Origin of the sequence: Amycolatopsis ultiminotia, assembly GCF_039536925.1 — a bacterium.
Lineage (GTDB): Bacteria > Actinomycetota > Actinomycetes > Mycobacteriales > Pseudonocardiaceae > Amycolatopsis > Amycolatopsis ultiminotia.
Map to the genome: position 1 here is coordinate 55629 of NZ_BAAAZN010000009.1, position 57671 is coordinate 113299.

The 57671-nt window shown below is 70.3% G+C and carries 50 protein-coding genes and 1 pseudogene (2 of these 51 cut by a window edge); 24 read left to right on the forward strand and 27 right to left on the reverse strand.

All coding sequences use genetic code 11. The features are described from left to right. The 3 genes from moaC to ABD793_RS21335 form a co-directional block, all read right to left on the reverse strand. Positions 1-268: the 5' portion of a cyclic pyranopterin monophosphate synthase MoaC gene (gene moaC, locus ABD793_RS21325; protein ID WP_344862604.1), read on the reverse strand. The gene continues 206 nt to the left of window position 1, outside the view; 268 of the gene's 474 nt are visible here — the first part of the coding sequence; it begins with the start codon at positions 266-268; its stop codon lies off the left edge, out of view. An 18-nt stretch (positions 269-286) separates the two neighbouring features. Then, a complete protein-coding gene (locus ABD793_RS21330; protein ID WP_344862606.1) occupies positions 287-1681 on the reverse strand; it encodes an NAD-dependent malic enzyme in 1395 nt (464 codons plus the stop codon). 115 nt (positions 1682-1796) lie between these two features. Further along, complete coding sequence (locus ABD793_RS21335) at positions 1797-1979, reverse strand: hypothetical protein (RefSeq protein ID WP_344862608.1); 183 nt, start codon at positions 1977-1979, stop codon at positions 1797-1799. Positions 1980-2070: 91 nt separating this feature from the next. On the opposite strand from ABD793_RS21335, the gene ABD793_RS21340 reads away from it, so the two are divergent. Beyond that, a complete protein-coding gene (locus ABD793_RS21340; RefSeq protein WP_344862610.1) occupies positions 2071-4311 on the forward strand; it encodes a helicase-associated domain-containing protein in 2241 nt (746 codons plus the stop codon). Here ABD793_RS21340 and ABD793_RS21345 read toward each other — a convergent pair. The 6 genes from ABD793_RS21345 to ABD793_RS21370 all read right to left on the reverse strand — a co-directional run bounded on the left by ABD793_RS21345 (position 4308) and on the right by ABD793_RS21370 (position 11053). Further along, positions 4308-5309, reverse strand: a complete 1002-nt coding sequence (locus ABD793_RS21345; protein ID WP_344862613.1) for a DUF742 domain-containing protein — start codon at positions 5307-5309, stop codon at positions 4308-4310. The genes ABD793_RS21340 and ABD793_RS21345 overlap by 4 nt on opposite strands. Then, on the reverse strand, positions 5306-5746 hold the full coding sequence (locus ABD793_RS21350; protein ID WP_344862614.1) for a roadblock/LC7 domain-containing protein: 441 nt from the start codon (positions 5744-5746) through the stop codon (positions 5306-5308). Before ABD793_RS21350 ends, ABD793_RS21345 begins: the two co-directional genes overlap by 4 nt. A 388-nt stretch (positions 5747-6134) precedes the next feature. Beyond that, entirely contained in the window at positions 6135-6740 is a 606-nt protein-coding gene (locus tag ABD793_RS21355; protein ID WP_344862616.1) for a GTP-binding protein, read from the reverse strand. Next, positions 6721-7506 carry a DUF742 domain-containing protein gene (locus ABD793_RS21360; RefSeq protein WP_344862618.1) on the reverse strand — a complete coding sequence of 262 codons (786 nt, stop codon included), beginning with the start codon at positions 7504-7506 and terminating at the stop codon, positions 6721-6723. The genes ABD793_RS21355 and ABD793_RS21360 overlap by 20 nt, the downstream gene beginning before the upstream one ends. 26 nt (positions 7507-7532) lie before the next feature. Next, entirely contained in the window at positions 7533-8006 is a 474-nt protein-coding gene (locus tag ABD793_RS21365) for a roadblock/LC7 domain-containing protein (protein ID WP_425548731.1), read from the reverse strand. Beyond that, positions 8003-11053, reverse strand: coding sequence for a sensor histidine kinase (locus ABD793_RS21370; protein ID WP_344862620.1), 3051 nt, complete (start codon positions 11051-11053; stop codon positions 8003-8005). Before ABD793_RS21370 ends, ABD793_RS21365 begins: the two co-directional genes overlap by 4 nt. 712 nt (positions 11054-11765) lie before the next feature. Here ABD793_RS21370 and ABD793_RS21375 point away from each other — a divergent pair. From ABD793_RS21375 to ABD793_RS21390, 4 genes are read left to right on the forward strand one after another with little or no spacing between them, the layout of a single operon-like run. Then, a complete protein-coding gene (locus ABD793_RS21375; RefSeq protein ID WP_344863098.1) occupies positions 11766-12728 on the forward strand; it encodes an ABC transporter substrate-binding protein in 963 nt (320 codons plus the stop codon). Between the two features lies 1 nt (position 12729). Then, entirely contained in the window at positions 12730-13494 is a 765-nt protein-coding gene (locus ABD793_RS21380; RefSeq protein ID WP_344862622.1) for an ABC transporter permease, read from the forward strand. A 2-nt stretch (positions 13495-13496) separates the two neighbouring features. After that, positions 13497-14321 (forward strand): ABC transporter permease, encoded by an 825-nt coding sequence (locus tag ABD793_RS21385; RefSeq protein ID WP_425548737.1) that lies wholly within the window; start codon positions 13497-13499, stop codon positions 14319-14321. Positions 14322-14341: 20 nt separating this feature from the next. Then, complete coding sequence (locus ABD793_RS21390) at positions 14342-15196, forward strand: ABC transporter ATP-binding protein (RefSeq protein WP_344862625.1); 855 nt, start codon at positions 14342-14344, stop codon at positions 15194-15196. On the opposite strand, the gene ABD793_RS21395 is transcribed toward ABD793_RS21390, so the two are convergent. The 4 genes from ABD793_RS21395 to ABD793_RS21410 form a co-directional block, all read right to left on the reverse strand. Next, positions 15197-15916 carry a hypothetical protein gene (locus ABD793_RS21395; protein ID WP_344862627.1) on the reverse strand — a complete coding sequence of 240 codons (720 nt, stop codon included), beginning with the start codon at positions 15914-15916 and terminating at the stop codon, positions 15197-15199. Positions 15917-16020: 104 nt separating this feature from the next. Then, complete coding sequence (locus ABD793_RS21400; RefSeq protein ID WP_344862629.1) at positions 16021-17238, reverse strand: acyl-CoA dehydrogenase family protein; 1218 nt, start codon at positions 17236-17238, stop codon at positions 16021-16023. Between the two features lie 45 nt (positions 17239-17283). After that, positions 17284-18870 carry a benzoylformate decarboxylase gene (mdlC, locus tag ABD793_RS21405; protein WP_344862631.1) on the reverse strand — a complete coding sequence of 529 codons (1587 nt, stop codon included), beginning with the start codon at positions 18868-18870 and terminating at the stop codon, positions 17284-17286. 89 nt (positions 18871-18959) lie between these two features. Continuing rightward, positions 18960-20600 (reverse strand): S53 family peptidase, encoded by a 1641-nt coding sequence (locus ABD793_RS21410; RefSeq protein ID WP_344862633.1) that lies wholly within the window; start codon positions 20598-20600, stop codon positions 18960-18962. 268 nt (positions 20601-20868) lie between these two features. Here ABD793_RS21410 and ABD793_RS21415 point away from each other — a divergent pair, with 268 nt between their 5' ends. Further along, positions 20869-21351: a sigma factor-like helix-turn-helix DNA-binding protein gene (locus ABD793_RS21415; protein ID WP_344862635.1), complete on the forward strand. Its 483-nt coding sequence runs from the start codon at positions 20869-20871 to the stop codon at positions 21349-21351. A 27-nt stretch (positions 21352-21378) separates the two neighbouring features. Here the strand turns inward: ABD793_RS21415 and ABD793_RS21420 are convergent, their stop codons facing one another. After that, entirely contained in the window at positions 21379-22056 is a 678-nt protein-coding gene (locus ABD793_RS21420; protein ID WP_344862637.1) for a copper homeostasis protein CutC, read from the reverse strand. Next, entirely contained in the window at positions 22056-24860 is a 2805-nt protein-coding gene (locus ABD793_RS21425; protein ID WP_344862639.1) for a sensor histidine kinase, read from the reverse strand. Before ABD793_RS21425 ends, ABD793_RS21420 begins: the two co-directional genes overlap by 1 nt. Positions 24861-25058: 198 nt before the next feature. On the opposite strand from ABD793_RS21425, the gene ABD793_RS21430 reads away from it, so the two are divergent. Continuing rightward, complete coding sequence (locus tag ABD793_RS21430) at positions 25059-26024, forward strand: ABC transporter substrate-binding protein (RefSeq protein WP_344862641.1); 966 nt, start codon at positions 25059-25061, stop codon at positions 26022-26024. Here ABD793_RS21430 and ABD793_RS21435 read toward each other — a convergent pair whose 3' ends face one another. Continuing rightward, a complete protein-coding gene (locus ABD793_RS21435) occupies positions 26025-26642 on the reverse strand; it encodes an LppU/SCO3897 family protein (protein ID WP_344862643.1) in 618 nt (205 codons plus the stop codon). It abuts the gene before it with no gap. Between the two features lie 79 nt (positions 26643-26721). Between ABD793_RS21435 and ABD793_RS21440 the strand changes: the two genes are divergently transcribed. From ABD793_RS21440 to ABD793_RS21450, 3 genes are all read left to right on the forward strand, one after another. Continuing rightward, positions 26722-28368 carry a DNA repair helicase XPB gene (locus tag ABD793_RS21440; protein WP_344862644.1) on the forward strand — a complete coding sequence of 549 codons (1647 nt, stop codon included), beginning with the start codon at positions 26722-26724 and terminating at the stop codon, positions 28366-28368. Between the two features lie 686 nt (positions 28369-29054). Continuing rightward, complete coding sequence (locus ABD793_RS21445) at positions 29055-29816, forward strand: DUF4253 domain-containing protein (RefSeq protein WP_344862646.1); 762 nt, start codon at positions 29055-29057, stop codon at positions 29814-29816. 154 nt (positions 29817-29970) lie between these two features. After that, positions 29971-30831 (forward strand): DUF72 domain-containing protein, encoded by an 861-nt coding sequence (locus ABD793_RS21450; protein ID WP_344863102.1) that lies wholly within the window; start codon positions 29971-29973, stop codon positions 30829-30831. Between the two features lie 1143 nt (positions 30832-31974). Here the strand turns inward: ABD793_RS21450 and ABD793_RS21455 are convergent. Further along, the gene (locus tag ABD793_RS21455) at positions 31975-34743 is read right to left on the reverse strand and encodes an AfsR/SARP family transcriptional regulator (protein ID WP_344862648.1); all 2769 of its coding nucleotides are present in this window, start codon (positions 34741-34743) and stop codon (positions 31975-31977) included. A 75-nt stretch (positions 34744-34818) separates the two neighbouring features. On the opposite strand from ABD793_RS21455, the gene ABD793_RS21460 reads away from it, so the two are divergent. Beyond that, positions 34819-35772, forward strand: coding sequence for an o-succinylbenzoate synthase (locus ABD793_RS21460; protein WP_344862650.1), 954 nt, complete (start codon positions 34819-34821; stop codon positions 35770-35772). On the opposite strand, the gene ABD793_RS21465 is transcribed toward ABD793_RS21460, so the two are convergent. Beyond that, a complete protein-coding gene (locus tag ABD793_RS21465) occupies positions 35750-36529 on the reverse strand; it encodes a transporter substrate-binding domain-containing protein (protein WP_344862652.1) in 780 nt (259 codons plus the stop codon). The genes ABD793_RS21460 and ABD793_RS21465 overlap by 23 nt on opposite strands. Before the next feature lie 132 nt (positions 36530-36661). Here ABD793_RS21465 and ABD793_RS21470 point away from each other — a divergent pair, with 132 nt between their 5' ends. Together ABD793_RS21470 and ABD793_RS21475 are read left to right on the forward strand one after the other, a co-directional pair. Beyond that, complete coding sequence (locus ABD793_RS21470; RefSeq protein ID WP_344862654.1) at positions 36662-36877, forward strand: PspC domain-containing protein; 216 nt, start codon at positions 36662-36664, stop codon at positions 36875-36877. A gap of 76 nt (positions 36878-36953) precedes the next feature. Continuing rightward, positions 36954-37280, forward strand: coding sequence for a hypothetical protein (locus ABD793_RS21475; protein WP_344862656.1), 327 nt, complete (start codon positions 36954-36956; stop codon positions 37278-37280). Between the two features lie 69 nt (positions 37281-37349). Here ABD793_RS21475 and groL read toward each other — a convergent pair whose 3' ends face one another. The 6 genes and pseudogenes from groL to ABD793_RS21505 form a co-directional block, all read right to left on the reverse strand. Further along, positions 37350-38978: a chaperonin GroEL gene (gene groL, locus ABD793_RS21480; protein ID WP_344862658.1), complete on the reverse strand. Its 1629-nt coding sequence runs from the start codon at positions 38976-38978 to the stop codon at positions 37350-37352. Beyond that, on the reverse strand, positions 38966-40375 hold the full coding sequence (locus ABD793_RS21485; protein ID WP_344862660.1) for a glycosyltransferase 87 family protein: 1410 nt from the start codon (positions 40373-40375) through the stop codon (positions 38966-38968). Before ABD793_RS21485 ends, groL begins: the two co-directional genes overlap by 13 nt. Positions 40376-41194: 819 nt before the next feature. Further along, positions 41195-42415: pseudogene (locus tag ABD793_RS42750) on the reverse strand (protein kinase domain-containing protein); the annotation flags it as partial. 68 nt (positions 42416-42483) lie between these two features. Next, the gene (locus ABD793_RS21495; RefSeq protein ID WP_204093028.1) at positions 42484-42690 is read right to left on the reverse strand and encodes a cold-shock protein; all 207 of its coding nucleotides are present in this window, start codon (positions 42688-42690) and stop codon (positions 42484-42486) included. 105 nt (positions 42691-42795) lie between these two features. Then, positions 42796-43410 carry an AIM24 family protein gene (locus tag ABD793_RS21500; RefSeq protein ID WP_344862670.1) on the reverse strand — a complete coding sequence of 205 codons (615 nt, stop codon included), beginning with the start codon at positions 43408-43410 and terminating at the stop codon, positions 42796-42798. Position 43411: 1 nt separating this feature from the next. Beyond that, positions 43412-43564, reverse strand: a complete 153-nt coding sequence (locus ABD793_RS21505; protein WP_344862674.1) for a hypothetical protein — start codon at positions 43562-43564, stop codon at positions 43412-43414. A 75-nt stretch (positions 43565-43639) separates the two neighbouring features. Here ABD793_RS21505 and moeA point away from each other — a divergent pair, with 75 nt between their 5' ends. The 4 genes from moeA (at position 43640) to pssA (ending at position 47330) form a co-directional block, all read left to right on the forward strand. Further along, positions 43640-44833 (forward strand): molybdopterin molybdotransferase MoeA, encoded by a 1194-nt coding sequence (gene moeA / locus ABD793_RS21510; RefSeq protein WP_344862676.1) that lies wholly within the window; start codon positions 43640-43642, stop codon positions 44831-44833. A 36-nt stretch (positions 44834-44869) separates the two neighbouring features. Then, complete coding sequence (locus ABD793_RS21515; RefSeq protein ID WP_344862678.1) at positions 44870-45160, forward strand: GlsB/YeaQ/YmgE family stress response membrane protein; 291 nt, start codon at positions 44870-44872, stop codon at positions 45158-45160. Between the two features lie 470 nt (positions 45161-45630). Then, entirely contained in the window at positions 45631-46344 is a 714-nt protein-coding gene (locus ABD793_RS21520; RefSeq protein ID WP_344862680.1) for a phosphatidylserine decarboxylase, read from the forward strand. A gap of 2 nt (positions 46345-46346) precedes the next feature. Further along, positions 46347-47330: a CDP-diacylglycerol--serine O-phosphatidyltransferase gene (gene pssA / locus ABD793_RS21525; RefSeq protein ID WP_344862682.1), complete on the forward strand. Its 984-nt coding sequence runs from the start codon at positions 46347-46349 to the stop codon at positions 47328-47330. Between the two features lie 4 nt (positions 47331-47334). On the opposite strand, the gene ABD793_RS21530 is transcribed toward pssA, so the two are convergent. Continuing rightward, positions 47335-47979, reverse strand: a complete 645-nt coding sequence (locus ABD793_RS21530; protein ID WP_344862684.1) for a TetR/AcrR family transcriptional regulator C-terminal domain-containing protein — start codon at positions 47977-47979, stop codon at positions 47335-47337. A gap of 36 nt (positions 47980-48015) precedes the next feature. Here ABD793_RS21530 and ABD793_RS21535 point away from each other — a divergent pair, with 36 nt between their 5' ends. The 3 genes from ABD793_RS21535 (at position 48016) to ABD793_RS21545 (ending at position 52358) form a co-directional block, all read left to right on the forward strand. Beyond that, a complete protein-coding gene (locus ABD793_RS21535; RefSeq protein ID WP_344862686.1) occupies positions 48016-49383 on the forward strand; it encodes an amidase in 1368 nt (455 codons plus the stop codon). 66 nt (positions 49384-49449) lie between these two features. Continuing rightward, complete coding sequence (locus ABD793_RS21540; protein ID WP_344862688.1) at positions 49450-50064, forward strand: nitroreductase family protein; 615 nt, start codon at positions 49450-49452, stop codon at positions 50062-50064. A gap of 5 nt (positions 50065-50069) precedes the next feature. Next, positions 50070-52358, forward strand: a complete 2289-nt coding sequence (locus ABD793_RS21545) for an AAA family ATPase (RefSeq protein ID WP_344862690.1) — start codon at positions 50070-50072, stop codon at positions 52356-52358. 139 nt (positions 52359-52497) lie between these two features. On the opposite strand, the gene ABD793_RS21550 is transcribed toward ABD793_RS21545, so the two are convergent. Beyond that, entirely contained in the window at positions 52498-53160 is a 663-nt protein-coding gene (locus tag ABD793_RS21550) for a LytR C-terminal domain-containing protein (protein ID WP_344862692.1), read from the reverse strand. Then, positions 53157-53465: a DUF3263 domain-containing protein gene (locus ABD793_RS21555; RefSeq protein ID WP_344863104.1), complete on the reverse strand. Its 309-nt coding sequence runs from the start codon at positions 53463-53465 to the stop codon at positions 53157-53159. The genes ABD793_RS21550 and ABD793_RS21555 overlap by 4 nt, the downstream gene beginning before the upstream one ends. 140 nt (positions 53466-53605) lie before the next feature. Here ABD793_RS21555 and ABD793_RS21560 point away from each other — a divergent pair, with 140 nt between their 5' ends. From ABD793_RS21560 to ABD793_RS21575, 4 genes are all read left to right on the forward strand, one after another. Further along, positions 53606-54172, forward strand: a complete 567-nt coding sequence (locus tag ABD793_RS21560) for a peptide deformylase (protein ID WP_344862694.1) — start codon at positions 53606-53608, stop codon at positions 54170-54172. A 580-nt stretch (positions 54173-54752) separates the two neighbouring features. Further along, positions 54753-56414: a phosphomethylpyrimidine synthase ThiC gene (thiC, locus tag ABD793_RS21565; RefSeq protein WP_344862696.1), complete on the forward strand. Its 1662-nt coding sequence runs from the start codon at positions 54753-54755 to the stop codon at positions 56412-56414. Further along, positions 56411-57250 carry a bifunctional hydroxymethylpyrimidine kinase/phosphomethylpyrimidine kinase gene (thiD, locus tag ABD793_RS21570; protein WP_344862698.1) on the forward strand — a complete coding sequence of 280 codons (840 nt, stop codon included), beginning with the start codon at positions 56411-56413 and terminating at the stop codon, positions 57248-57250. Before thiC ends, thiD begins: the two co-directional genes overlap by 4 nt. A gap of 148 nt (positions 57251-57398) precedes the next feature. Further along, on the forward strand, positions 57399-57671 hold the start of the coding sequence (locus ABD793_RS21575; protein WP_344862700.1) for an NADP-dependent oxidoreductase. 651 nt of this gene lie beyond the right edge of the window; the window shows 273 of its 924 coding nt (coding positions 1-273); its start codon is at positions 57399-57401; the stop codon falls past the right edge of the window.

Consider the following 57671-nt stretch of genomic DNA (forward strand, 5'->3'; position numbering starts at 1 on the left):
GTTCGAACTCGACCTTCACCCCGGACAACGCGATCTGGTGGCACAGCGGGATCAGCTCCGGCACCCGTTTGGCCGCCATGATCCCGGCGATCCGCGCCGTCGCCAGCGCGTCGCCCTTCGGCAGGCCGTTGGCCGACAACAGGTCCACCACTTCGGCAGTGGTGTGCACCGTGCCGCCGGCCAACGCCGTGCGCGCGGTCGCCGTCTTCGCTGAAACGTCGACCATCCGCGCGGCACCGGTTTCGTCGACGTGGCTGAGTTCGCTCACGTCGCCGAGGCTACTGCGTTACTGCGCTTTCTCCGCGCGCACCGCGTTGCGCACCGCTTCCGCGACCGCCGGGGCGACCGCGTTGTCGAACACGCTCGGCACGATGAACGACGCGTTGAGCTTCCCGTTGTCCACCACGTCCGCGATCGCGTCCGCGGCGGCCAGCAGCATGGTGTCGTCGATGTTGTGCGCGGCCGCGTCGAGCAGCCCGCGGAACACCCCGGGGAAGGCCAGCACGTTGTTGATCTGGTTCGGGAAGTCACTGCGCCCGGTGGCGACCACGGACGCGTGCTTCTGCGCCTCCAGCGGGTCGACCTCCGGGTCCGGGTTGGCCAGCGCGAAGACCACCGCGTCGGAGTTCATCGTGGCCACCTGCTCGGCCCCGAACAGGTTCGGCGCCGAAACGCCGATGAACACGTCCGCGCCGACGAGCGCATCGTGCAGCGAGCCGGACTGTTTGCCGGCATTGGTGTGCCCGGCGATCCAGGTGAGGTTGTCATCCAGGTTGCCGCGGTCGGGGTGCACAATGCCGTCGATGTCGGCGGCCACGATGTCCGCCGGGTTCTTGTGCAGCAGCAGCCGGATGATCGCGGAACCGGCCGCGCCGACCCCGCTGACCACGATCTTGCAGTCCTCGATGTTCTTGCCGACCACGCGCAGTGCGTTGCGCAGCGCGGCCACCACCACGATCGCGGTGCCGTGCTGGTCGTCGTGGAACACCGGGATGTCGAGCTGCTCACGCAGCCGCTTCTCGATCTCGAAGCAGCGCGGCGCGGCGATGTCCTCGAGGTTGATCCCGGCGTACACCGGTGCCAGCGCCTTGGCGATCTTGATGATCTCCTCGGTGTCCTGGGTGTCCAGGCACACCGGCCAGGCGTCCACGTCGGCGAACTTCTTGAACAGCGCCGCCTTGCCCTCCATCACCGGCAGCGCGGCGGCCGGGCCGATGTTGCCGAGGCCGAGCACCGCCGAACCGTCGGTGAGCACCGCGACGGTGTTGCGCTTGATGGTCAGCCGTCGTGCGTCCTCGGGATTCGCCGCGATCGCCTGGCACACCCGCGCGACACCGGGCGTGTAAGCGCGGGAGAGATCGTCCCGGTTGCGGAGCGCTACCTTCGGGCTGACCTCGATCTTGCCGCCGAGGTGGATGAGGAACGTCCGGTCGGAGATCTTCCGCACGCGCACGCCGGGCAGCGAATCGAGCGTCTGCGTGATGTCCTGCGCGTGGTTCTCGGAAAGCGCGTTCGCACTGATGTCGACCACGATCGTGTCGGCGTGCGACTCGACGACGTCGAACGCGGTCAGCACCCCGCCGACCCGGCCGACGGCGGTGGTGAGATCACCGGCGGCGCTGGAGGAAGCCGGGGCCTCGACCCGGACAGTGATCGAATACCCGGGACCGGGAACCGGCATGGCACATACTCCCCGCTGGAAGCCTGAAGTGGGACGTCCCGAACACTAGCCCCGTGACCGTGGCCACCTGACCCCAACCGGGTGACCCACCGGTAACTTCAGCCCGGCGGCCGGATCAGCGGTTGATCTCGGTCTCCGGATGCACGTAGGGCACCTGCTCGAGCGGGAAGGTCAGGTCGCCGAACGGCGACAGCGCACCCTGGCGGTCCGAGGAAAGTTCGGTGACCGGGTGCTCACCCGGCTCGCCCGGCCAGGTCGGGTCAATGCCCTTGCCCTTGTGTTTCTCGCCGCCTGCCATTGCGTCCTCCCGGGCCCTCGTCCGACTGCTCGGGAACAGTCTGCCCGAACACCGCCTGCGCCCGCGCACCCGCCCGGTATCCTGGTGCTCTATGCCCGCGACCTCTCTGGCGGACTGGCTGCGTGCGGAGTCCGACGACGCACTCGCCGAACTGCTGCGCACCCGTCGCGATCTGTCCACGCCACCACCGTCCGACACCGCTGTGCTCGCCACCCGCGCCGGCACCCCGGGGTCGGTCGCGCGGGCCTGCGAAGACCTCGACACGTTCACCCTCGCGGTACTCGACGCGCTGCTGGTCGCCGGCGCCGACGCGGCGACCGTGCCTGCTGCCGAAGTCGCCGGGCTGGTGGGCCGCGACGTCACGGCCGCGCTCGCGAAGCTGCGCGCGCGGGTGCTCGCCTGGGGCGAGGACGGCGCGCTCCGGGTGCCACCGGCCGCCCGTGACGTGCTGGGGCCGTTCCCCGCCGGGCTCGGCACGCCCTCGCCCGCGCTGGCCGCCACCGACGTCGAAGCGCGGCTGGCCGAGGTGGGCGAGGACGAGCGAGCGGTGCTCACCGCACTCGCGGCAGGCCCGCCGATCGGGCGCACCCGGGACGCAGGCGTCGACGTGGCGCTGTCCGAGGCGGCCACCCCGGTGCAGAAGCTGCTCGCCCGCGGGTTGTTGCTGCGCCGCGACGACCAGACCGTCGAGCTCCCCCGCGAGCTGGGCGTACTGCTGCGCGACGGGGCCGTGTTCGACCCGGACACGCTCGCCGAACCGGAGCTGCCCGTCCATCCACATCAGACGGACACGGTGGACGCCGCGGCGGCAGGTGAGGCGATGGAACTGCTGCGGCAGGTCGAATCCCTGCTGCGGTCCTGGTCGCAGACCCCGCCGCCGGTGCTGAAGGCGGGCGGGCTCGGCGTGCGCGAGCTGAAGAAGGTGGCCAAGGACCTGGAGGTGGACGAGCGGCGCGCGACGCTGCTGGCCGAGCTCGTGGTCGGCGCCGGACTGGTGGCCGACAGCGAGAACACCGTGCCGGAGTGGGTACCCACCACGCTCACCGACAGCTGGCTCGCGTCCCCGTCCGTGCAGCGCTGGATGACGCTCGCGCAGGCGTGGCTGGAGCTGCCCCGGCTGCCCGGCCTCGCCGGCGGACGGGACGCGAAGGACAAGCCGATCGCACCGTTGTCGGAGGAGCTGCGGCGGCCGCTGGCGCCGGTCGCGAGGCGGCGGGTACTCACCGCGCTCGCCGAGCTGCCCGCCGGTTCGGGCGTGAAGGGCGTCGACGAGCTGGTGAACGTGCTGGCCTGGCGGGCGCCGCGGCGTGGTGGACGGCTGCGCGACGAAACCGTGCGGTGGACCATGGCCGAGGCGACCGCGCTCGGGCTCGTCGGCCTCGGCGGCTTGACCACCGGCACCCGGCTGCTGCTGGAAGACGACCGTTCCGGCGCCGTGGAAGCCATGTACGACGCGCTGCCCGCGCCGGTCGACCACGTGCTCGTGCAGGCCGACCTCACCGTGGTGGCACCGGGTCCGCTCGAGACGGAGCTGGCGGCCGCCATGTCCGCGGTCGCCGACGTCGAATCGGCCGGACATGCCACGGTCTACCGCGTCACCGAGACGTCCGTGCGCCGCGCGCTCGACACCGGACGCACGGCGGACGAGCTGCACGCGCTGTTCCGCACCAAGTCGGCGACGCCGGTGCCGCAGGGACTCAGCTACCTGATCGACGACGTTGCCCGCCGGCACGGCAGGCTCCGCGGCGGCGCGGCCGGTTCCTTCCTGCGCTGCGACGACGAGGCACTGCTGGCCGAGGTGCTGGCGAATCCGGTAGCCGCCGAGTACGACCTGCGGATGATCGCGCCGACCGTGCTGATCAGCTCGGCAGCACTGGCCGAGGTGCTGGAAGCGTTGCGGGCAGCGGGTTTCGCACCGGCCGCCGAAGGTCCGGACGGTCGGGTGGTGGACCTGCGCCCGAGCGGACGCCGTCTGCCGGGCCGCACCAGGTCCGCCCGCGCGCGGGTCGGAGAGCCGGCGACGCTGACCGAGGAACAGGCCGTGCGCATCGTGTCCAACCTGCGGGCAGGGGACCAGGCTTCCGCGCGACGCCGGGGTTCGACGGTGCACGCGCCGAGGGGCGGCGGCGCGGACACCACCGCGACGCTGGACCTGCTGTCGCTGGCGACGCTGGAACAGCGCGAGGTGTGGATCGGTTTCGTCGACTCCCGGGGCACGGCCAGCCAGCGCGTGGTACGGCCGTTGCGGGTCGGCGGCGGGGTGCTGGAAGGTGCCGACCACGAGCGATACCCGTTGCACCGCATCACTTCCGCGGCACTGGTGGAGGACTAGAGGCTGCGCAGGCCCTGCAGCACGCGCTCCATGAACTCGCGCGACGACCGGTCGCCGAGCACGAGCTCGGTCTGGTGCAGCAACACCAGCCCGATGTCGGCCATGTCGCCGACCAGCACCTTGACCACGCCGAGCGGCAGGTGCAGATGCGCGGCGATCTCCGCGACCGAGCGGGTGTCCAGGCACAGATCGCAGATCCGCCGGTGCTCGATGGAACGCACCCCGCGGTAGCACCGGCCGTCGTCACTGGTCGAGACGAGCGCTTCGAGGGCGAGGTTGTGGTCGGAGCGGGTGCGCCCACGCGTGCGGGCGTACGGCCGGACCCGCGATTTGGCCGGCTTTGCGGTCCCGGACCCGGACTGCTCGTCCGCGGCAGAGCCGGGCTGCTCGTCCGTGCGCGGCGGCTCGGCACCGCTCTCCGCTGCCGCGGACCAGAACTGGTCGAGCTCGGCCGGGTGCGCTTCGGGTTCCTCCGCCAGCGCGTGCCTGCTGCGACCGGACGGGCGATCCACCTCGGCCGCCCGATGCCTGCGGTACGCGGATCCCTCCGGCACCACACGGTCGTCCCGGCCAGGGGATCCGGAGCTGCCTGCGTACTCGTCGAACGAGTACGGATCGGGCTGCTGCTCGACGGCGGAGGGCTCGGCGCGCTGCTCCCGGTACCGATGGTGCCCCTCGGCGGCCGCGTGCTGGCCACGGTGCGCCGGTGCCGGGGGTTCTTCGGCCCAGTAGCCGGATGCACCGTCCTCGGCCCATTCGTGACCGCCGCCGGAATCGTCCACGGCGGATGCCCAGCCGTCGTCGTGGCCTGCGGGCGGTTCCTCGGGTTCGGGTTCGGCGGGGGCGGGACGAGGCGCGTGCGGACGGCGACGCGGCAGCATCGTCTTCAGGGTGCTCAGCTCGAAGCGGCTCGGCGAGTCGAACTGCTCGCGTTCATCGCCGCGGTGCAGTGCGTCCCACGCACCGGTGTCCTGTTCGCCGAAACCCGAAATCCTCACCCACGCACCCCACCTTGCAGCTGGGCACGCAGCTCCGGCGTGAGCTGCTCACCGACCCGCTCCACCAGCAGGGTCATCTCGTAGGCCACGGTCCCGATGTCGCACGAGGGCGCGGCCAGCACGGCGAGCGACGAACCGTCGGACACCGACATCAGGAACAGGTATCCGCCCTCCATCTCCACCACGGTCTGGTTGACCCCGCCCGCCTCGAAACAGCGGGCCGCGCCCTGGGTGAGGCTCACCAGCCCGGACGCGACCGCGGAAAGCTGCTCGGCCCGTTCCTGCGGCAGCCCCTCGGACGGCGCGAGCAGCAGCCCGTCCGCGGACACCAGCACCGCGTGCGCGGCGCCCGGGACACGGCGGACGAAGTCCGTGATCAGCCAGCCGAACGTGTCCTGCTCCGTCGGCAGACCGGACTCGGTCCCGGGATAGGTCACTGGCCCTCCAAGCTGTCGAACGCTGCCGGACACCCACCCGTCGTCGGGCGGTCCTGCTCACCCGGCCGCCGTGAAGACGCCGTTCCAGCGTATTCATGCACTCGGCCGTGTCGAGCGTGCGCCCGGGCACGGTACGCGTACTTCCGGGCTTACGTCGTGCGAACGCATGCGCCACCACGCATTCGCGGGTCACTCGGTAGTGCCGCCGACTGCCCTGCGCGAGGGGGTGTCCGCGCAGGTCACCGGCGTTCCGGCGGCCCGATCGGGGCCGGCCGGCTCCGTACCGGACGGACGGGAGTGATCCCGCCTGCCCCGGACGGAGGCACCACTCCCCGAAGCGGGTGAAGGCCGTCGAGTTCACTCCAACGGCCGCATCCTGCCCCGGGGCTCACCCCGCCCGCAGTGCCGTGTCGTGCGCGATCGCGTGCTGGACGACGGAGATCAGCACCTGCTTGGCCGAATCCCGCTCCCGCGCGTCACACGCCATGATCGGCACCGACGGGGAGATCGTCAACGCATGCCGCACATCCTCGATCTGGTGGTGCAGCAAGCGGTCGAAACAGTTGATCGCCACCACGTAGGGCAGCTTCCGGTTCTCGAAGAAGTCGATCGAGGGGAACGCGTCGGCCAGCCGCCGGGTGTCCACCAGCACCACCGCGCCGATGGCGCCGACCGCGAGGTCGTCCCACATGAACCAGAACCGGTGCTGACCCGGCGTGCCGAACACGTACAGCACCAGATCGGAGTCGAGCGAGATCCGGCCGAAGTCCATGGCGACCGTGGTGGTCGTCTTGTTGGGCGTGGCCGTGACGTCGTCGTGCCCGACACTCGCCTCGGTCATCATGGCCTCGGTGGTCAGCGGGTCGATCTCGGAGATCGCCCCGACCAGTGTCGTCTTTCCCGAACCGAACCCACCCGCGACCACGATCTTGGCCGACGAGGTCGGACCTGTATGCGGTGTGTTCGCGTCGGAGTCAAATTCTCCGAAGCCCACTGAGCACCCTTTCCATGAACTCGATACTGGGGCGGTCGCCCGAGCTCGTGTTGCTGGTCGTGTGCACCAGCACCAGCCCGAGGCCCGCCACGTCACCAATCAGCACCCGCACCACGCCGAGCGGCAGCCGCAGCAGCGCCGCCACCTCGGCCACCGACCGGGTGTCGAGGCACAGATCGCAGATCGACCGGTGCTCGGGCACCCGGACCCGGTCGAGCACACGGCCCTGATCGCTGGTCGAGACCAGCGCTTCGATCGCGAGGTCGTAGGTCGGCTTCGTCCGGCCGCGGGTCCGGAAGTACGGCCGGACGAGCCCGGACGTCTCCACCTCGGTCACCGGCGGCTCACTCGCGGCCTGCGCGGGCAGCGCCGCCGCGAGCTCGTCCGAGGACGGACCCGGCGAACCGTCGCGGGCCGTGCTGAACGCGGCGAATTCGGCGGAGTCGTACAGCGGACCACTGGCACCGCCGAACAGCTCCGAACCCGGTCCGCCGAGCAGCCGGTCCCGGTACCCGGGCACCGCGGTGATCCCCGGCTGCTGACCCGCGTTCGAGTCGGTCAGCGAGTTCGGCGGCTCACGCACCGGTTCTTCGGCATCGCCGGAGACGGGTTCTTCGGTGTCGCCACGGGCATGCCGGGCCCGCCACTCGCGGTCGACCCGTTCGCGGAAGGACTTCCAGTCCTCCCGTCCCCGGTCCCGTTCACCCCACCCACCGGTGGAGTCGTCCCCGAGCCGGCCATCTCCCCGCAAGCGCCCGTCGTCCACGGCCTACTCCTGAAGTCCTGGCCCGCCTATCGGCGGACCGAAGCGCCCTGCAGTTGCGCGCGCATCTCCGGGGTCAGCTGCTGTCCGACCCGTTCGACGAGCAACGTCATCTCGTACACCACCAGGCCGATATCGCTTTCCGGGGAACCCAGCACGGCCAGGCAGGACCCGTCGGACACCGACATCAGGAAGAGGAAGCCGTTGGCCATCTCGACCACGGTCTGCGCGACCGGGCCGCCCTCGAACACCTTCGCCGCGCCCCGCGCGAGGCTGGTCAGCCCGGAGGCCACCGCCGCGAGCTGGTCCGCGCGGTCCTTCGGCAGCCCGCGGGAAGCCGCGAGCAGCAAACCGTCGGCAGAAACGACCACCGCGTGCGCCGCACCGGGAACCCGGTGCACGAAGTCCGTGATCAGCCACGCGAAGCTACCCGCCGCGCCGCCGGCCCTGCCGTTCGGCTGCGTCGGGCCGCCTCCCGGCTGCACTGCACCCGCCCGTGTCACTCTCGCTCCTCACTGCTGTCGCTCACGTACCCGGATCCGGTGACCCGCACCTGGTCATCGAGCCGGGCATCCGCCGGCCGCTCCTTCAGCGCGTGCCGTCCGGAGGTGTACCCACGCTGGAAGCTTGCCATCCTGCTGCGGGCCGCCGCCGCGGAGCGGGTGATAGCACCCGTTCCGGGCAGTCCGGCGGTCTCGTCGGTGAACGAGTTCTGCGGTTCGGCCGCACCCTGGGGACCGGAGATCGAACCGGGGACCAGGTAGGCATTCGGGATGCGCTTGGGCAGCCCCGCCGAGGTCACCTCCTCGTTCTTGGACTCGAGCAGCGACTGCGCCGCCTGCCAGCCCTCGTCGGAGGCACTGTGCCAGCCTTCGTCGCCGGGCTCGTCGGTGCCCGGATACAGCGGCGTCGCTTCGATCGGCTCCTCCTCGCGGGCGACGTCCGGCTCGGCAACGGGCTGCTCGGCAACCGGCTGCTCGGCCGAGCCGGCCGGTTCGGGCTGCCCGGCCGATCCGGACTGCTCGGCCTGCGCGCCGGCCGCACCGTCGGTCCCCGGCAGGAGCCCCGGTTCGGGATCCTCGCTGCCTTCGCTGAACCAACGGGAGAGCACCGACTGGTAGATCGGCAGCCGGCGGGTCGGCACGTCGTCCTCGAGTGCCGACGCGCCCTCGTCCTCGAGCGGCTCGGCGGCCTTCGGCTCCTCCGGCGCGACGTACTTCGGCTCCCGCTTCGGCAGCACCAGCGGCGCGAACTCGGTCTCGGCCAGGCTCGCCCCGTCACCATTGGGTTCACGGGTGAGCGGCGCGAGGTCGTCGGCGGTCGGCCACGCGGGCGCCTCCGCGGCCGGGGTCTCCGGGCTCAGGAACGGCCCGGCCGCCCGATTGCCCGAGACCAGGTCGTCGAGACTGATCGGCTGGTCGAGCGGCACCAGTCCGCCGTTGGACTGGGCAGGCACGGCGGGCGGCTGCGGTGCGGGCTCCGGCTCCCGGTTGACCGGCGGGAAGCTCGGGTGCGAAACCTCGTTGCGGTTCGGCGGCGGCGGGGTGTGCCGCGGCGGCGCCGGCGCGGCCACGCGCACCTGGGTGAGCAGTTCGGCAGGCACGACGACGCGGGCGATCACGCCACCCTCGATGTCCTCGTTCTCCCGCAGCCGCACCTCGATGCCGTGCCGCTGGGCCAGCCGGGCGACCACGTACAGGCCCATCCGCCTGGTCACCGACACGTCCAGGTCCGGCGGGTCGGCCAGCCGCGAGTTGATCTCGGCGAACCGGTCCTCGCTCATGCCCACGCCGTGGTCGGTGACCTGGATGGCGAGCGCCTTCTTGCGGGTCACCACGGCGCGCACGGTGACCTTCGTCTCCGGTTCGGAGAAGTAGGTCGCGTTGTCGAGCAGTTCGGCGAGCACGTGCACCAGGTCGTGGATCGCCAGTCCCTGCACCGCGACTTCGGGTACGGCGCCGACCTCGATCCGGGCGTACTGCTCGATCTCGGACACCGCGGCACCGATCACGTCGGCGGCGGGCACCGGCTTCGGCACCGACTTCGCGAGGCCGGCGCCGGACAGCACCAGCAGCGATTCGCCGTTGCGGCGCAGCCGGGTCGCGAGGTGGTCGAGCTCGAACAGGCTCGCGAGGTGGTCCGGGTCCTGCTCGTCGGCCTCGAGCCGGTCGATCACGCCGAGCTGGCGTTCCACCAGCCGCTGCGAACGACGGGAGAGGTTCACGAAGATGCCGTTGACGTTCTCGCGCAGCAGCGCCTGTTCGGCGGCCATCTTCACGGCCTGCTCGTGCACCACGTCGAACGAGCGCGCCACCTCGCCGATCTCGTCGCGAGAGGCGACCGGCACCGGGTCCACCGCCTTCTTCGAGGCGTTGACCGGGTCCGGATCGTCCAGGATGGACTGCACCGTCTCCGGCAGCCGGGTGTAGGCCACGTCGAGCGCGGTGGTCCGCAGCACGCGCAGCGGGCGCAGCATCAGCCGGGCGATCACCAGCATCAGGATCAGTGCCGCGATCAGTGCCGCGAGCACGATCACGCCGCCGATCCACGCCGAGCGCACGGCCGAGTCGGCCAGGCTGTCCGCCTGTGCGCGCAGCTGGGTCAGCAGGTTGCTCTCCACCGCGCGGAGCTTGTCCGAGGCGATCGTGGAGTCCTGGCCGAGCCGGGTGGCGTCGATGTTGAGCGGGTTGCCCTCCTGCGCGAAGGAGAACGACGACGTCTCGATCCGGCGCCGGTCGTCGACCTCCGGGCCGGAGTAGGTGTCGTTGTAGAGCTGGACCTGCTCATCGGTGGCGTTCGCGAGGAACACCGAGATCGACGCGTCCCCGCTCGCCTCCGCGGCACGGGTCTCGTCGAGCAGGTTGCCGGGGAAGCCGTTGCGGAACGCAGCGACCTGCAGCGCGCTGTCACCGCGGAGGATGAACTCCTTGGCCTCGCTGATCGACTGTGTGCTGTTGCCGAGCCGCAGCAGGTCACGATCGCTGGTCGCGGTGGTCACCTCGCGCCCGAGCTGGATCAGCGCGTCGACGATCGACGAGTAGCTGTCGAGCACCGCGAGGTCGGAGTAAGAAGAGGTAGTGATCGCGGCACGCAGCGGGCGCAGCGCGTCCAGCCGCTGCAGACCGCGGTTGTAGCGGTCGCTCGTCGCGGGGTCGCCGGTGTTGAGGTTCACCGCGGCGTTGCGCAGGTCTTCCACATCGTGGTCGACCTTGGCCACCTGCGCGTCCAGACCGGTCTGGCGCAGCGAGTCGCCGGAGGCGATCCGGGCAACCGCCAGCGACCGCTCCCCCTCGAGGCCGTGCACCACGGTCGTGACCTTCTGCGCGAACGCGACCTGGTCCGCGGTGCGGCCGAGCTCCACGGCCTGGCGCCCGTCGTCGACGACCCGCAGGACGCCGAGCACGAGCGCGGTGAGCGTGGGGATGATCAGGATCAGCGCGAGCTTCGACCGGAGCCGCCAGTTTCCCAGCGCGAAGAAGGAGCGTCGACCGCTCGATCCGGTCTCCCGCGCAGGGGTCCCTCCCACCCCCGCGGTGTCTTCGTTCGGCACCGCCGCACCACCATCGTCGTCCGGGCCCGAGGGACCCTGTGCTTTGAAACCTGCCGTGCCCGCGGTCACTACCCGCACGCCTCCGACAGCCGGCCGGGACCCGCATTGGTCCAGGCCACTGACCGGGCCATTACACCCTTCCGGGTGAAATGATCGACTTCCAGGTGCGGTTTCCCGCCAACCCGGGTGCGGAATCGGTTCAGCTCTGGCATGGCGTTCGGTCCCCGCACGTGGTCGATCACTGGTCCGTTCGGCCGAGACCACCGTTGACCGGCTGCGCGCCGGTATGCGCGGAGTGCCTCTTCGCGAGACTGTCTCTCACTACATCAGTGGTCCGCACCTCACTCTGCAGGAGCAGAGGGTAGCGAACGCTTGGCTGATTTGTAACCCTCCAGATGTCCGCCCAGGTGTACACGGGCAGCGGATCAAGGCATTGAGGCATCCACAGCATGTCGGCATGCCGGTCTCCACCAGCCGGATCGATCACCTGATCGAGTGACATAAGCCACCTCTGAACCGTTACTGACCACCCATTGTGAGTAACGAGGTCGGTTCTTTACAGTAGCCGCGTGACTCCGGACGATGAGCCACATCCCAACGCCTGCACGTCTGCACCACCAGACGTGACCTCATCCGTATAGGAGCGACCTTGTTTGAAGCAGCCGCGGGCAACCAGCGCAGGTACGGCAGGCGCGGATTCCTGTCGCTCGCCATGGCGAGCGGTGTCGCACTGACCGCGAGCGGCTGCGGGCTGCTCGGCGGATCGGATGATTCGGGCAGCACCAGCGGTGGTTCCGGCCTCGAGAAGCCGAAGATCAAGGTCTCGATCATGCCGACCATCGACGTGGCCCCGTTCCACCTCGCGGTGCAGAACGGCTACTTCAAGCAGGAAGGCCTCGAGGTCGAAACGGTCGACGCGGCCAGCGGTGACGCGTCGCTGCAGAAGCTGCTCTCCGGCGAGGTCGACGTCGCCTACTCCAGTTACACCCCCTTCTTCATCGCGAAGAGCAAGGGCAACGCGGACATCAAGTTCGTCGCCGACGCCTCCTCGGCAGGTCCGAAGAGCACCGAGATCGTGGCGATGCCGAACAGCGCGGTGAAGAGCGTGCACGATCTGGCGGGCAAGAAGATCGCGATCACCGCGACCAACACCATTTGCGACACCCTGACCAAGTCCGTGATGCGCGACAACGGCGTGGACTACAACGGGGTGCAGTGGGTTTCGATCCCCTTCCCGCAGATCGGCACCGCGGTCAAGCGCGGTGACGTGGACGCGGGCTTCCTCACCGAACCGTTCATCACGCAGTCGGCCAAGGTCAACGGCACGGTCGAGATCATCGACACCGCGTCCGGTGGCACGAAGGACTTCCCGACCGCGGGCTACGGCTCGCTCGGCAAGTTCACCTCGGCCAGCCCGAAGACGGTGGCCGCCTTCCAGCGCGCGATGGCGAAGGCCACCAAGGAATCCGCCGACCGTTCGAAGATCGAGCCGCTGATGGTGAAGTTCTCGAAGGTCGACGACGCCACCGCGGCGCTCACGAACCTGCTCACCTTCCAGTCCGCGTTGGACGCCCGGCGGCTGCAGCGGGTGCCGGACCTGCTGCAGCAGTTCGGGTCGATCCCGGCCAAGATCGACGTCGCCACGATGATCGTCCCGCAGGCGAGCGCGTCCTGAAGTGCGTTTCGTCCGCAACCTGATCGGCCTGCTCGGCTTCCTGCTCATCTGGGAGGCCGTCGTGCGGGTCGGTTGGGTCGATCAGAACGACCTGCCGCCGCCGACCGTGGTGTTCGCCCGGATCGGCCAATTGCTCGGTGACGTCGAGTTCGTCCGTGACGTGGTGGCCTCTGCGCTGGCCTGGGTGATCGCGATGGCGATCTCGGTCGTCATCGCGGTTCCGGCGGGGCTCGTGCTCGGCAGCGTGCGCTGGCTGCGGGAGGCGACCAAGGCGGTCGTGGAGTTCCTGCGGCCGATCCCTTCGGTGGCGCTGATCCCGCTCGTGCTGATCGTGATCGGCGGCGGACCGGAGGCGAAGATCTCGCTCGCCGTGTACGCCTCGGTGTGGCCGATCCTGTTCAACACCATCTACGCGCTGGCCGAGATCGATCCGCTGCTGGTCGAGACCGCCCGCTCCTACGGCACCCCGCGGTCGCGGATCCTCACCTCGGTGGCGCTGCCGCACGCCGCACCGTTTGTGTTCACCGGGATCCGGATGGCGGCAGCCATCTCGCTGATCGTGGTGATCAGCACCGAATTCCTGGCCGGCGCGAAACTCGGCATCGGGCAGTTCGTGCTGGAGGCCAGTTCCGGTGCCAACCGGATGGACCTGGTGCTCGCGGGCACCGTGGTCGCCGGGGTGCTGGGCTTCATCGTCAACGAGGGACTGGAACGGCTGGGCCGCAGGCTCTTCCGCTGGAGCACCGACGAAGGGACTGCCGCGTGAGTGTGCTGCAGAAGCCTGCCACGGTGCGCACCCGCGGACGGGTCGGCCGCGGGGTCGGCGGATTCGCCCGCAAGTGGCTGCTGTTCGTGGTGCTCGTGCTGCTGTGGGAACTCGTGACCCGGCTGACGGTGAGCGTGTTCTTCCCGCCGCCGTCGGAGATCGCGGTGGCCGCGGCCAAACTGTGGTTCTCCGGGCCGGCGTCGCAGCTGTTCCTCGGCGACGCGGTGTTCGATCACATCCTGCCCAGCCTCGGCCGGGTGCTCGGCGGCTGGCTGCTGTCGGTGGTGGTCGGCGTCGCACTCGGCACCGCGCTCGGCCGTTCGCGCACCGGGATGGATTACGTGGGCCCGCTGTTCGCGTTCTTCCGGGCCATCCCGCCGCCCGCGCTGGTGCCGGTGTTCATCGTGTTGTTCCACATCGGACCGGGCATGCAGGTGGCCACCATCATCTTCGGTTCGCTGTGGCCCGCCCTGCTCAACACCGTGGACGGCGTGCGCTCGGTGGACAAGGTGAAGGTGGAGACCGCCCGCGCGTTCCGTACACCGCGCAGGTACTGGATCGGACTGGTGGTGCTGCCTGCGGCACTGCCGAAGATCTTCGCCGGACTGCGGTTGTCGCTGTCCATTTCGCTGATCCTGATGGCGATCTCGGAGCTGGTCGGTGCGCTCAACGGCATCGGCTACGCACTGCTCGCCGCCCAACAGGCCTACGACTACGACCAGATGTGGGCGTGGGTCGTGCTGCTCGGCATCCTCGGATACGGGTTCAACGCCGCCCTCCTTGCCATCGAGCGCCGGGTGCTCGGGTGGCAGCCCGGCCGGAACTAGTTCTTCTCGGAAGGTGTGCAATGTCGACCATGCTCGAGGTCTCCGGCCTGAGCCACCGTTATGGCACCGGGGACGCCGCACACGTGGCGGTGCGCGATCTGTCGTTCGAGGTGGCAGCCGGGCAGCTCGCGTGCATCGTCGGACCGTCCGGCTGTGGCAAGTCGACCCTGCTGCGCGCAATCGCCGGACTGCTGCCGCCCACCGCGGGCACGGTCAGCCTGCACGGTGACCGGGTGACCGGCGTGCCGGACGACCTAGCGGTGGTGTTCCAGGACTACAGCCGTTCACTGTTCCCGTGGCTGTCGGTGGGCAAGAACGTCGAATTCCCGTTGCGCTGGAGCAAACTCGACAAGGCGACCCGGCGCACCCGGGCCCGCGAGGCGCTGAGCGCGGTCGGGCTGTCCGGGGTCGAGGGCAAGCTCCCCTGGCAGCTGTCCGGCGGTATGCAGCAACGGGTGTCCATCGCCCGTGCGCTGGCCAGCCGCCCGGCGCTGCTGCTGATGGACGAGCCGTTCGCCTCGGTGGACGCGCAGACGAGGTTCGATCTGGAGGACCTGCTCCGCCGCGTGCAGACCGAACAGGGCACCACGGTCCTGCTGGTCACCCACGACATCGACGAAAGCGTGTACCTCGGCGACCGGGTGCTGGTGCTGTCGAAGTCCCCGGCCCACATCGTGGCCGACCTCCCGGTGGGCCTGCCCGCCCAGCGCGACCAGATCACCACGAGGGAGTCCTCCCAGTTCGTCTCCCTGCGCAGCGAAGTGGCCCGCCTCCTGCACGGCCCGGCCGCAACCGCAGCCGCCGACGCAGCGGAATGGGCAGCGGCGGAGCAGGCGGATTCCACTGTGTCCAAAGTGGAGAACGCGCAGAACTGATCACACCCGGGGAAACCACACCGAGACGTCGGCAAGCGCATCGAGCGTGCCGTCGTCGAGGTGCCCGTCGACCGTCTCGGCTTCCGCAACCACGAGCGTCCGGCGGTCGACGCGGGAGCCGAAGTGGTGCCCGGAGAAGGACAGCCCGGCCAGGCCGAGCACAGCCCCGCCGAGCGGCTTGATGTCCCCGCTGCCCTGCACCTGCTCGACCTTCCTACCGCCGGTCGCGTCGCTACGCTTCGGAAACCCGACGCGCACGAGCGAAATCGCGGCGGCGTTGCCGTGGCCGTCCCCCACGGCGTAGAGACCGCGGTCCAACGACGTGCACCGGTGCTCGGCCAGGTAGTCCTGCACTCGATCGGTGGCCGCGGCCAGGCACTCGAGCTCGTGTTCCGCCTTCTGCTTGAGCTGTTTGAGCTTGAACCGGCCGAAGGTTTCGCTCTTGCGGCCGCGCTGTGCGGATTTGCGCCCTTCCGCTTTGCGGGTCTTCAGGCTGCGTCCGGGCAGCGAATCCGCGACATCGCCGGAAAGGTTGCCTGGCAACGCCTCCACCGCCGACCCGGCTTCGATCCCCGCCCCGCCCAACCCGGTCGCCGCGCCACCGCCGACCGCCGCGACCACGGCGACTGCACTCACGAAGACCTTGGCCCCGCCGCCCTTCTTGGGCGTGATCGGGTAGACAGTTCCGTCTGGACGCGTGCGGTACTGCTGTTTCGCCATCCGTCCCTCCCCTGGACACCGTGGCCGAGCCGGCCACGGTAATCCGCGAGGGCGGCGAAGATCACCGGTTTTCCGGAGGAATCACCCATTCGTCAGAACGGCGATCAGCCCTGTGCGCGCGAATCCGGTCCGGTCTCGTCCGGGCCGATCTCCGGGAGCGGGCGTTCGCCGAGCACGGTGGCGCCGACCAGCTTCCTGGTCACCATGTTGCCCATCGGCATGAACGTGCTCGCCTGGATGTCTCGCCACATGCGCTCGAACGGCAGCGCCTTCGTGTACGACATCCCGCCGAGGACCTCGACCAGGCGCTGCATCACCTGTACCGCGTTGTTGGCTGCCACGTACTTCACCGTCGCGCAGCGGGCCACGCCGTCCTGCACGTCGCCGGTGAACAGGCGGCGGCTCAGCACGTCGCCGGCGTGGTGGTGGATCAGCGCACGGGAGCTTTCCAGCAGGATCTGGCATTCACCGATCGCGTCCTGCAGCACCGGGTCGGCCGTCTTCCCGCGCTTGACCAATGAGCGCACGGTCCAGTCGAGCGCACCCGCGGCGACTCCGGTGTAGACCGCGGAGAACGCCGGCATCGCCCACGCCCACACGGTTTCCAGCACGCGTGCGTCGAGGTGCTTGACCGGCAGCGAGTGCACCACGGCCGCGTCCTCGACGAACACCTTGTCCAGTTCGACGTCGTTGCTCTGGGTACCGCGCATGCCCATGGTGTCCCAGGTGCGGTGGATCGTCACACCCGGCTGGTCGAGCGCGATCTGGCAGAGCAGCAGCCGCGGACCGCCCTCGGCGTCCTCGTACCGCGCGGTGGTGGAGCAGTGCGTGGCGACCGCCGAGTTGGTGGCGAAGCTCTTGCGGCCGGTCAGTTCGAACCCGCCCTCGACCCGCACCGCGCGTGTGCTCGCGTCGGTCATGTCGTTGCGCAGCCCGGTTTCGCTGGTGATCGACGCCCAGACCAGGTCGCCGTCCACCGCCTTGCGCAGCAGGCCCTCCAGCCGCGGGGACCGGGTGCGCCGCCACACGCTCGCCCACTGTCCCAGCGGGGACAGGTGCATGGTGAACGCCAGCGCGGTCGCGCCGTCGCCCATGGCCAGCCGCTCCAGCACCGGCAGGATTTCCGGCAGGCCCGCACCGAACCCGCCGAGTTCCTCCGGTACCGAGAGCCGCAGGAACCCGGCCTCGCGCAGATCGTCGTAGTTCTCGTGCGGGAAGGTGTTCTCCCGGTCGTGCTGCGCGGCACGTTCGGCGAACACGTCGGCGAGCTTGCCCGCACGGTCGACGAGTTCCTGCTGTCCGGGGGTCAGAAGTGGCTGCACTCTGCCATCTCAGCAGCCCCGTCCGATCGGGTCAATGCGGGATCATCAGTACAGCGTCTGCGGATTCGGATCCACCTTGACGTGCACCAGGCTCGGTCCTTCCGCGGCGAGCGCGGCAGCCAGCGCCGGACGCAGCTGCTCGGCCCGCACCACGGTGTGTGCCGGGCATCCCATGCTCTGCGCCAGCGAGGCGAAGTCGATCCCGCCGAGTGCGGTGCCCGGCACCTTCCGTCCGCCGGCCGTCTCGCCGAGAATCCGGACCGCGGCGTACTGCTCGTTGTCCAGCACCACGAAGGTGACCGGCACGTGCTGCTGCGCGGCGGTCCACAGCGCCTGCACGCAGTACATGCTGGACCCGTCGCCCAGCACGGCCACCACCTTGCGATCGGGCCTGCCCAGCGCGGCACCGACCGCGGCGGGCAGACCGTAGCCGAGAGTCCCGCTCGCCACGGTGAGGAATCCGGTGTCGGTCGAGGTGATCGGCAGCCGCTCGTGCAGCACGTTGCGGTGACTCGGCGTCTCCTCGACCACGATCGCATTGTCCGGCAACAGATCCGCAACGACCGCATAGGCGAAGTCGGGTGAGATCGGGGTGCTCGCGGCGGGTTCGGCCGGCACCGCGGGCCGGGCGGGCACGGTCCGCTCACCTGCCGCGACCTGTTCGGTCAACGCGCGGATCGCGAGCCCCGGCGTCGACCGGATGCCGACCCCGTTGGCGGCCCTGGCGAGCACCTGGTCGTCGTCGTTCACCAAGTACACCGGCGGCAACGAGGTCTCCGGTTCACCGCGGTAGACGTGGTAGGTGAACGCGGGCGCGCCGAGGACCAGCACGACGTCGTGCGCCTGCAACGCCTCGGCGACCGCCTTCCGCTCAGGCTGCAGGAAACCGAGGAACAGCTCGTGGTCCTCCGGGAACGAACACCGCGCCGACATCGGCGCCGCCCACACCCCGGCACCGAGTTTTTCCGCCAGCGCAATGACATCCGGCACCGCGCCGTCCTGGTCGACGCTCGCACCGACCACCAGCGCCGGATGCCGCGCCCGGTCGAGTGCGGTGGCGAGTTCGGCCAGCGCATCCGGATCCGGTGCGAACCCCGCCACCCTGCGGCCGGCAGGCAAGGGCATGGTCGCCTCGGCGTCCCAGTCGTCCACCGGAACCGAAACGAACACCGGACCCTGCGGTGCCTGCGTTGCCACGTGGTAGGCGTGCGCGATCGCGGCAGGCACGTCCGCGGCCCTGGCCGGTTCGACGCTCCATTTCACGTACGGCCGCGGGAAGTTCGCCGCTTCCACCGCACCGAGGAACGGCTCGTCCGGCAGCAGTGACCGGGTCTGCTGCCCGGCCAGCACGATCAGCGGCGTCCGGTTGCGGTACGCGGTGAACACGTGCCCGAGCGAATGCCCCACCCCGCCTGCGGAATGCAGGTTCACCAGCACCGGCTTCCGCGTCGCCTGTGCGTATCCGTCCGCCATCGCGACGACGGCCGACTCCTGCAGGCCGAGCACGTAGGCGAAGTCGTCCGGCCATTCGGTCAGGAACGCGATCTCGGTGGTGCCGGGATTGCCGAACACCGTGGTCAGGCCGAGGTTCCGCAGCAGTTCGCGGGTGGCCTCCCGGACAGTGCGAGTCATGCCCCCACGCTATCCCGGCCGGGTCGACCTGCCGCGCACGAGGGCCCCTTCCCCGGTGCCGGGAAAGGGGCCCTCGACCGGAGACTGGCTCAGCCGATCAGGCCGGACAGCCCGGAGCCCTTGAACGAGCCCCAGCCGGTGACCTGGTCGTAGCCGGTGCCGGCGCTGAAGCCGGTCGTACCGTTGAAATCGTTGTTGCCCTTGGTCACGTCGTTGAAGCCGGTGCCGTAGTCGGAACCGTTGCCGATGCTGTAGAACTTCTCGTTCAGGTTGCCCAGCGAACCGCCGTGGACCTGGTTCTGCAGCACGGTGAAGGCGGCCCACAGCGGGGCCGCGCCGGAGGTGCCCCACACATTGCCGGTCTGGCCGCCGGAAACGACGGTGTAGGCCGAGCCCTGTGCCGCATCCGCCGAGACGTCCGGGACCTTGCGCTTGGTCGTGCTCTGCTTCGACTGCCACGACGGCGCGTCGAAGATCGTCGAGATGCCACCGCCGCCGGCACCGCCGGAGGCGCCGTCGTTCCACGCAACCTCACCGCTGTAACCGTTCGACGAGTCCACCGAGAGCTCGGTGCCGCCGACGCCGGAGATGTTCGGGTCGGACGCGGGGAAGTCCACCGCCTTGTCCTTCGAGCCGCTCTGGCGGGCGCAGTCGGTGGTCCCGTCGTCACCCGCGGCAGCGAAGTAGCTGATGCCCTCCGCGGCGCCGGTGGAGATGGCCTTGTCCACGCTGTTGGCCGCCGAGGCGCCTTCGGCCGCCTCGCAGGCCCCCCACGAGATCGACACGACGGAGACCTTCTTGTCCGACGCGATCTGCTGGTACATCGCCAGCTCGCCGGCGCTGGAGTTCTCCGCCTCGTACACGTAGGAATCGGCCTCGGCGGCGAGCGCGTGCACGACCTCGAGGTCCAGGTCGACCTCGGTCTCGCCCTCACCGGGGTTGGAGTCGTAATCGGCGCCGTTGACCGACACCGTGTTCACCGAGCCGGCCTTGAGGTTGTACTTCGAATCGTAGGCGGCGATGTCCGCCTTGTCGTAGCCGTCGAACTCGACGAAGCCGACGTTCACCCCGGCCCCGGTGGCGGACAGGTCGCCGGTGCCGTAGGCGCTCTGGAGAATCGGCGGGGTCACCGCCTTGACCTCGCGCGGCGCCTTGGTGGCGGCGGAGTGCTGTTTCACCCCGTGGTTGTCAAGGCCGACCACGGAATCGACGACCGACGACACGGCCTTCGGCAGTGCCGGCGCAGCGTCGTTGGCGAAGAACTTCCGGCCGGTGACCGAGTCGAGGTAATTGCCGATCCCGGTGTGGAAGGTGGATTCCAGCTGGGCCGCGGTCCCGGAGAAAGTGACCGCCTGCCGGTTACCGGAAACCTTGATTCCGGTCGCCCCGTTTTGTTCCAGGAATTTCACTGCTTGGTCTGCTTCGGCCTGCGTTGGGCCAAATGCAGCATTGAACTGTTGCGGGGTCAGGAAGTGGTGGTACTTCGGTGACGCCGGGTTCTGCACGTCCGCGAGGAACTGCTGCAGCGCCTGCTGGTTGTGCAGCTTCAGCGACAATGCGGCGGTGATCCGCTGGCCGGCGTCGGTATCGCCGGTGCGCGCGCTCGCGGCGAGCGGTGCGGCGTTACCGGACAGCGTAACCAGCGGGTCGGCGTGGGCCACGCCGGTAAGAGAAAGGCACAGCAAGGCCGGCAGCGGGACAGCCGCGGCGACGAGCTTGCGCATTCGCATGGCGTTTCCTCTCATAGGGGGGACCGGGTCGAAACGCCGTGCCGTGGCCCGAGCTCGACCTGTTTCGCCGAGCATAAGAACCGAACCGGAGTCGAGGAACCTACTTTTGGCTGACCTTGTGATTAGTTGGTTTTTGTTTCACCCGAGCAATTTCTGGCCGATTTATCCGGTCTCGTCCGGATTCACCCGGTCCGCCCGGTGATCAAGAAAAGAGCAACATGGACAATCCGGGCCGGCAGGAGGAAACTCTCGTGCCGGGGAGGCCGGGATGTCCACCGACGAGGGTGCGCCGCCGGCCCGGGTGGACGCCCGGCTGGTCGAAGCTGCCGCGGCCGGCGAGCGCGGCGCGGTGGACGAACTGCTCACCGGGTTGCGCCCGCTCGTGCTGCGGTACTGCCGTGCCCGGCTGGACCGCACCGCCGCGCAGCGGTGCGCGCAGGACACCTTGCTCGAGGCGCTGGCCCAGCTGCCCGGACGGGTCGGACAGGCCGGACAGCCACTGCTGCCGCTGGTCTTCGGGATCGCAGGCCGTCGCGTCACCGAAGAGCTCCGGCGACACCCGCAGACCGGGCCCCCGGATCCACTCGACCGGCTCCCGCCCGCGCACCGCGACCTGCTGACCCTTCGCGTGGTGCTCGGCTTCACCGCGGAGCAGACCGCGGAAGCACTGGGGCTGCCCGGCGCGGCCGCGGTGCGGGTCGGCCAGCACCGCGGCCTCACCGCCCTGCGAAAGCTGCTCCAGGAAGGCTGATTCTCAGCCCTTGGTCGGCTCGGCGTCTCAGCCCTTGGTCAGCTCCGCCCACTCACGCACGGCGGCCACGTCGACCGGCGCATCCCATCCGGACGGGCGGACCGCGCCACCCACGTGGAAGCCGCGCACACCGCCGGCCCGCAGCAGGTGCACTTGCTGCGCCCGCAGTCCGCCGCCGACCAGCAGCTTCGGACCGTCCTCGCGGCGGGCCAGCCGCTGCAGCACGGACAGGCCGCTGCCGACGCCGTTCGGATGTCCCGCGGCCAGCACCGTGTCGCAGCCGAGTTCGGCGAGCACGGCACAGGCGGCCAGCGGATCGCGGGCCCGGTCGATGGCGCGGTGGAACGTCCACGGCTGCCCGTCGATCTCCTTCACCAGCGAGCGGCAGGCGTCCACGTCGACCTCGGCGCCCTCGGTGAGAAACCCGAACACGAACTCGCGCGCGCCAGCCTCGACCAGTCCGGCCGCGGTGGCGCGCAACGCGTCGAGGCCGCCCGCGGCGAACGAGTTCTCCGCCCGCAGCATCACGCGGACCGGCAGATCGGTCGCCGCGAGCACCGCGCGCACCGTCTCCTCGGCCGGGGTGAGCCCGTCGTCGGCCATGTCGGCAACCAGCTCGAGCCGGTCCGCGCCGCCCTCCTGCGCGCGCTCCGCGTCCTGCGCGCTCAGCGCGATCACTTCCAGCAGCGCGGTTGTCGAGCTCATCAGTCTTCCGTTCGATCCGAGGGCGGGGTGTCGTCCCCCCGGGCGTGCCGGCCGCGCCGGAACCCGCCCTGCAGGCTCGTCATCCGCTCACGCACCGCTTCGGGGGTAAGCGAGAGTATCGGCCGCTGTTCGGGCACCTGCCCGGGGTCCGCCACGTCGGCGACGCGCAGGAACGGCCAGGTGGCCTCGGCTCCGTCCTCCTGCGCCAGCTCGGCGGACGTCGGCCACTGCGGTGCCTCCGGCGATCCGGCCGGCCCGGCCGCCTCGTCCGGATCGACGGTGGGGAACGCCACCGGCACCGGCTCCTCTTCGGACACCGGCTCGGGCACCGGGTCCGGCCGGGGCAGACGGTCGGGTTCGGGCTGCGGCACCGGGAACGGCTCCGGCTCGAGCAACGCGTCCGACACCGGGAACGGCTCCGGCTCGGACGGCGCATCGTGGGCAGGGAACGGATCGAGCAACGTGTCCGGCTCGCGGAATGCCTCGAAGTCGGAGGTCGCCTCCGGCATCAGTACGCGCGGTTCCGGCGGGGTGGGTGGTTCGTCGTCCGGCGCGGCGGCGTCGAACCAGCGCGACAGCACGTCGCGGTAGGCAGGCATCCGGTCGGTCGGCGCGTCGAGGTCCAGGTGGGAACGCTCCTCCGCGGCAGGCGGCCACGACGAGGCGCTCTCGACCACCGGCGCCCGCCGCGGCGGACCGGGCTCCAGTACCGGGGTGACCAGCGGCCCCTGCTCGGGCGGCTCGTCCGGGATGAGCGGGGCGAGCAGTTCCGGTTCCGGCGCGGACGCCGGTTCGGCAGGCACGACCGGCTCCGGCAACGCGGGCGCCTCGATGATCAGCGCCGCGGGCACGAGCACGGTCGCGGTCAGCCCGGTCTGCTCCCCCGGCCGCAGCGAGACCTGGATGTCGTGCCGGACGGCGAGGGTGGCCACCACGTACAGGCCCATCCGCCGGGACACCTCGACGTCGACGTCCGGCGGATCGGCCAGCCGGACGTTGGTCCGGTCGATCTCCGCCTGCGGCATGCCCGCGCCGCGGTCGGTGATCTCGATCCGCCACTCCCGATCCGCAGTCCACTCGCTGTCCACGGTGACCGGGGTGCGGTCGCCGGAGTAGCGGGTGGCGTTCTCCAGCAGCTCGGACACCACGTGCACGAGGTCGTTGACCGCCTCGCCGCGCACCGCGAGCGCGGGAGCCGGGCCCACCTCGACTCGCTGGTAATCCTCCACTTCGGACAGTGCAGCACCGACGATCTCGTCGGCGACCACCGCACCGGAGTCCTCGCGCGCGAGGTCGGTACCCGACAGCACGAGCAGGTTCTCGCTGTTGCGCCGCATCCGGGTGGCGAGGTGGTCCAGTTCGAACAGTCCGGCGAGGGTGTCCGGATCCTGTTCGCCCGCCTCCATCCGGTCGAGCACCGACAGCTGCCGTTCCACGAGGTCCTGGCTGCGCTGCGAGAGGTTCACGAACATCGCGTTCACATTCTCGCGCAGCATCGCCTGTTCCGCGGCCAATCGCACCGCCTCGCCGTGCACCGCGTCGAACGCGCGCGCGACCTGCCCCACTTCTTCGCGGGTGAACACCGGCACCGGGGCGACCGCCGCACGATGCGGGAGGTTCTCCGGTCCCGGATCGGGTTCGGTGAGCAATCGCTGCACGGCTTCGGGCAATCGGTGGTCGGCCACGTCGAGTGCGGTACGCCGGAGAACGCGCAGCGGCCGCAGCAGCGAGCGGGCGATGACCGCCGACAGCAGCCCGGCGACCAGCAGCACAGCCAGCACGACGCCGCCGTCCCAGATCGTCGACGTGCGGGCGCGGGCGGCGAGGGCATCGGTCTGCTCCTGCAGCTGGACGAGCAGCGCCTGCTGCACCTGGTGCGCCAGGTTGACCGTGTAGGTGGACGCGGTGTCCCACCGGTCCGGGTCGAGCCCGGACAGCGGCTGGTCGTTCTCCGCACGCAACAGCGCCGACTCGACCATGTCGTTGCCGATGTCCACCACGAGGCCGATCACCGTGTCGTCGTACATCCGCTGCTGGTCCGGCGTGGCGAAAGTGCGGTAGTCGTTGCGCGCGGCGGTCAGTTCGGCCTCGGCGCCGAGCAGTGAGCGGGTGCGGTCGCGGTTGAGCGTGCCCTCGGCGAGCGCCTCGGCCAGTACCGCGCGCTTCACCGACATCTGGTCCTTGATCCGCGCGAGCGCGTTGCCTGCCAGGCGCAGCCGGGCCAGCTCGGCGTTCGAGACGTCGGCGGCCGCGGTGTCACTGATGTCGAGCAGGCCGGAGATCAGTTCGCTGTAGGACCGCAGCACGGCGTCGGCCGGAAAGGCGGAGTGCTCGGACGAGTAACGCAGGCCGCCGAGCACGCGCAGCCGGTCGTCGCTTTGTTGCAGACTGCCCGCCGCGGTCACGTCGAGCCGGGCACGGCTGTCTGCGAAGGTCTTCTCGAACGCGCCGATCGACTGGTCCACCCGGACGCGCTGGCCGGCGAGGCCGGTGGTGGGACCCTGCCGGTCACCGGCGACGAACCGCACCGTGACGTCGCGTTCCCGCTGGAGCTGGTGCACCATCTCGGCCACGGTGGCATCGACCCGGCTGCGCGCGGCGAACTCGGCGAGCTGCCGCGCGTCGCCCAGATCGCCGTTGATCCGCAGCCCGACCAGCACGACCACGGCGAGCGCGGGGATCAGCAGTACGGCGAAGAGCTTGGTGCGCAGGTGCCAGTTCCGCAGCCGCCACCGACCGCCCACCTTCCGCACAGCGGGATCCGCCGCGTCGCCCGATCGGGGACGCTCGTCACGACGGGTCACCTGTGCTTCCTTTTCCCCCGTGGGACCCCTACCCACGGACGTCGTCGAGGGTGTCCGCGCTCAACCTACTGAACAGACACGACCAAGGCGCGGATCCGGAAACCACCCTGGCGAGGGTACGGCCCCGTCGGCGATCGTATGGGCAGTGGCCCATACGATCCAGCACGAGACGGAGATTCTCCTGGCGGGGGAGAGCACATGAAGCTGATCGGTCCGGCGTTTGCGCTGGTGGCGGTGCTCATCGCGAGCGCGGGCTGCGGCCTGTTCACTTCCGGTGACAGTCCACGGCAGCCCTCACCCGAACGGAGTACCTTGCGGGTGGGGGTCGCCGATCCGATCGACACCGCGCCGTTGCGGATCGCGGTGGCGGCCGGAAAGTTCCGGGAATCCGGCCTTGACGTCGAGCTGGTGGACCTCGGCGGCGACGACGGCGTCGCGAAGCTGACCGCCGGACAGGTGGACGTCACGTTCGGCAGCGACGTCTCCCTGTTCCGCGCGGCCGCCGGGGGCACCGCGCTGCAACTGCAGGGCGAGGCCTACACCTCGGGCCGCAACACGATCGCCCTGGTCACCCTGCCCGGCTCGAACTACGACGAGCCCACCGCGAAGAAAGCGCCGAAGATCGCGGTGTACCGCCAGGACGACATCGGCGCGCTGACCGCCCGGTCGATTCTCGCCACCGCGGGCGTCGACCCGGCGAAGATCCACCTGGTGCCAAGCCCGTACCAGCAGATGCCGCAAACCCTGCAGGCCGGCGGGGCGGACGCGGCGGTGATGGTGGAGCCGTACATCACGCGCGCGGAGAAGGAGCTGGGCGCGCAGATCCTCGCCGACGGCTCGAACGGCGCGACGCTCGACTTCCCGTCTTCCGGCTACGCGGCGACCGGTGCGTTCGCAGCGGCGAACCCGCGCACCCTCAGCGCGTTCCGGCACGTGCTCACCCAGGCCCAGCAGACCGCCGCCGACCCGGCCACGGTCCGTGACGCACTGCCGTCGTTGTCCGACATCGACGAGACCACCGCGGCGCTCATCTCGCTCGGCACCTACCCGACGACGCTGTCGGCAACCCGCCTCCAGCGCGTGGCGGATCTGATGCACAGCTCCGGACAGATCCCGAACCGTCTCGACGTACAGGCGATGCTGCCGCCGGAAGACCAGCAGTAACTAGATGTGCGCCCCAGTCGGCTGAAGACACACCGTGCGGACCGGCGGACCCGCGTACACGAGCGCAGTGCTGTCCTCGCCGCAGCTGCTGCCCGACCGCTGTCCCCGGTGCACCTCCGCGCGCGCTTGCGCATCCGGATCGTCGCACGCGACCTTGCTGATGGTGGCTTCGTCGTCGACGTCGCGCAGGCAGTCGCCGGACGAGACGTTCAGCGCCAGGCACAGCGTCCTCTGCGCCGTACGCGACGCACGTCCGGAGCCGAAGATCTCGAAGCGCACGTAGTCCTCGCCGCGGCAGGAGGAACTGCCGCGAACGATCTTGTCGACCCGGTAGGTGGCACTGCGGTCCGAGCAGTCGGCGCGGTGGTAGCTCTGCGTGTCGTCACCCGCCTCGCTCAGGTAGAGGCAGGTGCCCGACGACGGCGACTCGTCGGAATTCGCGATGGACGCGACGCCGAACGCGGCCAGCACGCCCAGCCCGAGCGCCAGCACGACGCCACCCGCGATGAGCCCCTTCACCTTGCCGGACACGCCCTTCGGCCGGACGGGAGGCGGGAACTGCCGCGGCGGCTCGAACGGGTTCGGCACCTGCGGTACGCCGAACTGTGGTGTGGTCACGGGGTCCCCTCCTGCTCCGGCCTTCGGGTCATCTTGGCATCCCCGGAACCCGGCTCGGGAGGGAACGTATAAAGGACAGGTGACCGATGGCCCCTTGATCGTGCAGTCCGACAAGACCGTCCTGCTCGAAGTCGACCACCAGCAGGCCGACGACGCGCGGATCGCGATAGCGCCGTTCGCCGAACTCGAACGCGCGCCGGAGCACGTGCACACCTACCGGATCACGCCGCTGGCGCTGTGGAACGCACGAGCAGCCGGGCACGATGCCGAGCAGGTCGTGGACGCGCTCACCACGTATTCGCGGTTCCCGGTGCCGCAGCCGCTGCTGATCGACGTGGTGGACGTGATGGGCCGGTTCGGCCGGCTGCAGATCAACCACCATCCGGCACACGGCCTGGTCATGTCCACCACCGACCGCGCGGTGCTGGAGGAGGTCGCGCGGCACAAGAAGATCAGCCCGATGCTGGGCGGGCGCATCGACGAGGACACCGTGCTGGTGCACCCGTCCGAGCGCGGGCGGCTCAAGCAGGCGCTGTTGAAGGTCGGCTGGCCTGCCGAGGACCTTGCCGGGTACGTCGACGGCGAGGCGCACGCGATCGCGCTGGACGAGAGCGACTGGGAGCTGCGCGACTACCAGCGGAAGGCCGCGGAGGCGTTCTGGGCAGGCGGCTCCGGTGTCGTCGTGCTGCCGTGCGGGGCGGGCAAGACGCTGGTCGGCGCGGCCGCGATGGCACAGGCCAAGGCAACCACGCTGATCCTGGTGACGAACACGGTCGCCGGACGGCAGTGGAAACGCGAACTGGTCGCGCGCACGTCGCTGACCGAGGACGAGATCGGCGAGTACTCCGGCGAGAAGAAGGAGATCCGGCCGGTCACGATCGCCACCTACCAGGTGATCACGCGCAGGCAGAAGGGCGAGTACAAGCATCTGGAGCTGTTCGACACCCGGGACTGGGGCCTGGTGGTGTACGACGAGGTGCACCTGCTGCCTGCGCCGGTCTTCCGGATGACCGCCGACCTGCAGTCCCGCAGGCGGCTGGGGCTCACCGCCACCCTGGTGCGAGAAGACGGCCGGGAGGGCGACGTGTTCTCGCTGATCGGCCCGAAGCGCTACGACGTGCCGTGGCGCGACATCGAGGCGCAGGGCTGGATCGCCCCCGCGGAATGCACCGAGGTCCGGGTGACCCTGACCGACGCGGAGCGCCTGTCGTACGCCACCGCCGACGCGGACGAGCGCTACAAACTCGCCGCGACCGCGATGACCAAGACCCCGGTGATCAAGTCCATTGTGGACCGTCATCCCGGCGAACCGACCCTGGTCATCGGCGCGTACCTGGACCAGCTGGAGATGCTGGGCGACGAACTGGAGGCCCCGGTGATCCAGGGCTCGACCAGGAACAAGGAACGCGAGGAACTGTTCGACCGCTTCCGCCGGGGAGAACTGCGCACGCTGGTGGTGTCGAAGGTGGCGAACTTCTCGATCGACCTGCCCGAGGCCTCGGTGGCGATCCAGGTGTCCGGCACCTTCGGCTCGAGGCAGGAGGAGGCCCAGCGCCTCGGCCGCCTGCTACGCCCAAAGGGAGACGGACGGCAGGCCCACTTCTACTCGATCGTCTCCAGGGACACGGTGGACACCGAGTACGCCGCCCACCGCCAACGCTTCCTGGCCGAACAGGGCTACGCATACCACATCGTGGACGCCGAGGACCTGCGCTTCCCCGGCTGACCGGAACTGAAGCACCACCTCCGTCCACAACCGGCCGCGCCTGCCCATCGCAGCCACCCCCGCTCCTGCGCCTGCCCGTCGCAGCCCCCCGCTCCTGCGCCTGCCCGTCGCGGCCCCCACCCCTGCGCCTGCCCGGACCGGCCCACCACCCGCGACCACGCTCCGCGTACAAAACCACCCGACGATGCCTCCACCAACGCATCCAACCGACCCAACCACCGGTGCCCACCCCCGCGACGTCTCCGCCCACACAGCCGACCGACTCAGCCACCCCAGCGACGTCACGGCCGACGCATCCAACCGGCTCAATCACCCGCGCTCGCCCAGCGGATCCCGGCATCCGGACCCCGCACCCCAGGCACCCCGGCCGTCCGCGCCCATCTCGTCGGCCCCGACACCCACCTGCCCGGCAACCCTGGCCGCCGCGCCCTGTCTCGACGCCCCGCGAGCCGACCCACCAACACCTCGACACCCACCCCAGTCACCCACCCCAGTCCGCGTGATCACCCGTTTGCCTCAGAAACCCCTTCCGTCACCGTCGCCTCACCCGTTCCTCCAGAATACCTCTGACCAGCACTTTCCCGCACTCACTCGAACGGATGATCGAACAAACCCCTGGAAATTGTCAGGCCATCGAACTACTGTTCGATGTACAGGCACGCGAACACCAGTTCGAGGGGAAGCTCATGACGATCGCACCGTTCCGCCCCGGCGTTGGGGCACCGCCGGTCCAGACGTTGCCGCCAGGGCGCTGGCATGGGCGGATCTGGGTGTCGGACGAGCCGCTCACGCAGCCGCAGCGGTACCTCACCTGCGTCGCGGAATTCGAGCGGACCGGGCTGTGGCCCGTGCTGATCCCGCCTGACCAGCGGTTCACCGCGCGGGGCGAGGATTGGCTCGACGACCGGGGCCGGCTGGTGCCCGCCGGGCACCGGATCGACTCCGCGGATCCCGAGGCGGCGCTGGCGCGCTGGTGGGACGCATCCTGCTGCGACGGTGCGTGCCTGCGGCCGTTCGGCGCCCGGTTTCCCGGTCTCGCCCGGCGGTCGCACCGTCGTTCGGACCCGCTCGCCGAGGCGGGCAACACCGGGACCGTCCTCGCCACCCGCACGCCGCACCGGCTCGGCCTGGTCCAGACCGATCGGCCTGCCGACCTCCCCGCCCGCATCGGGTGGACCGGCATGATCAAGTCCACCGACCAGGTCGCGGAGCTGTCCTCCGTGCTCCGCAGCTGGGAGGACCGGTTCGGCGCCTCGCTCGTCACGCTCGGGTTCGATTCGCTCGAGCTGTCGGTGTCCGCCCCGCCCCGCACCCAGGCCCGTGCGCTCACCGTGGCAGCGGAGCACCGCGCGTTCAGCCTGCCGACCTACCTCGCCCAGCCCGGAAACCTCCGGGAGTACGCAAGCACGTTGCTTCGGACACGCCGGTGGCGGTTCTCGTGGGCATGAGCGGACGCACGCCAAGCCGGGAGCCGAAGCCATGAGACGCACGTCCTTCCGCCTGGGACAGCCGTCCCGGGCGCTGGTGCGGCTGTCCCGGAAACGACCACGCGGCCGCGTTTACCGCAACCATCCACGCGGGAAAACCCAACGGGGAAAGGCGGTGGTTGCGATCTCGGACATCCGCGTGGGGACATCCGGCTGGCGATACCCGCCGTGGCGGAGGCAGTTCTACCCCGAAGGCCTGGCACAACGGCGCGAGCTCGAGTACCTGTCGCGGCGGATGAACGCGGTCGAGATCAACGGATCGTTCTACTCGTTGCAGACGCCGGGCCGCTACCGCGCGTGGCAGGACGAGACGCCGGCCGGATTCCTGTTCGCAGTCAAGGGCGGACGGTTCATCACGCACCTCAAGCAGTTGCGTGATGTCGAAACCGCGCTGGCGAACTTCTACGCCTCCGGCGTGCTCGCGCTCGGGGCCAAACTCGGTCCGTTCCTGTGGCAGCTGCCGCCGCGGCTGGCTTTCGACCCGGACCGGGTCGCCACGTTTCTCGCCCAGCTGCCACGAACCACCACCGAGGCCGCGGCGCTCGGCGCTAAACACGACGGCAAACTGAAAGACACCGCGTTCCTCGACGCCGCACCGGAACGCCCGATCCGGCACGCCCTCGAAGTGCGGCATCCGAGCTTCACCACACACGAAGCACTCGCGATGCTCCGTGCGTACCGGATCGCACTCGTCACCGCCGACACCGCCGGCAAGTGGCCCTACCGGGAGGACCAGACAACGGATTTCAGTTACGTCCGGCTACACGGCGACGCCGAGCTGTATGCCAGCGGATACTCCGAGTCCGCGTTACGCACCTGGGCCACGAAGATCACCGAATGGCACGACCACGGCCACCGCGACGTGCATGTCTACTTCGACAACGACATCAAGGTCGAAGCACCACGCAACGCGATCGCGCTCGCCCGGCTGCTCGGCCTCCCCACCTACGAAGGGAGCCGCCCCAACGCACAGTGAGCGCACAGTGAGCGGACTCCGGTTAGCTGGACCCCAGGGGTGCAGGTGGTCTGCCTGCCGTCTCTGGGGGTCGGCACGCAGATCACCGCCCCCCATGCCACGCCGGACACCCCACCGCTGCAGCAGTGCCGATCGCTTCGACCAGGCCGGATCGCCGCTCGCTCGCCGCACCCATCACCTCGGCAACCGGTGCGGTCAGGCCCCGACCACGGCCAGTGACCTGTACCCGTCGGGATCCCGCGGCACAGCACCGGCGTCCGGCAGGATCCATCGGCACGGCGTCCAGCGGGATCCCTCGGCACAGTACGAGACCCCTCGGGATCTCTCGGCACAACACGGAGCCGGTCGCTGTCCGGTGACGTAGCACGAGGCCCCTCGGGATCCGTCGGCACAGCGCGGAGTCCGGCCGGATCCGTCGATGGCCGCACACCCGGATCGGCGAGCGAGGTGTGGGGCGTGCCCGAGGTGTGCTGCGAGCCGCGCGTGGAGCGGAACCCGTGCCATGGCCGAGAGACCTGAGTCCTGGCTCATCGATCGGCGTCCTGGCCGATCACTGTGCTCCTGGCCGATCAGCCCGCTTCTTAGCGAATCGAGTCGCCTCCTGGCCAGCCAGTCCGCTTCGGAGGGCTTGGGCTTGGGCTTGGGCTTGGGCTTGGGCTTGGGCTTGGGCTTGGGCTTGGGCTTGGGCTTGGGGGGATCGTGCCGGAGGCTGGTTGCCGGTGCATGGCCATTGTGGGGCCGGTGGATTCTCGGCGGTCGGTGGTGCTGGCTGGGCGGTCGGCCTTCTTGAGTGGGCCGGTGTGTGGCGTCCTTGTGCTGGCAAGTACCTGGCGTGCCGGACGGGCGTCGGCCAGTGTCGGACGGCCACGCCGGACCAGCGCCAGGCCGGTAAACCGGACGAGCGCTGGGCGACAAAACCCAACAAGCGCCAAGGCGGCAAGCCAGACGAGCACCACGCCGCCAAGCCGAGCGAGCACCCGGCGACAAAGCCCAACGAGCACCACGCCGCCAAACCGAACGAGCACCCGGCGACAAAGCCCAACGAGCACCACACCGCCAAACCGAACGAGCACCGCGCCGGCAAATCAGAGGGCACTCGGCGGCCAAGCCCAACAAGCACCAGGGTGGCAAGCCGGGCGGTGGTTAGCCGCCCACCAGGGTGGCCAGTTTCGCTCGTACTGTGTCGGCGTCCGGGTGGGCCAGGGTGGTCAGCAGGCGTACTGCTCGCAGCCAGCAGTCTCGGGCGGCGGCTGGGCGGCCTTGGCTCAGGTGCGCGCTGCCCAGATCCGAGAGCACGTCCGCGGCCTCGTATTCCTCGCCCATCGCGAAGAACATGTCCACTGCTTCGGACATGCATTCGATGCCCTCCGTGTGGCGGCCCAGGCCCAGCAGTGCCCTGGCGCGGGTCGACAGGGCGAACCGGCCGAGGCTCGGGTCGGTGGGCGGGGACAACGACAGCGCCTCGTCGGCCAAGGACAGCGCCTGCGGGTAATCGCCCATTGTGGTGCACAAATCGCCCAGCGCGCGCAATACGTTGGCTTCGAAGCCGCACAGTCGCAGTTCGCGGGCGATTTCCAGGGCACGCAACCCGTGCCGGTACGCGGCCGGGAAGTCCGCCAGGTCCTGCGCGGTCATCGCCAGGTTGTACCTTGCCCGCGCCTCACCCCTCAGCGAGCCGAGTTCCTGTTGCACGGCAAGGGCTTTCTCCAGGTGACGACGGGCAGCGACGTAGTCGCGCACCACCCCCTCGATCACGCCCAGTCCATTGAGGATTCCCGCCTCGCCCGCGCGGTCACCGGAATTCCGGGTCGCCTGCAGCGCCACCTCGTACACCGCGCGCCACTCGTCGATCCGGCCACGACCGGCGAAATAGGTCAACAGCAACCACGCCAGTTTCCAGCAGTGGGCGTACTGCCGGATCCGGAAGGACCACTGCACCACCGAAATCAGGTTTGCGTGCTCCCGGAGGAACCAGGCCAATCCCTCGTGGTAGCCGGAGAATTCCAGACCGCCACCGAGACTCGCGAGCTCCAGGGTTTCGTAGAACCGGTCCGGCCGCATCGCCTGTGAGGCATTCCGCGCGGTCGCCAAGTACCAGTCGAGCAGCAGTTCGCAGGCGCCGGCACGCATCTGCACACTGTCCACTTGATACGACAGTTCGCCGGCATACGCCTGGATCAAATCGTGGAACCGGTACAGTCCCGGCTCCGGCTGCGCCAGCAGATGTGCGGAAACAAGTGCGTCCAGCGCGGCCCGGGTTTCCTCCTCGTCCCGGCCGGCCAGCGCGACGGCGGTGGCCACACTGAATTCCGGCATCATCGGCAATCCGAGCAGCCGCAGCAGCCGACCGGCCGGAGCCGGCAGCGCGCGGTAGGAATACGAGAACACCGCGCGAATGTTCGTCTCCTCGCCGTCGCCGAGGTCGAACGTGCCGAGACGGCCTGCCTCCTCCGGGAGCGCGGCAACGAACTCGGCAAGCGGGAGGTCCGGGAACTGCGCGGCGCGAACCGCGAGAATCCGGATCGCCAGCGGCAGTCCGCCGCAGTAACGCACAAAACGTTCCGTCGCGGCCGGATCCGCCTCCACCCGTTCGACCCCGATCGTCGACGCGAGCAGCTCGACGGCCTCGTCGTTGTCCAATTCAGACAGTGCGACACGGCGGACATCGTGGGTGGCAGCGAGCCCCCGCAGCTGCCACCGGCTGGTGACCACGACCAGACACCCCGGCCCCGGCACGAGCGGACGTAGCTGGTCCGAACTGCTCGCGTTGTCCAGTACCACGATCAGCCCCCTGCCCGCGGTGTGCGTCCGCCAGGTGGCCGCCCGTTCGGCAAGGCCGGGCGGGATCTGGTCGCAGGGCACGCCGAGCGCGACGAGCATCGTCTCCAGTGCGGCAAGCGGGTCCAGCGGGTCGCCCGGTCCGGCACCGCGCAGGTCCAGGAACACCTGGCCACCGGGGAACCGATCCGCAATCTGGTGTGCGAAGTGCACGGACAAGCTCGTTTTCCCTTGTCCACCAAGACCTTCCACCGAAGCGATCGGCGTGCACGTGCTGTCGTCGAGTGCTTCGGGCACCAGCGCGCGCAACGATTTGAGCGCACCGGACCGGCCGGCGAACGCACGCAGATCGGGCGGAAGCTGGTGCGGCACCCGCGGTTCGACCGTCGTGCGGTACCGCGCCGGATCGTCCCCGCCCAGCACCAGCCGGTGTGCACGCTGCAGTCCGGCGCCGGGGTCGAGCCCCAGTTCCTCGGCCAGCACACCGCTGATCCGCCGGTAGGTCTCCAGTGCCTCGGCCTGCCGCCCGGCGCGGAACAACGCGAGCATCAGCTGCTCGTGCGGCCGTTCCCGGAGCGGGTGTTCCTCGATGAGCCGCCCGAGTTCGGGCACGATCGTCTCGTATTCGCCGACCGTGAGCAGCGATTCGGCCCACAACTCGCGCACCCGGGTGCGCTCCTCCGCGAGCCGGCCCGCCTCTTCCCGGTGCAGCGCCTCCGATTCGACGTTCTGCAGTGCCGGCCCGCGCCATTCGGACAGCGCAGCCTCGAACAACGCCGCCGCCCGCCGGTGTTCGCCGCGCTCGGCGGCCGCACCGCCGCGGCCGGCGTACTTCCGGAACCGCAGCAGATCCACCGCGTCTTCGTCGACCTCCAGCAGATAACCGCCACGCTCGGTGCGGATCGTCCCGCCATCGCCGAGTGCCCGGCGCAACCGGAGCACGTAGGTCTGCAACGCGCCCTTGGACCGGCGCTGATCGTCGTCCCACAGCCAGTGGCCGAGCAGGTCGACCGACACCAGCCGGTTGGCCCGCAGCAGGAGCCCGGTGAGCACGATCAGCGGGCGGCTGCCGCCGAGCGGCACCACCTGGCCCCCGGCCAGCACCTCGGCCGGGCCGAGCACCCGGAAGTCCATCCGTTCCATTGTGAATGTCCGACGGCCCGGATGGCACCCGGGTTCCACTCACCGGTGGTGGCATGATCGACCGATATGCAGGTCTACGCGCTGCCGTTGCACAACCGGTTCCGGGATATCACCGTCCGTGAAGGCGTATTGCTCCATGGGTCCGTTGGATGGGGTGAATTCTGCCCGTTCGCCGATTACTCAGACGGGGAAAGCGTGCCTTGGCTCGCGGCCGCCCTCGAAGCGAGCGAAGAGGGCTGGCCTGCCCCCGTCCGGGACCGGGTCGAGGTGAACACGACGGTCCCGATCGTGCCGCCGGAACGGGCGCACGAGCTGGTCCACAGGTCGGGCTGCCGCACGGCGAAGGTGAAGGTCGCCGACCGCCGCGCCACGCTCGCCGAGGACTGCGCACGGCTGGAAGCGGTCCGCGACGCGCTCGGGCCGTCCGGCGCGATCCGCGTGGACGCCAACGCGGCCTGGGACGTGGACACCGCGGTGCGCGCGCTGGCCGAGCTGGACCGGGCGGCCGACGGGCTGGAATACGCCGAACAGCCCTGCCCCACCGTCGAAGACCTCGCCGCCGTCCGGCGCCGGGTGTCCGTGCGCATCGCGGCCGACGAATCGATCCGGCGTGCCGAGGACCCGTTGAAGGTCGCCGTCGCCGGGGCCGCCGACGTCGCCGTGCTCAAGGTCGCGCCGTTGGGCGGGGTGCGCCGCGCACTGGAGGTCGCCGAGGCGTGCGGGCTGCCGTGCGTGGTGTCCTCCGCAGTGGAGACGAGTGTGGGCCTTGCCGCCGGGCTGGCTCTCGCGGGTGCCCTACCCGAACTGGACTTCGCCTGCGGGCTGGGCACGATGTCGTTGCTGCGCGGAGACGTCAGCACGCGCACGCTGTCTCCTGTGGACGGTTACCTTCCGGTGCTGCGGCAGGCACCGGAACCGGATGCGTTCGCGCAGTTCGCCGCTGCCGACGAGGTGCAGCAGGTGTGGCAGGACCGGCTGGCACGAGTGCGGGCGGAACTCAGCCGAACCAGCGCCGGCTGACCGCGGAGTACGTCCCGTCGGCGCGGATCGCCCGCAGCCACCCGTTCACGCAGCCGAGGAGTTGCCCCGGGTCCCGCGGCAGCAGGTAGGCCTTCTCGTCGTCGGTGAACGGACGGTCCGGGTGCACCGCGCACAGCTGCGGGTGCTGCCGGGACTGCCAGCGCGTCTCGGACGCGTCGGTGATCATCAGGTCCGCCCGGCCGTCGATCAGTTCACCGAAGATGGTGTTGTTGTCCGGATACCGCACCACGGTGGCGTGCCGCAGCTGCGTGCGCACGAACTTTTCGTTGGTACCGCCGGGATTCACCACCACTCGCACGTCCGGCCGGTCGATCTGCGCCGTCGTCTCGAACCGGGCGACGTCCGGGCAGCGCGTGATCGGGGTCTTGCCGTCGCGCTGGTACGCCGTGCTGTAGGTGGCGAGCCGGGCGCGTTCGGCGGTCACCGAGATGCCGCCCATCGCGAGGTCGCAGCGGCTCCCGACGTCGGTGGCGAGACGGGCCCAGGTGGTCCGGACCAGGGCGAGCCGGACGCCGAGCCGGCGGGCGAGATCACCGGCGAGGTCGATGTCGATGCCGCTCCAGCGTCCGGCCGGGTCGAGATAGCTGAACGGCCGGTAGTCCCCGGTGCTGCACACCTGCAGCTCGCCGCGGGCGAGCACGGTGCCGAGCCTGCCGGCATCGGCACTTCCCGACGCCGACGCCGGAGCGAGCCCCAGCACGGCCAGCAGCACGACGACGAACGCGACGATCTTCACCAGGGCATCCTCCCCGCGTCCGGGCCCCGGCCCAAGGGCCATCCCGGGGATGTCTCAGGGTTGCCGCACCAGGGCCTTCTCCGGGCCGTTCCCGGATGTGGCGGGGGTGCCGGGCGGCGCACCATGGTCGGCATGACGAACAGCACGGAGATCCCGCAGACCAAGAAGCTCCACCGCAGCCGTACCGACCGGATGCTCACCGGGGTCTGCGGCGGCTGGGCCGACTACCTCGGCGTGGACCCGGCGATGGTCCGCATCGCCACGGTCGCCGCCACGGTGCTTTCGGCCGGGGTGATGATCCCGGTCTACGTCGCCGCTGTCTTCCTGACGCCCGAAACCGGGGCCTGATCCGGCCGGGCCCGGACGCGGAGGGGGCGTCCGGGCCCGGCGGAACGCGAGCCCGGCGCGCGGCGTCCCACCGGGCATGTTTCTGCAGCCACCGCCCGACCCGACGCGCACGGCGCGGATCGTGGTCTGCCTGTTCGGCGGGCTGCTGACCCTCGCGGCCGGGTGGCTGTCGCTGCTGTTGCTGGGGTTCAGCGCAATGTGCACCGATGACGGGGATCCGGGCGATTGTGCCGGCGTCGTCGCGCTGTCGGCGAGCCCGATCGGGGCGGTGCTGCCGACGGCGGTGGCCGCGATGGTGCTGGTGTTCCGCACGCGGCGACCCGCAGTGGCCTGGGGAGGGGGACTCGGGCTGCTCGCGGTGGGGGTGCTGGTGACCGCGCTCGTGTTCGGCGTGGCGCACTGACCCCCGGAAACGGGCGAAGCCCGGTCCACCGAGTGGTGGGCCGGGCTTCGCCGGGTAGTGCAGCCGAACTCAGAAGTCCATGCCACCCATGCCGCCGGACGGGTCGGCCGGGGCCGCAGCGGCCTTCTCCGGCTTGTCCGCCACAACTGCCTCGGTGGTCAGGAACAGCGCCGCGATGGATGCGGCGTTCTGCAGCGCGGAACGGGTGACCTTCGTCGGGTCCGGCACGCCGGCCGCGAGCAGGTCCTCGTACTCGCCGGTGGCGGCGTTGAGGCCGTGGCCCTGCGGGAGGGACTTGACCTTCTCCGCCACGACGCCGCCTTCGAGGCCGGCGTTGATCGCGATCTGCTTGAGCGGAGCCTCGACGGCGACCTTGACGATGTTGGCGCCAGTGGCCTCGTCACCGGTCAGCTTCAGGCCCGCGAACGCAACCTCGGCAGCCTGGATCAGGGCCACGCCACCACCGGCGACGATGCCCTCTTCCACGGCGGCCTTGGCGTTGCGCACCGCGTCCTCGATGCGGTGCTTGCGCTCCTTGAGCTCGACCTCGGTCGCGGCACCGGCCTTGATGACGGCAACGCCGCCGGCCAGCTTCGCGAGCCGCTCCTGCAGCTTCTCCCGGTCGTAGTCGGAGTCCGAGTTCTCGATCTCCGCGCGGATCTGGTTGACCCGACCCTGGATCTGGTCGGCGTCACCGGCACCCTCGACGATCGTGGTCTCGTCCCGGGTGATCACGGCCTTGCGGGCGCGGCCGAGCAGCGCCAGGTCCGCGTTCTCCAGCTTGAGGCCGACGTCCTCCGAGATGACCTGGCCACCGGTCAGGATCGCGATGTCCTGCAGGATGGCCTTGCGGCGGTCACCGAAGCCCGGCGCCTTGACGGCGACGGACTTGAAGGTGCCGCGGATCTTGTTGACGACCAGGGTGGCCAGCGCCTCGCCCTCGACGTCCTCGGCGATGATCAGCAGCGGCTTGCCGGACTGGATGACCTTCTCCAGCAGCGGCAGGACGTCCTTGACGTTGGAGATCTTGGAACCGAACAGCAGGACGTAGGGGTCCTCCAGCTCGGCTTCCTGACGCTCCGGGTCGGTCACGAAGTAACCGGAGACGTAGCCCTTGTCGAAGCGCATGCCCTCGGTGAGCTCGAGCTCCAGGCCGAAGGTGTTCGACTCCTCGACGGTGACGACGCCTTCCTTGCCGACCTTGTCCAGCGCCTCGGCGATCAGCTCGCCGATGGTGCGGTCCGCGGCCGAGATCGAGGCGGTAGCAGCGATCTGCTCCTTGGTCTCGATCTGCACGGCAGCCTTGTGCAGCTGCTCGGTGATGGCCTCGACGGCCGACTCGATGCCCCGCTTGAGGCCGATCGGGTCGGCACCGGCGGCGACGTTGCGCAGGCCCTCGCGCACGAGCGCCTGGGCAAGCACGGTGGCGGTGGTGGTGCCGTCACCCGCGACGTCGTCGGTCTTCTTGGCAACTTCCTTGACGAGCTCGGCCCCGATCTTCTCCCAGGGGTCCTCGAGCTCGATCTCCTTGGCGATGGAGACACCGTCGTTGGTGATCGTCGGCGCGCCCCACTTCTTTTCGAGCACGACGTTCCGGCCCCGCGGGCCGAGGGTCACCTTGACGGCTTCGGCGAGGGTGTTCAAGCCGCGCTCAAGACCGCGGCGGGCGTCCTCGTCGAACGCGATCAGTTTGGCCATTGCGGTGTGGTCCTCCGGTATTGGGCGCTACCGCCGCGCATGCTTCTGAATGTCTCAGCAGCAGCGGCGGCAGCAGGACTCTTGCAGGTGGCCAGGCTCGGTGCCCGCGACGGACGACCGACCCGATGGGCCAGCCTCACCGTCCCGACCTTCAGGCGGACGGTCGGTGACCGCCTGCCTGGCACTCGACGGCGTCGAGTGCCAATGCCGTGTTTAGCACTCCCACGGGGAGAGTGCAAGAAGGCCAGGTCAGCTCGTCCGATCAGCTGCCACACCAAGAGCACCAGTGCGGCCAGCATGGCCAGGGCGAGCAGCCGGAACGGAACCACCTCGCTCGTGTTCTGCCGAGCCTGGGGGTCGGCGAGGAACGGCAGGTAGGAGAACGCGGACGCGAACTGCACCAGCACCGGCACCGGCCACAGCCGGCGCGGGAGGTGGAACGCGGCGACCACGGACAGCACATCGGCGAGGTAGAAGTACCGCTCGTGCATGGCCGGCAGGCAGAACGGCACCAGCACGGCGAACACGGCGCCGAGCAGCACGACCCTGGTGGTGGTCAGCCGCGCCCGGGTGACCACCGCGTACAGGACCAGCGCGGCGACCAGTTCGGCGGTGATCAGGACGGCGATGTCCCGCACCGCGGCGAGGTGGCTGCTGAAGTCGAAGAGCTGGTAGACGTTCGCCGCGTTCAGCGTCAGCTGCGAGTATTCGCCGACCTGGTCGAAGTAGACCGACAGCAGTTGCGCCGGACCGGCGCCGGCCAGCAGCGCGGGCACGTCCAGGACCACCACGACCACCGGGATCGCCAGCAGCGCCCGCCACGGCACCCGGCGGCACAGCACCAGCACCAGCAGTACCGGCAACAGGAAGACGATCTGCAGCTTGAACGCCAGCGCCAGCCCGAAGAACACACCGGAGAGCCAGGGCCGTGATCGCAGTGCGAAGTAGAGACCGCCAAGGCCGAACGCGGTGTAGATCGAGTCGCACTGGCCCCACACCGCGCCGTTCATGACGACGCTCGGCAGCAGCCCGACCACCGCGGCCGCGGCGAACGCGGGCAGGCCGCGCGGGTACTTCAGCGCCACCAGCTTGTACACGAAGACGATCAGCAGCAGGTCGCCGAGCACGGAGATGGTCTTGATCCCGGCGAGCACCGGCACCGGCAGGTAGGTGAGCAGGGCGACCAGGTAGAGGTAGGGCACGTTGTAGTCGGCGAACCGGTAGCGCAGCGCGGAGAAGCCACCGTTGGCCCGGATGAAGTCGTACCACTGGCTGAAGAACGCCCGGTAGTCACCGGACTGGAAGCCGTACCACTGCACCCGGATCACCACGGCCAGCGCGAAGGCCACTGCGAGGGGAATCAGTGCCGGGGTCGGGCGGAAGCTCGGGGAAGTCACTCCACGATCCGAGCGTGCACGCCCCAACGCGAGCTGTGCGCACCCTATGCGGAAGCTGGGAATCCGCGCCGGGATCGGTCAGCGGCTCGGTTGGATCGGGATCGACGAAGGCGGCGGCTGCAACGAGGACGACGGCCCGGCCGGCTTGGAACCACCCGGCCCGACCGGGATGTTCGGCGCGGTCGAAGTGGGCGTGCCGCCGCTGCCCCCGTCGTCGTTCCCGCCGAAGAGCAGGATCCCGCCGACCACCAGCCCGGCCACCACCACGACCCCGAGCACGATCCACAGCCACTTGAGCCCGCCGCCCTTGGCCGCGGGCTGGAACGCCCCCGCCCCGGCAACCGGCGACGGCGGACGTACCCGCATCGGCTCGCCGTACCCCTGGTTCGGGTTCTGGCTCTGGCCGGTGTGCTGGTTCGGGCCGGGACCTTGGTTCGGGTAGCCGGGCGGCGGTCCCGGTGGCACCTGTCCCGGCTGCCCGGGGTAGCCGTACCCGGCAGGCGCACCTGCCGGATAGCCGCCGGGATAGCCGGGCGAGTTCTGCGGAGCGGGATAACCGGGACCGGGCGGAGCACCGTAACCACCGGGGACGCCGGGCTGGCCCTGGTTGCCGGGCTGGCCTGGATTTCCGGGCTGGGTCACGTTGCCGGGCGGAGTGAGGTTGCCGGGCTGACCTGGGTTGCCCGGCTGGACGGGCGGGCCGGCCTGCTGGGGGTTGCCCGGATTACCCGGCTGGCCGGGGTTTCCGTAGAACGGGGATTGAACGGGGTTTCCCGCATTGCCCGGTTGGCCCGGCTGGGCGGGCTGGGTCAGGTTTGCGGGCTGGCCCTGGGCCGGACTGCCGGGTTGGCCGGGGTTGCCGTAGCCGCCGGGGGTGCCCGGACCAGCCGGGGCGCCCGGACCGCCGGGGTTGCCCGGTCCGGTCGGGTTGCCTGCGGGGGCACCGTAGCCGCCGGGGGTGCCTTGGCCGGGTGCGGCGCCTGCGGCCCAAGTGCCGGGCGGCACACCTGGGGCACCCGGCACGCCCGGCGCGACCGGACTGCCCGGCGCGTCCAGGGCACCTGGACTGCCCGGCGCGCCTGGGGCGCCCGGAATGCCTGGGGCTCCCTGGCCGCTGCTGGGCTGGGCTGGGTGGGTGCTCGCGGTGTCGCCGGGGCCGTTCGGTCCGGCGGGGCCCGGTGGGGTGTCGGACGTGGCCAACGGGCCGAGGGACACCCGGGCCGCTTCGATCATGGCCACGCAGTTCGGGTAGCGGTCGGCCGGGCTCTTGGCCATGCCCTTGCGGATGACCTCGTCCACGGCGGGCGGCAGGGCGACCACACGGGACACCGAGGGCGGTTCGCCGCTGAGGTGACCCTTGATGACCGTCGGCACGTCGCCGCGGAACGGCGGGTTTCCGGTGAGGCACGCGAAGAGCACGCAGGTCAGCGCGTACTGGTCGGTGCGCCCGTCGAGGGGTTCGCCGCGCAGGTGCTCGGGGGCGGCGTAAGTGGGCGAGCCGAGGAAGTCGCCACCGCGGGTGCGGTGGCCGGTGGCGCCACGGCGGGTCAGGCCGAAGTCCGCGACGTACACGTGCTCACGGGATGTCTCACGGCTGGTGACCAGCACGTTGGCCGGTTTCACATCGAGGTGCACCAGGCCGTGGTTGTGCAGGGTGTCGAGTGCGTCGGCGACCTGGTCGAGCAGGGTCAGCGCGCGGGCCGGGCCGATCGGGCCGGCGGAGATCAGGCCGGCGAGATCGCCCCCGTCGACCATCCGCATGGCGATGTACAGCATCCCGTCGAGCTCGCCGAAGTCGTACAGCGGCACGACGTTGGCGTGGTCGATCGCGGAGGTGTTGCGGGCCTCGTCGACGAACCGTTCGCGGAACTCCGCGTCCGTGCCGAGGTGGTCGCCGATGACTTTCAGTGCCACCTTGCGGCCCAGCCGCACGTCGGTGGCCTGGTAGGTCACCGACATACCGCCCTTGCCGAGCACCGTGTCGATCCGGTAATTGCCCAGCCGCCGACCGGTGAGGTCCCCCGACGCATCGCCTGTCACGCAGCGCAGCTTAACGCCCCGGTATCCGCTGTCACTGGCGGTTCGCCCAAGTGGTCAGCAGGGCTGCCTCAGGACACCTTGCGGACGTCCGCGGCCTGGCTGCGGCCGTCGCGTCCGGATTGGACCTCGAACTCCACCCGATCGCCTTCGTCGAGTGTGCGGAATCCCTCGGCCTGGATTGCCGAATAGTGGACGAACACGTCCGGCCCTTCGGCGGATTCAATGAACCCGTAACCCTTTTCCGAGTTGAACCACTTGACGGTGCCGACAGCCACGGCGCCCTCCCTCGGGACAACGGCCCGCACCCCTTGACCAGTGCGGAAGTGCGGTTCACGCTACCGGAATCAGCGCACTCGGCAATGGGTAATCGGCAGAATCCGCTACCCGCGCGAGACCCGCCGGTTGCGTGCCTGCACGAGAACGGTGCCGGGGCCGGCGAAATCGAGCACCAGTCCTTCTCCGGTGCGCAACGATTGCGGTCCGCTCGGATCGATCGCGCGCAACCGGCACTGCAGGGTGTCCGGATAGGCCAGCACGTAGTCCGGCCGCACGGTCACCAGCTCGCGCGGGGACAACTCGAACGAGTCCACCGGACCGGGTGCGGTCAGCACGAGCGATCCGGTGCCGCTGTAGTGCTCGAGGAAGCCGGCATCCGCACCGAAAAGCTGCTGCAGCGGTGCCCAGGTCTGGTCGCGGCGTACCGAACCGGGCCGGGCGAGTACCGCGTCACGGTGCACCGACCAGCCGATCCCGCCGGTCAGTTCGAGCGGGTAGACGTCGCCGGGACCGAGTGGCGCCAGGTCCACCCAGCCGCCGCCGGCCGGCGCGGTGAACACCGACCGGCCGGACTTGCGCCCGCCGCGCTCCGGATTGGATTCGACCACCCCGAAGCTGCTCGCCAGCATCGTCTCGGTGGCCGACTGCACCGCCTCACCCGGCGCCAGCATGACCCTGGCCACGCCGAACCCCGGCGTGTGTCTCGTGTGGACTCGCATGTCAGCGCGCGAGCAGTGCCGCGGCGGCCCGGCTCAGCGGCGACGACGGAGTGCGCACCCGGCTCGTGGCCGGCTCGGTCTGCGCGGCTTGCCCTGGTCCGGATCCGAGGCTGGCAATGGCGAACGACGGCTGCTGCCGAACCTGGATGTGCATGCGTTTTCTCCTGGCGCTCCCCGACTGTGCCGGGAGAGTCTTGCACGAGCGGGTGAGACGGGCAGGATGGTCCGGGTGATCTCCGTCGACGCTTACCGTGCGATCGTGACCGACCTGATCGGCCACGCATCGATCACCGCTGTTCCGCTCGCCGAAGCCGCCGGGCTCGTGCTGGCCCGCGACGTGCCCGCCGGAGTGGCGCTGCCCCCGTTCGACAACTCGGCGATGGACGGTTACGCCGTGCGCGCGGCCGATGTCGCCGGGGCGCCGGTGACCCTGCCGGTCGCCGACGACATCCCGGCCGGGCGGGTGGACGTCGCGCCGCTGGAACCGGGCACGGCGCACCGGATCATGACCGGCGCCCCGCTGCCACCGGGAGCGGACGCGGTGGTCATGGTGGAGAAGACCGACGGCGGGACCACCGACGTCCGGATCGACCACCGCGCGACCGCGGGCGACCACGTGCGGCGTACCGGCGAGGACGTCCGGAAGGGCACCGTCGCACTGCACGCGGGCACCGTGCTCGGGCATTCCCAGCTGGGGCTCGCCGCGGCGGTCGGACTGGCCGAGGTGGTCGTGTACCGGCCGCTGTCGGTGCTCGTCGTGTCCACCGGCACCGAACTCGTCACCGCGCCGGATCCGTTGCGGTACGGGCAGATCTACGAATCCAACAGCGTGATGCTCGCCGCCGCGCTGCGTGGTCTCGGCTGCCGGGTGCAGGTGGTGCGCAGTGTGGTCGACGACGTCGAGGAGTTCCGCAAGATCGTCGAGCCGAAGCTGGCCGAGTCCGATCTGCTGGTCACCTCCGGCGGCGTGTCCGCCGGCGCGTACGAGGTGGTCAAGGACGCGCTGACCGCACACGGCGTGGAGTTCCGGAAGATCGCCATGCAGCCGGGCGGCCCGCAGGGCTGCGGCCGGTGGAACGGCGTCCCGGTGGTGACGCTGCCGGGCAATCCGGTGAGCGTGCTGGTGTCGTTCGAGGCGTTCCTGCGCCCGGCGCTGCTCGCCGCGATGGGCCACACCGCGCTCGAACGCCGCCAGGTCCGCGCGCGGCTCACCGAGGACATGCCCTCGCCGGAAGGCCGCAGGCAGTACCGGCGTGGCTTCTACACCCAGGCCGACGGCGAGGTGACCGGCATCGTCGGCCCGCGCGGCGGGCCCGGCTCGCATCTGCTCGCGGCGTTCACCCAGGCCAACTGCCTGATCGTGCTGCCGGAGGAGGTGACCTCGGCGGCCGAGGGCGCCGAGGTCGACGTCCTGCTCCTGTAGCCCGGCCGGGCACGGCGGGGGCGATAAACTCGGTCCATGGGCATCATCCTGTGGATCGTTTTCGGCGCGCTGGTCGGCTGGCTCGCGAACCTCGTGGTCGGCGGTCCGCAGCGGCGCAGGCAGGGTTGCCTGGTCAGCGTCCTGGTCGGGGTGCTCGGCGCGGCGCTCGGCGGATTCATCTACCGGCTGGCCACCGGCGAACAGCAGCACTTCGACTTCGATTTCCCGAGCTTCGGCGTCGCGATCCTCGGCGCGATCGTGCTGCTGCTGGTGTTGCGGCTGGTCAGCGCGATCGGCGACGGCCATCGCGATCGTGACCGCCGGTGATGGCCGGAAAACGGACTGTCATAACCAGCGAAAACGAGCTAGACTGATCAGTTCCGCGCCCGGGTGCGTGCATCGTCGGGGGACGCATGCACCCGGGCGGTTTCACGAACGAGCCGCGTGCCGTGCTGTGTCTCCACCAGCCTCGGCACGGGTACCGAAGCAATGCCCTTCGCCCGGCACACCAGCAGGGCGAGCGGACCGGGTACCGCCATCGTTTCCTCGTCCGATCGGCCCGGGGCACCGGCCCCGAGCGGCGTCGACTACCGGGCGTTATCGCAGTGTTCGACGCGTCGTGACCGGATGGTGGCCGCGGCGACCCCCGGTGCGGCAACCCTTGCCTGGCCCCGGCGCCCGCGGTGGCCAGGGGCGGGCGGGTTCGCCCGCCGACGGGCGGTAGCGTGGTGACGCCCCAATCGGACGCGTCTGCCGTCCCCTCCCACCGACCGAAACGAACAGCGGGGAACCGACCCATGAGCGGCCAGTCCACCGGCAATCCCCTCGCACACGCCGTCCAGCTCGCTCGCGAGACCGTCCCGCCGATGCACCCCGCGGGACGCCCGTTCGTCTTCGGCGGACTGGCTGCGACGCTGCTGCTGCGCCGGCTGTGGAAGCCGCTCGGGGTGGCCGGTGCACTCACCACGGCCGCCACCGCGGCGTTCTTCCGCGAGCCGAAGCGCGTGCCGCCGGCGCGGGAGAACGTGGCGGTCGCGTCCGCGGACGGGCTCGTTTCGCTGATCGAAGCGGCCGTGCCGCCGCCGGAGCTCGGCCTGCCCGCACAGCCGCGGATGCGGGTGAGCGTGTTCCTGTCCGTCTTCGACGTGCACGTCCAGCGCACGCCCGCGACCGGCGTGGTCGAGCGGGTGGCCTACCGGCCCGGCAAGTTCCTCTCCGCCGACCTGGACAAGGCGAGCGAGGACAACGAACGCAACTCCGTGCTCCTGCGCACCGCCGACGGCCACGAGCTCGTCGTCGTGCAGATCGCCGGCCTGGTCGCGCGCCGGATCCGGTGCGACGTCCGCGAAGGCGAGAAGGTGCCGGCCGGACAGACCTACGGCATCATCCGGTTCGGCTCGCGGGTCGACCTCTACCTGCCGCCGGGCAGCCGGGTACTGGTGTCGAAGGGCCAGCGCACGGTCGGCGGGGAGACCGTGCTCGCCGAACTACCCCCGCTGGGAGAAGGCTGACCATGGTCCGCGTGACCACCCCGAGCATCCGGCTGCTGCCGAACGCCATCACCGTGCTCGCGCTGTGCGCCGGGCTGTCGGCGGTGCAGTTCGCACTCACCGGCAACTACGCGATGGCGATCGGCTCGATCGGCATCGCCGCGGTGCTCGACAGCCTCGACGGCCGCATCGCCCGGCTGCTCGACGCCACGTCGAAGATGGGCGCCGAACTCGACTCGCTCTCCGACAGCATCTCCTTCGGGGTGTCCCCCGCGCTCGTGCTGTACGTGTGGCAATCACACGGTGACCGGATCGGCTGGATCGCGTCGCTGATCTTCGCGGTCTGCATGATCCTGCGGCTGGCCCGGTTCAACACCCTGCTCGACGACACCGATCAGCCGCCGTACGCCTCGGAGTTCTTCGTCGGCGTGCCCGCGCCCGCCGGCGGGCTGGTCGCGATGCTGCCACTGATCTTCACCCTGCAGTGGGGCGAGGGCTGGTGGTCGCAGCAGTACGTGGTGCTGGCCTGGACGATCGCAGTCGCCGTGCTGCTGATCAGCCGCATCCCGACGTTGTCGCTCAAGACCGTGAAGGTGCCGGCGAAGGCGATCGCCCCGCTGCTGGTCGGCGTCGGGCTGCTGGCCGCGGCGATCATCCAGTTCCCGCTGGTGGCGCTCGCCGCCGCGCTCGTGCTGTACCTGCTGCACATCCCGTACGCGGTGTACCGCAACCGCTGGCTCGCCGCGCATCCCGAAGCCTGGACCGTGCCGCCGCGGGAGCGCCGGGCGCTCCGGCGCGCACGCAGTCACCGCCGGCTGCGACTCCGCCCGGCGTCCCGGCGGGTCGCGGGTGCGGCGATGCGCGCAGTCCGGCTGCCGCGTTCCAACAACGACCTGGTGCGCACCCGAACAGTGCGCGAGCGGGACCACAGCAGCGCCGCACCCACGACGTCCGGCCCCGGTCAGCGGCGGCGCAGCTGGCGGCGGATCGGCATTCGCCGCCGGTAGCGGTTCAGCGCGCGAGTTCCGCGCGCAGGCCGGTCAGCAGCAGGTCCAGCTGGGTTTCCAGGTCGTGCCGGCAGTCCGCCTGCACCAGCGCGGGCAGCACCCGGGACAGATGCGGCAGCTCGGCCGGAATCGTCATCCGCCGGAACCAGTCGTCGACGTGCTCGGCGCGGTCCGCAGGCACCCCGGTCACCCCGATCGTCTCGGCGAGCGCCGCGCCGAAGATCAACCCCATCAGCGAACGGTAGACGCGCACCGTGGCCGGTTCGTCCAGCCCCGCCTCCAACAGCGCACCGAGCAGGCCGTCGATCACCCGCAACGCACCCGGTGACCGCGGGTTCGCCTCCGCGGCCACCAGCGTGCGCAGCACCGCGGGATGTCCGGTGAACGCGAGGTGGCACGCCTCGGCGAACCGCCGGACCCGCGTCTCCCACGGTTGCGCGGGATCGGGCAGCGGTACCGATTCGAAGACCCTCGCGGCCAGTCCGTCGAGCAGGTCGCCCTTGTTCTTCACGTGGTTGTAGAGCGACATCGCCTCCACCCCCAGCTCCGCCGCCAGCTTGCGCATGGACAGCGCGGACACGCCGTGGGTGTCGACGAACCCGAGTGCCGCGTCGAGCACCTTCTCGCGGCTCAGCGTTTCCCTGGCCATCACCGGAGCTTACGCCGTAAGTGCTAGCGTCCGGCCATGGACTCAGTTGATCTTGTGTGGCTCGACGCGACCGAGCTGGCCCACCTCGTGACCACCGGCGAGGTCACCGCGGTCGAGGTGGTCCGGGCCCACCTCGACCGGATCGACTCCGTCGGTGACCGGACCAACGCGTTCGTCACGGTCCTCGGCGAACAGGCACTGGCCGAGGCACGCGATCCGCGGCCGGGCCCGCTCAGCGGTGTGCCGTTCACGATCAAGGACGCGTTCGACACCGCGGGCGTGCGCACGACCCGCGGTTCTGCACTGTTCACCGATTACCGGCCCGAACGCGACGCGGTGGCGGTGACCCGGCTGCGCGACGCGGGCGGGATCCCGCTCGGCAAGACGAACCTGCCGGAACTGGCCGTGTGGACCGAGACCGACAACCTGGTCACCGGCCGGACCCGGAACCCGTACGACCCCGACCGCACGCCGGGCGGGTCGAGCGGCGGCGAATCCGCGGCGATCGCCTCCGGGTTGTCCCCGCTCGGGCTGGGCAGCGACCTCGCCATCTCGCTGCGCGGGCCGGCGCACGACACCGGGGTCACCGCCCTCAAGCCGACGCACGGGCGGGTGCCGTGCACCGGGCACTTCTCCGAAGTGCTGCTGCGCTGGTGGCACGTCGGCCCGATGGCCCGCAGCGTGCGCGACCTGCGTCTGGCGCTGTCGTTGCTGGAGGGCCCGGACGGCGCCGATCCGTACGCGATCGCGGTACCCGGCGCCCGTCCGGCCGCCCGGCCGCGGATCGGCTGGACCACCGACGCGTTCGGCCCGATCGACCCGGAGGTCGCAGCCACCGTCGCGGCGGCCGCGACCGCGTTGACGGACCTCGGCTTCGACGTCGAGCAGGTCGAGCTGCCCTGGCTGGCCAAACAGGACTACGGGGAACTCGCCACCCCGTTGCTGCTCGCCGAAACACAGCCGTACCTGCGCAAGCTCGCCGTGGGACGGGAGGACGAGCTGCACGCGTCGACCGCGATCACGCTGGCCCTTCCCGAAACGACGCTCGCCGACTACGTCGCCGCCGAACAGGGTGCCGAACAGCTGCGGTCCTCGTTCGCCGGCTGGTTCGGCAGCTACGACGTGCTGCTCTGCCCCGTGGTGCCGTTCCCGGCTCCCCCGCACGCACTGCCCGGTTACCTGGTGGACGGCGTCGAGGTGCCCGCGTCCGGCGTCGTGCGCGCGACCGTGCCGTTCAACCTGACCGGACTGCCCGCGATCTCCCTCCCGTTCGGCGCGACCACGACCGGCCTGCCGATCGGGGTCCAGCTGGCCGGCCGCTGGTGGGCGGACCACGACCTGCTCGACGTGGCCGCACGCCTGGAGACGGTCAGCCCGGTACGCGGACGGCGGCCGTCGTTCTGACGATCTGGCCGGGCTGGTACTTACGACGTACGCTTACGCCGTAAGTACCAGCCCGGGAGGTTCACCGTGGACGCGCTCACCCTGCTCACCACCACCCGTTCCGTCCGGCGCAAGCTCGACCTCGAACGCCCGGTCCCGCGTGCCGTCCTCGAGGACTGCCTGCGCATCGCGCAGCAGGCACCCGCGGCCGGCACCATGCTCACCGCGCAGCGCTGGATCGTCGTACTGGATCCCTTGCTGCGCAAGGAAATTGCCGCGATCGTGCGCGAGTCCGCGCACGCGGTGTGGCAGCGGTACGCACCGCAGACGGACAACCGGATCTTCGCCTCCGGCCGTTACCTCGTCGACCATCTCGACCGGGTACCCGCCTTGCTGATCCCCTGCCTGCCGGGGCGGCCACCCACCAGGCTCGTCGAGCAGACGTCGTACTTCGGCTCGATCTACCCGTCGATCTGGAGCTTCCAGCTGGCCTTGCGCACGCACGGGCTGGCGAGTTCGCTGTGCAGCTACCACCTCGCCGACCGGGAGGAAGACGTCGCACGGCTGCTCGGGATCCCCGCGGACGTCACGCAGATCGGGTTACTCGCGGTGGGGTACTCCACCCAGCAGGAGTTCTCCCCCGCGGCGCGGCCACCCGTACCGGAGATTCTGTCGTACGACGCATGGGGCTGGATAAGGTGAACCGGGTGAGCGACCCGCAGATCACCCTGACCGTCCGGCACACGCCGTCCGCGCTCGACTCCCGACGAGGGGTGGTGCGGTTGCACCCGGAGGTGCTCGACGCGCTGGGCCTGCGTGCCTGGGACGTCGTGCACCTCACCGGCGCCAGGCGCAGTGCCGCGCTCGCCGCGCCCGCCGAGGAGGCGAGCACCCCCGGTGTGGTGCTCGCCGACGACGTGACGATGTCCAACCTCGGAATCACCGAAGGCGGGGAGGTCGTGGTCACCCCCGCCGAGGTCACGGCGGCGCGGACGGTCACCGTTTCCGGATCACGGCTCGCCGCCGCCTCGGTGCCGCCGCAGACGTTGCGGCTCGCGCTCACCGGCAAGGTGCTCACCCGCGGCGACGCGGTCTCCCTGCTGCCGCAGGACCTTTCCCCCGCACCGGGCTCCGACGTCGCCGCCGTGCGGGGACAGCTCTCCCGCGTGATCGGGACGACCTGGACCAACGAGCTGCTCACCGTCACCGCAACCGAACCGGACGACGCAGTGGTCGTCGGGCCGTCCACAGTGGTCAGCTGGCGGGACGGCGCGCGCACCGGCGAACCGGCAGGCACGCAGCAGCCACCGGTGCGCACTGCGACCGCGCTGGTGCGCAGCACCGCGGTGACCGCGGCCGAGGACTACCTCGAAGCGGAAATCGTCGAGGAAGTGGTCACCGGGGCCGGTGAAGAAGAGCCGGTGCCGCCGGTCGCCGATCTGGTGGGCGCCGAGGGCACCGCACGCAAGCTCGCCGAGTGGTTCGACCTGGCTTTCCACCGCCGTGACCTGCTGGCGCGACTAGGCACATCAGCACAGCTTGGCGTCCTGCTGTCCGGGCCGGAGGGCGTCGGCAAGGCGACGCTCGTACGGTCGGTCGCGAAGGCCGAGAAGGTCCGGGTGGTCACGTTGACCGCACCGAACATCGCGGTACTGGAACCGGGTGCCGCGCACGGCCGGCTGCGCGAGGCGATCGAGCTTGCCGCCGAAGGGGACGGCCCCGGCGTGCTGCTGATCAACGACATCGACGCACTGCTGCCCGCCACCCAGCCACCGCCGGTGGCCACGGTGGTGCTGGAGGAACTGCGGGGCGCGCTGCGCCGTTCCGGACTGGCGGTGGTGGCCACGACGGCGCGTGCCGAGGCCGCCGACCCCAGGTTGCGCGCCACCGATCTGCTCGACCGCGAGCTGAGCCTGCCGCTGCCCGACGCCAGGACCCGGGTGCAGCTGCTGCGCGTCCTGTTGCGGGACGTCCCGGTGGAACCCGCTGCCGACCTGGGCGTGCTCGCCGAACGGACGCCCGGATTCGTGGCCGCCGATCTGCTCGCCCTGCGCCGGGATGCGGCGCTGCGGGCCGCGTTGCGCCAGCGGGACGTCGACGAACCCCGGATTTCCCAGCAGGACCTGCTCGACGCGCTCGCCACCGTACGGCCGATCTCGTTGTCCACTTCGGACAACCTGGCCACCGGCGGGCTCACCCTCGACGACGTCGGCAACATGACGTCGGTGAAGGAAGCACTGACCGAGACGGTGCTCTGGCCGCTGCGCTACCCCGATTCGTTCGCCCGGCTCGGCGTCGAACCACCCCGCGGGGTGCTGCTCTACGGTCCGCCCGGCGGCGGCAAGACGTTCCTGGTCCGGGCGCTGGCCGGGGCCGGCGCGCTGAACGTGTTCGCGATCAAGGGCGCCGAACTGCTGGACAAGTGGGTCGGCGAGTCCGAACGCGCGGTGCGGGACCTCTTCCGCCGCGCCGCCGAGGCCGCGCCCGCGCTGATCTTCCTCGACGAGATCGACGCACTGGCACCGCGCCGTGGCCAGTCGTCCGACTCCGGCGTGGCCGACCGGGTGGTGGCCGCGCTGCTCACCGAACTCGACGGCGTGGAGCCGATGCGCGAGGTGGTCGTGCTCGGCGCGACAAACCGGCCGGAGCTGGTCGACCCCGCCCTGCTGCGGCCGGGCAGGCTCGAACGGCGGATCTACGTGCCACCACCGGACGCGGAATCCCGCGTGGCCATCCTCTCCGCAACCGCGAAACACACCCCGCTGGCGTCCGATGTGGACCTGCCCGCGGTCGCCGAAGCGCTGGAGGGGTATTCGGCCGCGGACTGTGCGGCCCTGATCCGGGAAGCGGCCCTCACCGCAATGCGCGAGTCACTGGAAGCACGCGAGGTCACCGCCGCACATCTGGAGCGGGCCCGTTCGGTCGTGCGGCCTTCGCTGGACCCGACGCAACTGGCCGAACTGGCCGCGTACGCACAAGCCCAGCAGGAGCGGTAAACCGCCGCAGGCCCGGCGCATCGGCGGCGGGGCCACTCGGCCGCCGGTTCCCGGCCCACCCGCGCCGGCTCCGGCCTGTGTTCGGTCCGGCGGGCTCGGCAGCGCCGCGGTGGGTTGTCGTCTGAAGGCCGGAGCCGGGTCAGCTGCCCTTGTGGCTCTGGTAGTCCTTGGTGATGATCACGATGACGCCGGGGCTGGAGTTGGCGATGCCCTCGAACCGTGGCTGGGCGTCGAAGCCGAACTCGCCGGCCAGTTGCCTGGCCGCGGCCTCCTCGTCGGTGCCGGGCCGGAAGTAGGCGGTGGTCTTCGGGATCACGCCGTCGGAGTAGTTGCCGACCTCGGCCACGTTCCAGCCCGCGCCACGGAAGTCGCCGGCGGCCTGTTCGGCGAGGTGCTTGACCAGCGAGTTGTTGTAGACCCGCAGGGTGACCCACTTGTTCGAGGCCTGCTGGTCGTTGCCCGGCGCGCCGCCGGGCCGACCGGGCTGACCTGCCGGACCCGATCCGGGGGGTGCCTGGCCCGGAGCGGTGGAAGCGGGCGAGGACGGGGCGGACGAGGACGGCGACGCCGGGGCCGAGGACGAGGGCGGTGCGGACGAGGACGAACCCGGCGCCGGGCCGGAGGTCGATCCGCCGGGCGCGGACGGCGCACCCGAGGTGGCCGGGCCCGCGTTGTCGTTGTCGTCGGATCCGGAGGTGTTGAGCACGCTCACGCCGCCGATCACCGCGGCGACCACGGCGACCCCGATCAGTGCGACGCCCGCAGCACGCAGCGGCCGGGACAGTCCCGAGAAGAAGCTCATGACAGTTCGATCCCCAGCCGCCGTGCGCCCCGTTTGCGCTGCCGTGCCGCGCGGGTCTTGCGCAGCCGCTTCACCAGCATCGGGTCGGCAGCCACCGCCTCCGGCTTCGCCAGCAGCGTGTTGAGCAGCTGGTAGTAGCGGGTCGAGGACAGTGCGAACCGTTCCCGGATGGCGTTCTCCTTCGCACCGGCGTGCCGCCACCACTGCCGCTCGAACGCGAGGATGTCCAGCTCACGCTCGGTCAGTCCACCCACGGTGTCCGGCCGCGACGGCTGGTCCTCCGCCATCGACTCCGCGGCGTCCATGCGGTCCTCGCAATCGGTCTCGGCTGTCGCTTCCGCGGGCGTCATTCAACCACGGAACCCATGCTCGACATGGGTATCCGGCACGGCGCGTCACGGTCGGTTCCAGGTGTAGCAGAAGGGTCCGACTAAACTCGCCGCCCGTGACCGTCCACCCCATCCGCATCGCCGGCGATCCCGTGCTGCACCACCCGACGCGGGAGATCACCGAGTTCGACGACGAGTTGCGCACGCTCGCCGAGGACATGTTCGAGACCATGTACGAGGCCGACGGCGTGGGCCTCGCGGCCAACCAGATCGGCCTCGACCTGCGCGTGTTCGTGTACGACTGCCCGGATGACGAGGGCGTGCAGCACCGCGGCGTCGTGGTCAACCCGAAGCTGACGACCTCGGAGATCCCGGAGACCATGCCGGACCCGGACGACGACTGGGAGGGCTGCCTGTCCGCCCCCGGCGAGTCGTACCCGACCGGTCGCGCGAGCTGGGCCAAGGTGACCGGCTTCGACGTGCACGGTGCCCCGATCGAGGTCGAGGGCACCGGCTACTTCGCCCGCTGCCTCCAGCACGAGACCGACCACCTGGACGGGTACATCTACCTCGACCGCCTGGTCGGCAGGCACGCGCGCGCGGCGAAGAAAATGCTCAAACGCAACAAGTGGGGCACGCCGGGCCTGAGCTGGCTGCCGCCGAAGACCCCCGCGGACGCCTGACCGGTCCGCGGCCGCACCGCACCCACTGGCGGCCACACCCCACTGGCGGCCACACCCCGTTGGCGGCCACACCGCACCCGTCCACAACTACACCCCGTTGGCGGCCGCACCGCACCCGTCCACGACTGCACCCGTTCACGGCCGCTTGGACCGTTTGCGGCCGTCGGATCCGTTCGCGGCCACTCGGACGACCACGGGTGCTCGTGCGGCACTCGAAGTACCCGTACCGAGCGCGAACGTCGCATTCCGCGCAGTCCATCCACGGTGCTCTGTCCACTGAGGACGAAACTTTCGTTGCCCGCGGACGTATCCGGCACGAGTGCGCGCGGCACCTGTGCCCGTCGATCCCCGCCACTGGCCTGGTCCGATCCGGTGAAGCGTGCCCAGGTCGACAAAGCGTCAGGGTTGTGCGGACCCGATCCGGCATGGCATGGTCGAAAGCGCAATCCAACTCCATCCCCAACGCGGGAGCTCGCGCCTTGGCGGGCTGAGAGGGCGGCTGGTGTCTGTCTGCTGGACACCCGGTGCCGCCGACCGCATGAACCTGACCGGGTAATGCCGGCGTAGGGAGTGAACGTCGTTGACGACGCTGGAAAACGCGAGTGCACACGAGGGCAGGGCGGCCATCACACCGTCGGTGACCACCGGCCCGATCACCGGTTCGCACAAGGTCCACCACCAGACCGAATCCGGTCTGCGGGTGCCCGTGCGGCGGATCGATCTCTCCAACGGGGACCACTTCGACGTGTACGACACGTCCGGCCCCTACACCGATCCGGACGCGCGGCTTGACGTCCACAGTGGACTCCATCCGCTGCGGACCGGCTGGGCGGACGGCCGGGCGCACGACACCCAGCTCGGCTGGGCGAAAGCCGGGGTGATCACCAGGGAAATGGAGTTCATCGCGGCACGTGAACGGTGTACCCCGGAGTTCGTACGGGACGAGGTGGCCCGCGGCCGCGCGGTCATCCCGGTCAACCGGAAGCACCCGGAGAGCGAGCCGATGATCATCGGCAAGAACTTCCTGGTGAAGGTCAACGCCAACATGGGCAATTCGGCCGTCTGGTCCTCGGTGGAGGAGGAGGTCGACAAGATGGTGTGGGCCACCCGCTGGGGCGCCGACACGATCATGGACCTGTCCACCGGCAAACGGATCCACGAGACCCGCGAGTGGATCATCCGCAATTCCCCGGTACCGGTCGGCACCGTGCCGATCTACCAGGCGCTGGAAAAGGTCGACGGGGAACCGGAAAAACTGTCCTGGGAGGTCTACCGGGACACCATCCTCGAGCAGTGCGAGCAGGGCGTGGACTACGTCACCGTGCACGCCGGGGTGCTGCTGCGTTACATCCCGCTGACCGCACGGCGGGTGACCGGGATCGTCAGCCGCGGCGGGTCGATCATGGCCGCCTGGTGCCTCGCGCACCACCAGGAATCCTTCCTGTACACGCATTTCTCCGAGCTGTGCGAGATACTGCGCGAGTACGACGTCACGTTCTCCCTCGGCGACGGCCTTCGCCCCGGCTCGATCGCGGACGCGAACGACCGTGCCCAGTTCGCCGAACTGGAAACCCTCGGTGAGCTCACCCGGATCGCCCGCGAGCACGACGTGCAGGTGATGATCGAGGGCCCCGGCCACGTGCCGATGCACAAGATCAAGGAAAACGTGGAATTGGAGGAGGAACTCACCGGCGAGGCACCGTTCTACACCCTCGGTCCGCTCACCACCGACATCGCACCGGCCTACGATCACATCACCTCCGCGATCGGGGCCGCGCAGATCGGCTGGTACGGCACCGCGATGCTGTGCTACGTCACACCGAAGGAGCATCTCGGGCTGCCCAATCGCGACGACGTGAAGACCGGCGTGATCACCTACAAGATCGCCGCACACGCCGCCGACCTCGCCAAGGGCCATCCCTACGCACAGGAATGGGACGACGAACTGTCCAAGGCCCGCTTCGAATTCCGCTGGCACGACCAGTTCAACCTGTCGCTCGACCCGGACACCGCACGGTCGTTCCACGACGAGACGCTGCCCGCGGAACCGGCGAAGACCGCGCACTTCTGCTCCATGTGCGGACCGAAGTTCTGCTCCATGCGGATCACCCAGGACGTGCGCAAGTACGCCGAGGAACACGGTCTGTCCACTGTGGAGGCCATCGAGGCCGGGATGGCGGAGAAGTCGAACGAGTTCTCCGAAAGCGGCGGCAAGGTCTACCTGCCCGTGGTCGGGCAGTGAGCAGTACCCCGCACACCGCCCTCACCATCGCCGGATCCGATTCCGGCGGTGGTGCGGGCGTACAGGCGGACCTGCGCACGTTCTTCTCCCACGGCGTGCACGGGCTGGTCGCACTCACCGCGGTCACCGTGCAGAATTCGCTGGGGGTGCAGGGTTTCACCGAAATCCCGGCGGACGTGGTCACCGCGCAGATCAAGGCGGTCGCCGGGGACATGGGCGTCGACGCGGCGAAGACCGGCATGCTGGCCACCGCGGAGATCATCCAAGCAGTGGCGAAAACCCTCGACGAAGTCCACATCGGACGCGGGACGGACACCCCGTTCGTGGTGGATCCGGTGGCCGCGTCGATGACCGGGCACGCATTGCTGCGTGAGGAGGCGCTGGAGGCGATCCGCACCGAATTGTTCCCGCGGGCCACCGTGATCACGCCGAACCTCGACGAGGTACGGCTGCTCACCGGAGTCGAGGTGACCGACGCGGCGAGCCGGCGGACGGCAGCGGAAGCGTTGCTGGAGTTCGGTTCGCAGTGGGTGCTGGTGAAAGGCGGGCACCTGCGGGACGCCGAGGACTGCGTGGACCTGCTCACCGACGGCACCGAGCCGATCGAGCTGTCCGGACCGCGGATCGCCACCGAGAACACGCACGGCGGCGGCGACACGATGGCATCGGCGATCACGTCCGCACTCGCGAAGGGTGCGGACGTGCCCACCGCGGTGGCGGAGGCGAAGCGGTTCATCGAACGTTGCGTTGCCGAGGCGTACCCCCTCGGCGCCGGAGTCGGCCCGGTTTCGCCGTTCTGGCGCCTCGCGGACACCTCGACCACACTGGCGGAATGAACGAAGCCGCCATGAAGGCACTGTGGAACTCGTTGTCCCTGGAGCTGCCGAACGTCAGCTGAAGCGGCCCCGGTGCGGCGCCTGCCGGCGAAAAATGACCACTACACCGACCATGGAATCACCACCAACGAGAAGCGGAAGGACCGATATGCGCGTGGTGACCCAGCAGGAATTCGGCGGCACCGAAGTACTGCAGCTGGTCGAAGCCGACCGCCCCGAGCCCGGCCCGACCGAGGTGCTGGTGCGGGTGCACGCGGCAGGCATCAACCCGGTCGACTGGAAATCACGGGCGCACGAAGTGTTCATGGGCAAACCGCCGTACACGCTCGGCTGGGACGTTTCGGGCGTCGTCGAGCAGGTCGGGTTCGGCGCCACCGGCCTGCGCGAAGGTGATGAAGTGCTGGGCATGCCGTGGTTTCCA

Coding starts and splice junctions, on each gene's coding strand:
- ABD793_RS21330 (WP_344862606.1), bottom strand. CDS start 1,681: ATGCCGGTTCCCGGTCCCGGGTATTCGATCACTGTCCGGGTCGAGGCC.
- ABD793_RS21335 (WP_344862608.1), bottom strand. CDS start 1,979: ATGGCAGGCGGCGAGAAACACAAGGGCAAGGGCATTGACCCGACCTGG.
- ABD793_RS21340 (WP_344862610.1), top strand. CDS start 2,071: ATGCCCGCGACCTCTCTGGCGGACTGGCTGCGTGCGGAGTCCGACGAC.
- ABD793_RS21375 (WP_344863098.1), top strand. CDS start 11,766: ATGGCGAGCGGTGTCGCACTGACCGCGAGCGGCTGCGGGCTGCTCGGC.
- ABD793_RS21390 (WP_344862625.1), top strand. CDS start 14,342: ATGTCGACCATGCTCGAGGTCTCCGGCCTGAGCCACCGTTATGGCACC.
- ABD793_RS21395 (WP_344862627.1), bottom strand. CDS start 15,916: ATGGCGAAACAGCAGTACCGCACGCGTCCAGACGGAACTGTCTACCCG.
- mdlC (WP_344862631.1), bottom strand. CDS start 18,870: ATGACTCGCACTGTCCGGGAGGCCACCCGCGAACTGCTGCGGAACCTC.
- ABD793_RS21410 (WP_344862633.1), bottom strand. CDS start 20,600: ATGCGAATGCGCAAGCTCGTCGCCGCGGCTGTCCCGCTGCCGGCCTTG.
- ABD793_RS21415 (WP_344862635.1), top strand. CDS start 20,869: ATGTCCACCGACGAGGGTGCGCCGCCGGCCCGGGTGGACGCCCGGCTG.
- ABD793_RS21420 (WP_344862637.1), bottom strand. CDS start 22,056: ATGAGCTCGACAACCGCGCTGCTGGAAGTGATCGCGCTGAGCGCGCAG.
- ABD793_RS21430 (WP_344862641.1), top strand. CDS start 25,059: ATGAAGCTGATCGGTCCGGCGTTTGCGCTGGTGGCGGTGCTCATCGCG.
- ABD793_RS21445 (WP_344862646.1), top strand. CDS start 29,055: ATGACGATCGCACCGTTCCGCCCCGGCGTTGGGGCACCGCCGGTCCAG.
- ABD793_RS21455 (WP_344862648.1), bottom strand. CDS start 34,743: ATGGACTTCCGGGTGCTCGGCCCGGCCGAGGTGCTGGCCGGGGGCCAG.
- ABD793_RS21460 (WP_344862650.1), top strand. CDS start 34,819: ATGCAGGTCTACGCGCTGCCGTTGCACAACCGGTTCCGGGATATCACC.
- ABD793_RS21470 (WP_344862654.1), top strand. CDS start 36,662: ATGACGAACAGCACGGAGATCCCGCAGACCAAGAAGCTCCACCGCAGC.
- ABD793_RS21475 (WP_344862656.1), top strand. CDS start 36,954: ATGTTTCTGCAGCCACCGCCCGACCCGACGCGCACGGCGCGGATCGTG.
- groL (WP_344862658.1), bottom strand. CDS start 38,978: ATGGCCAAACTGATCGCGTTCGACGAGGACGCCCGCCGCGGTCTTGAG.
- ABD793_RS21500 (WP_344862670.1), bottom strand. CDS start 43,410: ATGCGAGTCCACACGAGACACACGCCGGGGTTCGGCGTGGCCAGGGTC.
- ABD793_RS21505 (WP_344862674.1), bottom strand. CDS start 43,564: ATGCACATCCAGGTTCGGCAGCAGCCGTCGTTCGCCATTGCCAGCCTC.
- ABD793_RS21515 (WP_344862678.1), top strand. CDS start 44,870: ATGGGCATCATCCTGTGGATCGTTTTCGGCGCGCTGGTCGGCTGGCTC.
- ABD793_RS21520 (WP_344862680.1), top strand. CDS start 45,631: ATGAGCGGCCAGTCCACCGGCAATCCCCTCGCACACGCCGTCCAGCTC.
- pssA (WP_344862682.1), top strand. CDS start 46,347: ATGGTCCGCGTGACCACCCCGAGCATCCGGCTGCTGCCGAACGCCATC.
- ABD793_RS21530 (WP_344862684.1), bottom strand. CDS start 47,979: ATGGCCAGGGAAACGCTGAGCCGCGAGAAGGTGCTCGACGCGGCACTC.
- ABD793_RS21535 (WP_344862686.1), top strand. CDS start 48,016: ATGGACTCAGTTGATCTTGTGTGGCTCGACGCGACCGAGCTGGCCCAC.
- ABD793_RS21550 (WP_344862692.1), bottom strand. CDS start 53,160: ATGAGCTTCTTCTCGGGACTGTCCCGGCCGCTGCGTGCTGCGGGCGTC.
- ABD793_RS21555 (WP_344863104.1), bottom strand. CDS start 53,465: ATGGACGCCGCGGAGTCGATGGCGGAGGACCAGCCGTCGCGGCCGGAC.